Origin of the sequence: Actinophytocola xanthii, assembly GCF_001921205.1 — a bacterium.
Taxonomy (GTDB): Bacteria; Actinomycetota; Actinomycetes; order Mycobacteriales; family Pseudonocardiaceae; genus Actinophytocola; species Actinophytocola xanthii.
Genome location: NZ_MSIE01000068.1, coordinates 1 through 56511, shown reverse-complemented (window position 1 = coordinate 56511; position 56511 = coordinate 1). Strand labels below are relative to the sequence as shown.

Here is a 56511-nt window from a genome sequence, read left to right as displayed (position 1 = left end):
CGCCAGCGGTTCACCAGCCACTACCGGGTGGACTCCACCGGTCGGCTCACGCTCGCCGACGGCCCGGACGGGCAGTGGAGCACGCCGCCGGCGTTCCCGCTGGGCTCGGCCGGACTGACCGGAACCGCCGACGACTGGCTGGCGTTCGGGCGGATGCTGCTAGCCGGGGGCGAGACCGCCGACGGCCGCCGGCTGCTCTCGCCCGAGGCGGTGCGGCTGATCACCAGCGACCACACCACCCCCGCCCGGCGCGAGCTCGGCGAGCTGTTCCTCGAGGGCCAGGGCTGGGGGATGGGTGGCTCGGTCGACATCGTGCGCACCGAGCCCTGGCACGTGCCGGGACGGTACGGCTGGGTCGGCGGGACCGGTACCGCCGCGCACATCGTTCCCGCGACCGGCACCGTCGCGATCCTGTTCACCCAGGTGGGGTTGGACGGACCCACGACCCCGGAGTGGATGCGCGACGTCTGGTGTTCCGCCTCCCCGGGGTTTGTCCCGGTTGGTCGCCTTGCGCGGTGAGCGTTCGGCTCGGGGCACGTACCTGTCCACGCCCAGGGCGGCTCAGCCGGGGCGCCGACCGCTCACCCGGGGGCCGGGCGCGAGATAGGGTCGGCCGGGTGGTGAGCGAAGTCGACCTGGTCCTCGCCGACGGGCGGACCCTGCACGCCTACGACACCGGCCCGCCGGGGGAGGCCGACGCGCTCGTGGTCTTCTGGCACCACGGCACGCCCAACATCGGTACGCCGCCGGAGCCCCTCTTCGCCGACGCGGCCCGGCTCGGCATCCGCTGGCTGTCCCTCGACCGTCCCGGCTACGGCGGCTCCACTCCCCGACCGGGGCGGACGATGGCGTCGGTGGCGGCCGACGTCAGCGCCGTCGCCGACGCCCTGGGTGTCGACAGGTTCGCTGTCATGGGTCATTCCAGTGGTGGTCCGCACGCCCTGGCCTGCGCGGCGCTGCTGCCCGAGCGGGTGGTCGCCGCGGTCGCCGTGGCCGGGCTGGCCCCCTACGCCGCCGAGGGGTTGGACTGGTTCGCCGGCATGGCCGCGGGCGGCGAGGCCTCGCTGCGTGCCGCGGCGGCGGGACGGGCGGCCAAGGAGGAGTACGAGACGGGGGCGGAGTTCGACCCGGAGTCGTTCACCGCCGCCGACTACAGCGCCCTCGCCGGGCCCTGGGCCTGGTTCGACGAGGTCGTCGGCCCGGCCGTGGCGGCGGGCGGCGCCGGGGCGGTCGACGACGACCTGGCCAACGTCGGGCCGTGGGGGTTCGACGCCGCCCGGCTCACCCCGCCGGTCCTGCTGCTGCACGGTGAGCGGGACCGCATGGTGCCGGCCTCGCACAGCCGCTGGCTGGCGCGGCGGTGCTCCACGGCGCGACTGCGGCTGTACCGCGACGACGGGCACATCTCGGTGCTCGACCACGCTCCGGCCGCACTCGACTGGCTCCGGGAGACCGTCGGTCATACCGGGGTCTGACCGGCCGCGGGCGGATGTGCCGGCCGCGGCGGCCGGGCAGGCTCAGGCGCCATGACCACCTCACGCCGCTGTTTCCTCACCGGGACGGCCGCCGCCGGCCTGCTCCTCGCCGCGCCGGCGGTGGCCTCGGCGTCCGCCGCGGCCACGTTCACGCTCCCCGCGCCCTCCGGTCCCTACCCGGTCGGGGTGCGTCGCCGACACCTCGTCGACCACGGGCGTCCCGACCCCTGGCATCCGGCGGCCGACCGCGAGCTGATGATCAGCATCTGGTACCCGGCGCACCGCTCGGCTCGCCCCCGCGCGCCGTACCTGGACCCGCTGGTGGCCGAGAAGTACACATCGGACGGTGTGTTCGGACTGCCGGCCAACGAGATCCGCTGGGCGGCTCCGACCGTGACCGCGCGGCGGGGTGCGCCGCCGCTCGGCGTTCACCCCCTGGTCGTGTACCGCCGGGCGCCGGCAACAGCCGCGCGCTGGGCACGGCCCTGGTGGAGGACCTCGCGAGCCACGGCTACGCGGTCGTCACCATCGACCACACCTACGAGACGCCCGTCGAGTTCCCCGGCGGCCGGCTCGTCGAGGCGGGGATCCCGAGCGATCCACCCGACCTCGAGGCGGCGAAGCGCCTGTTCATGGACACCCGGGAGGCGGACGTCCACTTCGTCCTGGACCGGCTGCGGGACGAGCCCGTGGACCTCGGCCGGATCGGGGTGTTCGGCCACTCGGCGGGCGGGGTGATCGCGACCCGCGTCATGCGTGCCGACAGCCGGGTGCGCGCCGGCGCGAACCTGGACGGCTTCTTCGAGTTCGGCCAGAATTATCCCGAACGGGGGGTGGACCGGCCGTTCCTGCTGATGGGTGCCGCGTCCCATCCCCAGCAGCCGCCGCTGTTCGGCGCGGTGCGCACCCACCGCAGCGATCCGGGCTGGGCGGCGTTCTGGAACGCGTCCACCGGGTGGCACCTCGACCTCGCCGTGCCCAGAGGCCGCCACTACACCTTCACCGACGTGCAGTGGTTCCTTCCCCAGCTGGGCTACGACCAGACCGGCCTGCTCGGCGCGGTGGGGCGGGACGTGGTGCACGCCCAGCGGCAGGTGCTCCGGTTCCTCTTCGACACGCACCTGAAAGGACGGTCACGCCCGGTGCCGACCCACCCGGAGGTGGAACGCGTCGACTGACGCCGACCGGTCCGTTACGGACTCGACGCGCGGTCCTCGCGGCCGTCGCCGGTCGTGCCGGTGCCGAGGGCCGCGCGCTGCTCGGGGGTCAGGTCGGCCAACTGCTGGCGCAACCCGGCCAGCTCGGCGCGCAGTTCGGCCACGGCGGCGACCGTGCGGGCCTCGGCGGTCTCCTCGGCGCCGGACAGGGTGCGCACGAACCACGAGGCGACCAACCCCGTGACGACGCCGAGCAGGGCGATGCCGCCGATCATGAGCGTGGCCGCGACCAGCCTGCCCTCGGACGTGACCGGGTACCGGTCGCCGTAGCCCACGGTGGTGATCGTGGTCAGGGTCCACCAGAGGGCGTTGGGGAAGTCGGTGATCGTGGCGTCGGGGGCGTACCGCTCGGCGTCGAGCACGGCGAGCGAGGCGCTGAGTCCCAACAGGAGGGTCGCCCCGCTCGCGTAGAGCGCCACCCGCTGCCGCAGGCTGTGGATCAGCAGGCGGTTGAGCAGCGTGACCGCCGCCACCATCCGCAGGACACGCAGCTGCCGCAGCATCGGCAACACCACGATCGCGAGGTCGAACGGGTGGCCCAGGACGAACGCGAGCTTGCGCCTGGCCAGCGTGAACCGGGTGACGTAGTCGACGGCGAACAGCGACCACGTCACCCAGATCACGGCCTCCAGCGCGGCCCTGGTGCCCTCGGACGCGCTGACGTAGAGCACCTGCACCGCGTAGCAGGCCAGGAACAGCCCGGCCAGGGCGGTCAGCGGCCAGTCCGTCCGCCGCCGCCACGCGGCGAGCCTCGGCTCCTCCTCCGCTCCCGTCCCGGGCCGGGGCGGCGTCTCGCTCGACATGCCCCATTGTTAACCGAGGCGGGCTCAGGAGCTGGCGAGCCCCACCTTCAGCGCCCGGGCGATCTCGACCGCACGTCGGGTCTGGAAGGAGACCGCGTCCAGCTCGAGCTGGCCCGGCGGGACCTGGCCGTTGTTGGAGGTGTGGCTGGCGCCGTAGGGGTTGCCGGCCTGGAACTGGATGGGGTCGGCGTAGCCGGGCGGGACGATGACGCAGCCCCAGTGGTAGAAGGTGTTGTTCAGGGCGGTGATCGTGGTCTCCTGCCCCCCGTGCGCGGTGGCGGCGGAGGTGAACGCGGTGGCGGCCTTGTTCACCAGCTTGCCGGCGCCCCAGAGCGGTCCGGTGGTGTCGACGAACTGCTTGAGCTGGGCGGCCGGCATGCCGTAGCGGGTCGGCGCGCCCAGGATCAGCAGGTCGGCCCAGTCGAGGTCGTCCAGCGTGGCCTCGGGGACGTCCTGGGTCTGCCGGGCGTGGGTGGCCCACCCCTCGTTGCTGGCGATCGCCTCCTCGGGGGCCAGCTCCCGCACCTTGCGCAGGCGGACCTCCGATCCGGCGTGCTCGGCCGCCTTCTCCGCGGCCTGGGCCATCGCGTACACGCTCCCGGTCGCCGAGTAGTAGATGATCGAGGTCTTCAGGTCCGACACTGGGTCCCCTCCTCCTTCGGTTGAACAGTCAACTTCCGGTCGGTAATACCCCCGTGGCGCCTCGCCAACCCCCGGTCACCCCATCGGGCGGCCACGCGCGGCCGGGCGGGGCTAGGGCGCGTCCGCGCAGTCCCGGTCGATGGGCTTCGTGATCCAGGTCGTCGCTGGCAAGGCGGAGGGCGGGCCTCGTACCGGGTTGTACTCGGTCTGTCCGACAACGCGGCCAGCGGCGAGCTGGGCGCGAAGACCGCGATCGAGGGCTGTGCGGACGTGCCCTAATCCCCACGGCCGGGTCGGGCATGTAGGAGGCGTGGACACGGCGACCGAGGACACACCAGCCCGCATCGAGCCCGGTGCTGAGTTCGACGCGTTGTTCGACTCGAGCTTCGAGACGATGAAGCGCCTGGCGTACCTGCTCGGCGCGGACGATCCGGAGAACATCGCGCAGGAGTCGTTCGTGCGGCTGCACGAACGCTGGGACACCCTGGCGGCGCCCGACCGGGCGGCGGGCTACCTGCGCCGCACCGTGGTCAACCTGTCCCGGACCCGGTTGCGTCACCTGCGGGTGGTCCGGCGGGTGCCCGAGGCGCGCCCGATCCACGAGGTGTCGGCCGAGGAGGCGGTGCTGGCCGGCGACGACCACCCGCGCCTGCGCGCGGTCCTGGCCGCGCTGCCCAGGCGGCAGCGGCAGGTGATCGTCCTGCGCTACTGGCTCGACCTCGACCAGAACGCCATCGCCGAGACCCTCGGCATCGCGGTCGGCACCGTCAAGGCCACCACCAGCCACGCCCTGGCCAACCTGCGCCGCGCGTGGCCCGAACGGGGAGAACGCTGATGCCCGAGCTCGAGGACCGGCTGCGTGCCGCGCTGACCACGATGGCCGAGGACGTGCCGGAGAGCCGTGACCCGCGGGGCGACCTGGACCGGCGGCTCGCGGCGAGCCGCCGGTCACGTCACCGGCTGCCCACCCTGGCCGCCGCCGCGGCGGCGACCGTCGCCCTCGCCGGCGTCGTCGCGCCGGTCGCCCTCGACCGCGGTGACCCGGTCCGCGCCGGCCAGGCGCCGTCGACCTCGACCGAGTCCCGCGAAGACTGGCGCGCGGAGTGGCCGGGCTTCGCCACCCCCCCGCTGCCCCTTCCGCTGGGCCGGGAGCCCGAGTCCGGGCTGCGGCTGGGCCTGGCGTACCTGGAGAACGCCGAGGTCGGCTGGCTGCTGTACGAGCTCGGCGAGCCGGGGCCGCACCCGCCGCAGTGGCGGGAGCCGATGGCCGGCCTCGACCTGGAGCGGGCGGTCCTCGCCCCCCGCTCGCCCCTGGAGATGGCCACGCAACTGGAGGCACCACCCGACCTGCTGGCCGAGCTCGAGGGCCTGGTCGTCGTCTTCGCCCGCGACGACGTCGCCTCGATGACCGCCCGGCGGGGCGCCGGCACCCCGGCCAGAATCCCGAGCATGCTCGACGGCCTTTCCGGCAAGCACTTCCTGTTCGACCTGGACGGGCCGGTCGACGGGGCCGTCTTCACCGCCCACGACGCGCGGGGCGACGTCCTCGCGACCGTGACCGGTTGACCGCCGCGGCGTGGGAAGCGCCGCTACCGGGTCGACCCGGGCTGACCGGCCGCTCCGGGGCTGTCGACGCCGGTCATCTCGAAGGCCATCAGGGTGGCGGCGATCCGCGTGGTGCCCGGGGTGCGCGGCGGGTGGGCGAGCTCGTGCAGCTCGGCCATGAGGACGCGCAGCCGGGCCCGGTACTCGGCCCACGCCTCGGGGGAGACCCACAGCTCGGCGTCGGTGACGACCGAGGCCGAGTCGGGCGCCCGCTCGGTGAGCCGCTGGCGGAGGTTGCTCACGATCGCCTCGGTGAGCAGCGGGGAGGCGTCACGGCGGTCGGACAGCGGGCTGCCCTTGACCGTCCGGTACAGGCGCTCGCGGCCGCCGCGCTTGGGGCGCACCTCGGCGAGCTCCGCGAGGCCCGCCCGCTCGAGCGTACGCAGGTGCTGGCTGGCCAGGCCGTGGGAGATCCCCAGCTCGGTGGCGAGCGCTGCGGCGCTCAGCGGCCCGCTCCACATGAGCGAGAGCATGCGCAGGCGCGTGGGGTGCCCGAGGGCACGCAGGACGGGGTCGACCACGACCTCAGTATGCCTACCCCCTAGCAATCGCTAGGGTGTCGCTGTGGACTTCCGTCGGCTCTGGTTAGCGGACGCGGCCGCCCAGCTCGGCATGCGGATGACCTTCCTCGCCGCGCCGCTGCTCGCGGTGCTGTACCTGGAGGCGTCCACGTTCGAGGTGGCGCTGGTGCGCACCTGCGAGACGCTCGGCATGCTGCTGTTCGGCCTGTTCGCCGGGGCGTGGGTGGACCGGGTGCGGTGCCGGCCGGTGCTGCTGGGCACCAGCCTCGGGCGCGCGGCGCTGATGCTGTGGGTGCCGGCGGCCGCGCTGCTCGGGGTGCTCGCGCTCTGGCAACTGTACCTGGTTCTGTTCCTCGTCGGGGTGCTGACCGTGTTCTTCGACGTCGCGCACCAGACGTACCTGCCGCGCCTGTTGCCGCCCGAGGAGCTGGTGTCGGCCAATGCCAGGCTCTCGGCCAACGCCTCGGTCGCCGCGCTGGCGGGAGCCGCCGGCGGCGGGTACCTGGTCCAGCTGCTGACCGCGCCGTTCGTGTTCGTGGTCGACGCGGTGTCGATGGTGTGGTCGGCGCTGTGGATCCGCGCCATCCGGCACCGAGAGCGGCGCGTGCCCCGCTCGCCCGACCGCCACCTCGGGCGCGAGATCGTCGCCGGCCTGCGGTTCGTGTTCGGCCACCCGCTGCTCCGCCCGATCGCGTTGAGCACGGCGACGACCGTCCTCGGCCAGTCCGCGGGGATGGCGGTGAGCGCGGTGTTCCTGGTCCGGGACATCGGGCTCACCGCCGGCGTGATCGGCCTGCTGGGCACCGTCGGCCTGCTGGGCGCCCTGGCCGCCTCCGCGGTGGCCGGCCGGCTGGTGGCGCGGCTGGGGCAGGCCAGGGCGTTGGTGGGCGGCACGCTGCTGCTCGGTCCGGCACTGCTGGCGCAGGCGTTCACCACGCCCGGCTGGGGGCTCGTCTGGTGGAGCGCGAGCGCGCTCGCGGCGAGCTTCTGCATCATCCTCACCGCCGTGGTGCAGGCGACCATCCGGCAGACGGTCTGCCCGCCGGAGCTGCTCGGCCGGGTCAGCGCGACCATGGAGCTGATGGCGTGGGGCGTGATGCCGGTGGGCAGCCTGCTCGGCGGCGCGTTCGGTGCCTGGGCCGGTACCCGGGAGGCCCTACTGGTCAGCGGGGCGCTGGCCTGCCTCGCCGGGGGATGGCTGCTGGTCTCGCCGCTGCGCGGGATGCGCGAGGTGGCCGGCGCCGCGGGTTCCCCCGCGGAAAAAACGTCCTGAACGTGTCGATCCCCGGCGTTCCTCGTTCGACCAGGGGGTGAGAGGGTCCGGAAGAGGGACCCGGGCGGACAGGGAGACACCGACGATGAAGTACATGCTGATCATGCGCGCCGACGACGAGGCCTACGCGTCGATGGGAGATGCCGACTTCACCGAGATGCTCGAGACCATGGGCAGGTTCAACGATCAGATGATCCGGGCCGGCGTGCTGCTGGCCGCGGAGGGCCTCGAGGACCCCGCCGAGAGCGTGGTCGTGGACTACTCCTCCGACCCGCCGGTGGTGACCGACGGCCCCTACGGGGAGACCAAGGAGCTGTTCGGCGGCTTCTACATCCTCAACGTGAGCTCGAAGGAGGAGGCCGTGGAGTGGGCCAAGCGGTCGCCGATGACCGGTCGCGGCTTCAAGACCGAGATCCGCCGGGTCACCACCATCGACGAGTTCCCGCAGGACAACGAGTGGATCCGCCGGGAGCGCGCCTGGCGCGAGGCCACCGGCCAGCTCTGAGCGGGGTGGGCGGAGATGAGCGACCCGACCGGCCGTGAGGCCGTCGCCGCGGTCTGGCGGATCGAGTCGGCGCGCATCGTCGGCGCGCTGGCCCGGTACACCGGCGACTTCGCCCTGGCCGAGGACCTCGCCCAGGAGGCACTGGCCGAGGCGCTGGTGAGCTGGCCCCGGGACGGCGCGCCCCGCAACCCCGCGGGGTGGCTGCTCACCGTCGGCCGGCGGCGGGCCGTCGACGCCTTCCGCCGGCGTTCCGCGCTGGACGAGCGGTACGCCGCCCTCGCCCGTGACCTGGGCGAGGGCGGAGCGTCCGACGGCGGGGAGGTGTTGTGGGACCCCGACCAGCTCGACGACGACGTCCTGGCGCTGATGTTCATCTCCTGCCACCCGGTGCTCTCGCGGGAGGCGGGGGTCGCGCTCACCCTGCGCGTCGTCGGCGGTCTGACCAGCGACGAGATCGCCAGGGCGTTCCTGGTCCCGACGGCCACCGTGCAGGCCAGGATCACCCGGGCCAAGAAGACCCTGGCCGCGGCCCGGGTGCCGTTCGTGGTGCCCTCGGCGCGGGAGCGGACCGAGCGCCTGGGCACGGTGCTCAGCGTGCTCTACCTGATCTTCACCGCGGGTGCCTCGGCGAGCAGCGGCGAGGACCTGATCCGGTTCGACCTCGCCGGCGAGGCACGGCGCCTCGCCCGGGTGCTGGCCCGGCTGGTGCCCCAGGAGCCCGAGGTGCACGGCCTGCTGGCGCTGCTCGAGCTGACCGCCGCGCGTTTCCCCGCCCGGACCGGGCCCGGCGGGGAGCCGGTGCTGCTCGAACAGCAGGACCGCCGCCGCTGGGACCGGTCGGCGATCCGGCGGGGACGAGCCGCGCTGGCCCGGGTCGAACAGGCCGGCCGGGGCCTCGGGGCCTACGGCCTGCAGGCGGCGATCGCGGAGTGCCACGCGACCGCCGACTCGGTCGAGACGACCAACTGGGATCGCATCGTGCTCCTCTACGAGGCGCTGGGCCGGCTCGCGCCCTCACCGGTCGTGGACCTGAACCGGGCGGTGGCGGTGTCGATGGCCCAGGGCCCGGCCGCGGCCCTGCCGATCGTGGACGACCTGGTCGCCGCCGGAACGCTGTCGGCCTCGCACCTGCTGCCGACTGTGCGCGGCGAGCTGCTCGTCCGGCTGGGACGGGGCGAGGAGGCGCGGACCGAGCTGGAGCGCGCGGTGCGGCTGTGCGCCAACGCCAGGGAGCGGTCCGTCCTGGAAGGCAAGCTCGCCGACCTGGACCGCTAGACCACCTGGTGCGCCGCCGGCGGCGTCAGTGCATGGCGATGTCCACCCGGTGCACGCCGCTCAGCGCGGCGGGCACGGCGTGGTCGGGGCGCGCCACGTCGTCGAGTGCGAAGGACCGGACGCGGGTGCCGGAGCCGGTGACCGTGACCTCCAGGGTGAGGTTCCGGTAGGCGAGACCGGACAGCCGCAGCCGGGAGAAGCCGGCCGGCACCACGGGCCGGAAGCGGAGCTCGTCGCCGTCGGGTGCCAGGCCGAGGAGTCCGTAGTGGACCATCGCGAGATATCCCGCGGCACTCCACAGCTGACGGGCCGAGCCGTCCGGCGCTCCGCTGTCCGGGCGGTAGAACTCGTGGTAGGTCGGGGCGCGGCCGGCGAGAGCGGCGAGGGCGGCCAGCTCCGCGGCGAACACCTCGACCGCGCCGCGGGTCGCGGCCGCCCAGCCCCAATACCCCTGGACGAACGGCCACACGGTCGCGTTGTGGTAGTAGTACTCGTCCCGGACCAGCCACGGCTTCCACAGCGGGTACGGCGGCCAGAGGCAGGGCAGGCCGTGCCGGGTCGGGACCACGGTCCGGAGGATCGCGGCCGCCTGGTCGTCGTCGGCCACGCCCCACAGCACGGCCAGCGCGTTGCCCAGGCCCTCCCAGCGGTCGCTCGTCCGGCCGTCGGCGTCCTCGTAGTACGCGTAGTGGCCCCGGTCCGGCTGCCACAGCCGCTCGTTGATCGCCTGCCGGAGCCTCGCGGCCGCCGCCTCGAACGGCTCCGGGTCCTCCCCGAGCAACGCGGCCGCTCGCGCGGCCAGGACGTAGCCGCGGTGGTGGAGAACGTTGGTGCTCAACGCTTTCGTGGCGCCGACGGCCCGGCCGCGGAAGGCGAAGCGCGGCGGGTAGCCGCTGTTGGACTCCATGAAGCTCGCGCAGCCGCGGAACAACCCGCCGTCGGTGACCTCCCGCTCGGCCCGGGCCAGGCTCGCCCTGGTCACCCCGTGGCTCCAGCGCAGGAAGTCCAGGTCGCCGGTGGCCTGGTAGCAGGCCCAGGCGCCCACGGCACCGACGACGGAGTCGGTGAGGCGGGGCCAGCCGCCGAAGTGCGCGGCCCGGTCCTGCGGCCACGCCGCGCCCGAGCCGGCCACGCCGCGCAGGGTGGCGGTGGAGACCGTCGGATGGGTCAGCGCGGTGGCCAGGTCGATGGCGAACGAGGCGTCCCGGACCCAGACCGTCGGCCAGGACTCCCCGGCGACGAACACGCCGCCGGAGACGCTGTCCGCCACGTCCCGCACGGCCTTCGCGTAGGCCGCGTCGTGGGCGGGGTGACCGGAGTCGAAGCTGGGTGGCGCCACCGCGCCCACGCTACCGCCGGCCTCACCGGCACTCGGGCAACCGGTCCAGGATGTCCACGATCTCCCGGAACTGCTCGCTGGTCGCGGCGTGCGGCGCGGCCACCGTGTGCACGTCGAAGCGGTTGCGCGGGGTCAGCCGGTCGGCCTCGGCGATCATCCTGTCCTGCAGGGCGAGTGGGATCATGCGGTCGGCGGTGTGCCGGATGAAGGTCCGCGGGATGCGTCCCCAGGTGTCCGCCCGCACCCGCGAGTCCTCCCGGCCGACGGTGAGCGACTCGTCGGGCTGGAGGTGGGCGAGCAGCGCGTAGAACTCGCTGTCCGGGGCGCCGGCCATCAGCGCCTCCTTCAGTCGGGCGAGCGCGTCCTGGTCGCCGGTGCGGTAGTTGGCCCGCACCGCGCCGACGACCGCCGGGTCGGCGACCACCAGCGAGGCGAGGCTGCCGGCCAGCGTCGAGGACCCCTCCGGCGTGGACAGGTAGTCCTCCGGGCAGGGCAGGTCGACGCAGCAGAACGCGGTGTCGTAGACGACGCGGTCGACCAGGTGCGGCACCGCGTTGCCGACCCGGTTGAGCGTGGCGCCGCCCATGCTGCCGCCGTAGAGGACGACCGGGCCGAACGGGGCCACCGCGCGGACCACCTCGACGGCCGCCGCCTCGTAGGCGTCCAGCCCCACGCCCGCCATCGGCGAGGGGCGGGTCGCCAGCGAGGTCGGGTCCTGCGGGCACTGGTAGTCGTGGGCGAACTGCGCGTCGGCGACGCCGTGCCCGGGCAGGTTCACCCCCACCGTGCGGTGCCCGCGCAGGGACAGCGCGTCGATGCCGCCGGGGGTGCCGCTCGCGCCGGTGACGACGACGAACGTCGTCGTGCCGCGCCGGGGATGCCGCTGCGCCGCGGCCGGGCCGCCCGCGGTGGTGGTGAACCCGGCGGCCGCGATCCCGACGGCGGCGGCGTGCAGGGCGTTCGCCTGGAATGCCTCGTGTCTCCCATGTCCCCAGTGGACCGCGCCGCCGTGCCCCGGCGGGAGCGGCGAACGTGGACACCTGGACCCACGAAAGTTGCCGACCGCGCGGTGGCGGAGGCCGGCGGCAATACGGTGTCGGGGTGAGCAGCCGGCAGACCTCCGACCGGGCCGCCCGCTGGCCGCCGTGGCGGGACGCGCGCTGGCTCGTCCTCGCGGTCGTGCTCTTCGGCGCGATCGACCTGCTCGTCTACGGGCTGGGCCCGCCCACGACCGGCTGGGCCGGCCCGCACGCGGCGCTGCTGCTCCAGCTGTCGGTGGACCTCTCGCTGCTGCTGCTCACCCGCTTCCCGCTGCGGGTCGCCTCGTGGGCGGTCACCGTCGCGGTGCTCATGCTCCTCTCCGAGCAGCTCGCGCCCGGCCTGCTCACCCCCGTGGCGCCCGCGGCGCACGTCGCGTTGCCGTTCGCCACGCCGGCGATCGTCACCAACCTGGTCCCGCTGCGGCGCCGGCGGGTGGTGTTCACCCTCGTCGGTCTGCTCGCCGTGCTGGGCACCCGGTTCTGGGACCCCAGCTGGGAGATCACGCCGCTGGGGGTGGTCAACACGGTGCTCCCGGCGCTCGCCGTGCTGTACCTGCGGGCCAGGAAGGAGCTGGTGGACTCCCTGCGCGAGCGCGCCGAGCGGGCCGAGCGCGAGCAGCTGCTGCTCGCCGAGCAGGCCAGGGCGCAGGAGCGGCGCCGGCTCGCCGAGGAGATGCACGACGTGGTGACCCACCGCCTGAGCCTGATGGTGCTGCACGCCGGGGCGCTGCGCACGAGCTCGGGTGACCCGGCGGTGCGGTCGGCCGCCGAGGAGATCCGGCAGGCCGGTACGCAGGCACTGGACGAGCTCCGGGACCTGGTCGGGGTGCTCAGGGACGCCGGGGAGGCCACCGCGGCGCGGCCGGCCGAGCCGACCGTCCCGGACCCGCGGGCGCTGGTCCACGAGGCCCGCGCCGTCGGCGAGGACGTCGAGTACGAAGTGGACGGTGAGCCGGAACGGGCCACGCCGACCGTCCGCAGGACCGTGTACCGGATCGTGCAGGAGTCGCTCACGAACGCGCGCAAGCACGCCCCCGGCGCCCCGGTGACCGTCGAGCTGACCTACCGCACTGACGGCGTCCACGTGGACGTGACCAACGGGGCGGGCCGTCGCCGGGCCGACGGCGCCCTGGCCGGCAGCGGGTCGGGGGTCGGCCTGCTCGGACTCGGGCAGCGGGTCGAGCTGGTCGGCGGCACGCTGAGGGCCGGTCCGCTGCCCGAGGGCGGCTACCGGGTCGCTGCGATACTGCCGGCCTACGTGCCGACGCGGGGAGAGCCGAGATGATCCGGGTCGTCGTGGTCGACGACGAGCCGATGGTGTGCGCCCACCTGCGGGTGATCCTCGACGCCGCCGGCGACATCGCGGTGGTCGCCGCCGCTCACGACGGCGCCGAGGGGGTGGAGGCGGTCGTCCGGCACCGTCCCGACCTGGTGCTGATGGACCTGCGGATGCCCGGCGTCGACGGCCTGACCGCGATCGAACGCATCGCGACGCTGCCCGCGCCGCCGCCGGTCGTCGCGCTCACCACCTTCGACGCCGACAGCTACGTGCTGCGCGCACTGCGCTCCGGCGCCGCCGGCTTCCTGCTGAAGACGACACCTCCGGAGGACCTGGCCGAGCTGGTGCGGGTCGCCGCGGCCGGACACACCGTGCTGTCCCCCGCCGCGACCGCCCGACTGGTCACCGCCTCGACCGACGGCCGGCGACGCGGCGAGGACGCTCGGGCCCGGCTGCGCGAGCTGACCGACCGCGAGCTGGAGGTGATGTCCTGCCTCGGCCGCGGCCTGTCCAATGCGGAGATAGCCACCGAGCTGTGCCTCTCCGAGGCGACGGTGAAGAGTTATGTCTCGCGGATGCTGGTCAAGGTGGGCTGTCGCAACAGGACCCAGGCGGGCCTGCTCGCCCACGAGGCAGGCCTGGTGGGCTAGGGCGCGTTTGGTGGATCTTGGTCGATGCGGTTCGTGATCCGGATGGTTCCTGGCAAGGCGGAGCGTCGGCCTCGTACAGGGTTGTACTCGGGCGATGCGACAACGCCGCCAGGGGCCATCCGGGCGCGGACCGCGCGGCCGGAGATCCACCAGACGTGCCCTAGGGCGCAACCGTTCCTCCGCGCCAAACCCGCAACCACCAGATCTACGACCATCCATTACAACTCACCTAGTACTGCAACGGCACTCAGGTGAGTGGGTAGCCGCGTCCTTTGTAGTGGCTGAGTCGGGCTTGGTGTTGTCGGCGGCGTCGCCAGGTCGACCAGGCCCAGACGTGTTCGGCGGTGTCGGCGATCCGTAGGACGAGCTTGGTCAACAGGCGGCGGATCTCCGGTAGCGTGAAAGCGATCATGTCTGGCTTGCTCGCGCTGGTTCCCCTTTTGTGGCAAGGGAGCGGGACACGGCCAGCCAGGCGTGGCCGAGCATCGCGAGGGTGATGTGGGGGTACTGTCCCGCCACCGGCCGCGTTGGCCGCGGTGACCAGTGCCGACTCGTTGCAGGCGACCGCTGCCTGCGCGGTCAGGGGCAGTAGTAGGGCGGTACCGGCGGCGAGAACGGTGCCCGCGGCAAGGGTGAGAATTGTGCGATTGTGTCGCATGAGGACTATCCTGGAACTTGGACCGATGGTGGAGGAGCAAGAAGCTCGAACGTCCCGCAGGAGCGGCCACCGGCGGTCAATAACTAACCAGCCTGAACGCTACACCACTTGGTTCGAAATAGCGAACTGATCTTTGATCTCGCGATGGTAGCACAAATCGCGTTCGGCGGGATGGACTTCCACCCGCATCTGGGGTTGTCCTTCATGTCGACAAATTCGCAACAGAGTCCAGTTCTCGTCATATTTGACGACTGTCGCCTCGGGCTTCGCGTTGGTCCCCGTGCGTCCATCTGGGGGACCACGGTATGAGTTGTGTCGATGACGGAGTAGATTGCATTTGTTACCCCGGACCTCGGTGACGTGGCACCTCCGCGACAGAGGCGAAATCAGATCACGAGCTGAGGTCCTTTTCATTCGATTAATCGTAGTCACTCTCGCTGGCGCACCGTCAGCCGAGCCAATCCGACTGTGTTCCAGGAAATGAAGACATGAGAATTCGACAGAACCACCTCCTCCGTCGGGGGATCAGCGGCACGCTGGCAGCGGTCCTCGTGGTCCCGGTCTTATGGGCAGTTGCCCCGTTGACCGCGCACGCCGCGGTCCTCTGTGTCGTGAGCGCCGGTGTGACCCAGACCGGTACGACCGTAGTCGGAAGTCCCGGCAACGACACGATCGACTGTGGCGGCACGGACCCCGGCAAGACGATCACCGGCAACGGCGGAAACGACACGATCACCGGCTCGGCCTTCAACGACACCATCGACGGCGGTGACGGCAACGACACGATCACCGGTGGCACCGGCGCCGACTCCCTGACCGGTGGTCTGGGCGCCGACACGATCTCCGGCAGCGCCGGTAACGACGTCCTCATCGGCTCGTCCAACGACGGCGCCCAGGACAGCCTCGACGGTGGCGACGGCATCGACACCTGTCAGGGCCCGGCGCCGGACCCCGACATCCACGCCAGCTGCGAGAACACGAGCACCCCGCCGGGAACGGGTCCGGGCTCGGGTCTGGGAAACGCGACCGCGCTGTGCACCGCGACCGGCGGTGTGCTGTCCCTGACCGTGAACCCGGTGGGATACATCTGCGTGTTCAACCCACTCCGCCCCGCTGACCGCCGCGTCGCGGAAGCCCGCCGCATCTGCACCGGGTCCGGCGGAACGTTCGTGAGTCTGCTGCTCCCGGTGAGCTACGCCTGCCTCCTCCCGAACGCCCGCTCCGCCAGTTGATCTGGTTTTCTCGCCCTTGATGAGCAGGGTGAGGAGAACGGCCGCGCCCCGGTGGAGCGCGGCCGTCCGGCGTTCGACGGCGGCTGGCAATTCCTACCGAAATCAGGATGCGGTCACGTCCCGATGTCCGGCGAGGACCATCAGCCGGGCCTCGTCGGCCAGCGATTTTTTCGACGCATCCCCGAAATGCCCCGGGCCTCGACTTCCACAGGAGGTGGCGGCGCATTGCCGTCGTCTGGCTCGGTGCTGCGGTCGGGAGGGCTGGCGTCGGCCGGTGTTGTCCGTGTGTGTGGTGGATGTTCGCGGTTGACCAATCCGATCCGTTGTCGGTGGCGAACTACCGGTATCAGACACAGGCGATCGGAAGGCGCTTCATGATGAAGTCGCGTAATGTTCTGTTGGCGATCCCGGTGGCAGGGCTGGCGTTGCTGTTCGGACCTGTCGCTCACGCCCAGCAGGAAGCGGTCCAGATCCAGTTGCTGGATCTCAACGGTACCGGGGCCACTGGTACCGCGATCCTGACTCCGGCCGCCGGTGGTGCGCTCACGGTGTCGATCGAAGCGAGCGGGATGACTCCCAACGCGCCGCATGCTCAGCACATTCACGGGTCGGCGTCGGGCCATGACTTCATGTGCCCGACCAAGTCCGCCGACACCGACGGTGACGGGTTCGTCAACACCGAGGAGGGTCTGCCCGCCTACGGCGACATCTTCGTCTCGCTGACCACCCAGGGCGACACGACCAAGACCAGCGGGTTGGCAGTGGACCGCATGCCCACCGCCAACGCCGAAGGCGTGCTGAACTACGAGCGCACCATCGAGGCGAGCGCGTTGCCCGCGGGCACCATCGAGCACCTCAAGGATCTGCACGTCGTGCAGCACGGCATCGACGTCAACGACAACGGGGCCTACGACATGGAGGCCCTCGGCGAGTCGACCTTCGCCAAGTCGTTGGGGGTCGACGGTATCCCGGAGGAGGCCACGAACCCGGCCACCTGCGGCATGGTCTCCGGCGCGGCTCCAGGCTCGGTGCCGGCCGGCGGTGTCGAAACCGGGTCCGGCCCGACCTCGGGCGTCGGCACGCAGACACTGCTGTTGTCCGGCGGGCTCGTGCTGTTCGGCGCGGCCGGGACCGTGCTGGTGCGCCGACGCACCCGCCGGCAGTAGCCGAGAGACCCCGTCATGACCGTGAAGGTCCACGCTGACCGTCGCCGCCGCGTCCGTAGGGGCGTGGCGGCGGCCGTCAGTCTCGCTGCGACCGGTGTCGTCCTGCTCGTACTCGGCCTGTTGACCCGCCCATCCGCACCGCCGACACCGCCGGCACCGTCCCGGCACGTGGCCGCGCCACCCATGTCGACCACCTCGCCGCAGGAACAGCCCTCGCCCAGCACACCCCGGGCCCTGACCACGGGGCCGCTGATGGACTCGGCCACGCCGGTCGAGATCACCATTCCCGCCATGGACGTTTCCTCCCCGCTGGTCGATCTGGGTCTGCAGAACGACGGCGCGATGGAAGTTCCCCTCAACGGTCAGAACGCCGGCTGGTACACCGGCGCACCAACACCCGGCGCGCTCGGGCCGGCGATCATCGCCGGCCACGTCGACTGGGACGGCCAACCCGGCGTGTTCTACCGGCTCGACACCCTGCGACCGGGCGACCAGATCCAGGTCCGCCGCACCGACGACAGCACCGCCACCTTCGCCGTCACCTCGGTCCAGCAATACCCGAAGAACGCCTTCCCCACCAACAAGGTCTACGGGGCCATCGACCACGCGGGACTACGCCTCATCACCTGCGGCGGCGAATTCGACAGCTCACACAGCAGCTACCGCGACAACATCGTCGCTTACGCCAAACTCGTCAACCCCCGCCCCTGACCGACCGCACCACAGTGACGACACCAGCCGCGCCGCTACAGCCCACCCCGCCGCGGCTGGTATCGCGCCCGGGTGCCCCACACCAGCCAGGGACGACCAGTCGGGAGCGCGTCCGTGACCTCGCGTGACGAAGTGGAAGAGCCCGCGGCCTGCCGACGCGTCGGCAGGCCGCCGGTACGGCTTGAGCAGTGCGAGATACTCGTCGTAGAACGGTCGAACATGCGGCTGCTGACATCGTCGAACAGCACGCGCATCTCCTCGCCTGCTGGCCGCGGCGCGGAAACCGCAGGTCCCGCCGCCTGGCGCGTTCCCACTGCTCCTTGCCGTGACCGAGGCCGGGGTCCTCCTCGACGAAGCCGTGCTTGGCCAGCTCGCGCAGGTGGTAGCTGGTGGCGCCCGTGTTCACGCCCAGCTCGGCGGCCAACGTGGTGGCCGACGCTGGCCCGCGGCGCACCGTGAGATGCGCCGGCGCATCGGATGCGCGAAACGCCTTGAGCACGTCCGGGTCGACGATCTCCTCGGGAGGGGGTGGCTCGGTCACGATCATGGTCACCGCGAGGAGGCAGACCTGACCTCCGCGACCCCATGACGAGGACGGCAGTCGTGTCGAGCGCAGCACAACGCGCCGGAGGCGGTCGAGGCGGCAACCCGCCGGCGCCGGCTCCACGGTGCCCCTCGCCCAGCTCACCGGGAGCGGCCTGCGCCGACGGTCGCGGCTGGCGGGCCACGACATACCGGCGTTTCGTCGCCGCCTGCTTTGTGGGGAGATCGCGCCGTGCCTCTTTCCTCATTTCCCCTCGAGTTCGTCGAGAGCAACGAGTGCGGCGTCGGGGGTTGGGGCGGCGTGGAGATGGTCTCAACGGTCAGACGCGTTGCCCGCTCATCCGACTCTTCGGGGTATTTTCGTGGTGCCGCCACAACTCCAGGTTCCTCGGCGTTCGATGCCTCCAGCAACCGGGGCGCGACGGGGTGTCGCTGGTAGTGGTCTATACAGTGAAGTTGTTCTGGTACTGGGGGTGGACGTGGATCTCAAGGCGCTACGGGCCGCAGTGGTTTCGGCACGGGAACAAGCGGCCGGAGATGAGAGCCGGTTACCTGACTTGGGATGGGCGATCTACGCCTACTGCTTCGAGCTGCGGAATCATCAGGATCCGGTGACGTCCGCCTACCTGGAAATCCTCGAGGAGGGGATCGGCGTGCTGCGGCGGTTGCAGCGACGCGACCAGAGTTTCATCGGGGCTCTCGGACTGATGCTGGGCTGGCAAGGCTACGCACTGCACCAACTCGGCCGGGCTGAGCAGTCCCGGGAGAGCCTGGTCGAAGGGACGGCGTTGTTGCGACAGGGCGCACGTCAACGCGTCGGTACCCAGCAATATGAACTGTACGAGACCCAACTGGCACTGGCGCTGGGTTTGTCGGCGTACGCGCTCAGCGCGGCAGGTGAGCACCAGGCAGCCCTCAGCTCCGCCCGAGAGGCGCTCGGGATCTGGCGCACCCGCGCCGCCGAGCAGCCCGGCCAGCACGATCGCACCGTGGTTCAAGCACTGGACACCGTCTGTTACCTGTTGTCGCTTCGGCGACAGTTCGAGGACGCGTGGGGACCAGCCGAGGAAGCCGTCGCCATCGCACGCAGGATCTACACCGCTGAGCCGAGCGGAGACAACGCGCGGTTGTTGGCCAACGCGTTGGACAGGCTGACGGAGTTGCTCGCGAACAGCAGTCGGTGGTCGGAAGCCCTTCCCCTGCTGGAAGAGTCGATCAGTCTCTACCGGGTGGCCGGCCGACGAGGGACGTTCAAGTACTCCCTCACCCACGCGACGGCGCTGAACAACGCGGCCAAGGCCTACCTCCAGCTCGGCCAACGTGCCCAAGCGGTGTCGCGGGTGCAATCGGCCGCGGTGAGGTGCGCTCTGTGCGCGCGTCGAACCGCTGATGTGGCGACCTTGCAGACAGTTGCACAAGACATCATCAACGTGCTCGGCGAGGTGGGGTTGGACAATATGGCTCGGACGCTCGCGAAGGGCGTGAACCGCCGCCTCTCGGGAAAGGCGTCGGCGTTGTCCAAGCTGTTCGGACCGTTCCGGTCCGGCTGACGTCGTCTCATGGCCCGTAGTGGACGAACGGCGCCCACAACGCCGGGTCGCGAGGGAACCGTGCCCGGAGCCGGACCGTCACATCGTGCAGTGCCACCGCGGCGCCGTCGGCTGTTGGCGCGTCCCCGAGACTCCGGTAGAACCGGCGGGCGGCCATCGCGGCCACTCCGTCGTTGACCGGCCACAGCGTCGCCACCACGTGCCGGTACCCGGCGAGCCGGAACGCGGAGGCCAGGTGCATTGCCTGATCGGCTTGGAAGAGACTGCTCTGCCCGGTCGAGCACGCCGACAGGTATGCCAGTTCCCCGTCCCGGACGCCGGCGCGGCCGATCTCCGGGACGCGGAGCACCCTGTCGTGCAGGTACAGCCCACTCGCGGACGCTCGTAAGGGGTGGCTCGTCGCGTGGCAGCCGAAGTGCGCCCACCCCGCGTTCGGCAGCGCGGCGAGAACAGCGTCGGCGGTGGCTTCGGCGTCGAGCAGCATGGTCGTGTCCGGGGACCGCTTACGCAGGTGGTCGGCTTCGCGAGCGGTGGCGGGCAGATCCGGCATCCCGGCGGTGTGCTGGACCGCGACAGCAAGCCGTGTTCGTGCGCCCGGTTGTTTTCGCGTGCGTACGAGCGCGTCGATGGTCGGCGTGTAGGAGCTGACCACCCGGTCCAACGCGCAGGGCCCGTCCGAGATCCCGGCCGCGTGTAGAGGCAGGAGTCCGAGCGATCCTGTGGCCACCCACCAGATCCTGGGCAGAGCCGAGGTGGGGCCTGCTGTGGTGGCACCGATGGCGTCGAGCACCGGCCCGGCGACGTTGTCCCACAACCAGGCGAGCATCTCGTCGTCCGCGCCGCGTGCCACTGCCACTTGGGCCTGGCGACCCGGCTGGTCGGACAGCATCTCGATGCCGGCCAGCACGTTCGCTCTGTCGCGCACGGCCGTCAACGTCAGATCGGGCAGCGGGACGTGTACGGCATCATCGTCGCGGAGCACCACAGCGCCGCCGCCGATCCTTCCTGCCGTGACCAGCACGATCGCACCGTCGGTGATGACACGGCGAAGCCGTGTGGGTGTGGGCCGGCGGAGGAACTCCGCCCAGCCGGGCAGCTCCCGGATGCGGTTGAGCAGCGCGCTCCAGTCATCGGTGACCCGCTGCGGTGAGATGCGGCTACCGGGCGCTGCGGCGAGGTCGTGCAACCGGCCGTCGAGCCGGGCGCGGGCGGTGCTCTCTGTTGCCAGTCGTCGAAATTCACCAGCGAGATCCGGGGCGACGGATTCGAGTTCGTCGAGCTCGGTGCCGGTGTCGAGGCTGTGAGAGAGCACCGTGCCGCGACCTGTTTCGGCGAGTTCGACGGCGCCTTCGATGTCGCCGATGGCCAGGTGCACCGCGGTCGCGTCACTGACGAGATCGCCGGCGGAGGAGAGCTGGTGTTCCTGGTCGGTCCAGCTGAGGCCGAGTGGCGCGCATTCCGGGAGGAGTTCGACCGCTCGGCGCAAGGCTGCGGCGGCCTCGGGCAGCAATCCCGCTTGCAGGGCCAACTGCCCGATGTTGGACTGCGTCGCGGCGAGTAGCGCGGGGTCGTAGGCCGGTGCTCTTTCGACCATGAGGAGAAGGCGCCTGACGGCGTCCGCCTTGCGACTGGTGTCGATCCCGGGTGCTTGGTAGGCGACGGCGAGATTCCGAAGCCTTCCCAGGAGTTGCGCGGGGTGTGTCGCCGCCACGACCTCCTCGATGAGTTGGACGGCCCGGTCGAGATCGCTGGGATCCCTGTCGGCCTCGTTCCGGCTGACCAGCGCGCCTGCCAACACATCAGCAGCGTGGGTCCATCGCGGATGTGGCCGCGTCAGCCCCGCCACAGCGAACTCACCGTGCTCGATGGCGCCCTGCAGCGCGCCGGCCTCACCCGTCACCTGGTACCGGGTCAGGTGGTGGACCGCGAGCTCCGCGTGCAGCGGGGGCCGCTCGCCGGGAGGCGCGACTGCCAGCGCACGCGTCGTCAGAGAGGTCGCGGTGTCCATGTCCTCCGGGTCGCGGCTACGCTCGAACTGGGACACATAGGTGCCCGCGAGCGCGGTGAACACCTTCGGAGCCTGCGGATCGCCTTCCCGCAGAACACGCATGGCACGGTGACCGAGCTGGATCGCCTGATCCAGGTCGGCGGCCGCGCCGAAGCGCTCGAATCGCTTCCTGTACGCCACGCCGAGGCCCGCCAGGCACGTCACCCGGGCCTCCGGCCCCAGGCCGGGGTGGGCCAGGGCCTCCTCGGCGAGGTCGATCCCGGCGTCGAGGTCGCGATAGTCCCCACCGTGGTCGAACCGCCTGGTCAGAGTCACGACCAGGTTGAAGAGGGCGACGCCTGCGTAGTCGGGGGTCGTTGTTCGACGTGCCTCCCGTGCCAGTTCGAGTTCGCGGTCCAACTCTGCGTCGTCGCCGGTCAGCGCGAACCGGGCGTTGTGCACCATGGCGAGTTTGGACAGCAGTTCAGCGTGGTGGGGATGGTCCTCACCGGTCGCCGCAGCCGCTCGCTGGGCATGTGCGAGCGCGTCCTCGAGGTCTTGGGCCGATCCAGTGACGCGATATCGGCTCAGCAGGTTGAAGGAGAGGTCGGACTCGAACGTGACGGCGTCGTCGCCCTCGAGAACGCCGTCGTTCACGGCGTCGACTCGCGCGGCAATCGACGCATCGAGATCGCGAAGGTCACCCTCGCGTTCGTACCGGTCATCGTACCCGGTCGCGAGGAGGGAGAGCAGTATCCGCCGATAGGGATCGTTCACGCCGGTGACGGTGAGGCCTTGTTCGGCGCAGCGGATCTGTTCACCGGATTCGCCGGCTTGCTGATAAATGTGAGCGAGCCGGGTGAGCAGGACCGGAGACTGTCCGGTCAGGTCCAGTGCCGTCTCACACGCCGAGGCAGCGAGTTCGAGGTCGGAGTGCGCTCGACCCGCTTCGTGGAAGTGGATGACGTGGAGCAATGCCAGTTCGGCCAGCGCGGGACCGCGCTCGGGAGCATCGGGTGGCAGCAGCGTCAAGCCTCGCTGGAACGAATCGAGCGCTGCCTCCAAGTCACTGAGCGCCTCCTGCCGGTGGAACCGGGAACGGAGAGCATCACCCAGGACGAGGTGAAGCCGCCCGAGCCCAGGGTGGTCCGGTGACAACCGCGGCAGCTTGTCGCGGAGGACCTCGATGGCGGTGTCTCGATCCGGCCAGCTCGTCGCCGGATCGAGGACCGAGTCCACGGCACCGGCGACCAACTCGCTGACGCGTCGTCTGTTCCACCCCCAGCCCATGGGATCAATCCTGCCCTAAAGTGGATCGTGTGACGAACGGGCATTCGCAGTCGGCATGGCGCACTGAACTCCTGTCGGCTCTCGACCAACTCAGCTCGCTGCGCGACGACCTGCGGTCAAGCGAGTCACCGATCGAGCCCGACCTACTGATGGAAACCGTGGAGCTGGTGGCCAAGGCAGAGCGGGCCGTATTCGAACTCACCCGAACCAATCCAGGGGTTGACGTCGATGCGGTGCGCGATCTGGGTAACCGAGGTATCGACTTCCTGACAATCGCGTCGACGGTGGGAATCACCACCGTCCTCCTGCCTTTCTTGCAATCCCTGGTACAGAACGCGGGCAACGATGTCTACAAGGCATTGACCAAGCTGGTTCGGTCGAAGACCCGACACAGCGATCAGCGCGACGATCCGGAGCGGATCGTGCTGGACGACAAGCAGTCAGAGGTACGCGTCATCATCGATTCCTCGGTGGATCGCGCCGCCGTCGACTCCCTGCGCGAGATCGACCTGACCGATCCGGCAATGCGCCACACGGTCCTCCGGTGGAACGCGGACAAGGGTCAGTGGTTGCCCGACTCCACGACCCAACCCGTGAGCTTCTGGTTGCCGGGGGATCCACTCGACGTCCGAGACGGGGCACCCTGAGAAAGACTCCCGATCCGGGACGAGGCAAGGACGTACACCATGGCGGGGTGCGTTGAACCCCTGGTTCCGCCCGCCGCAACTCGGGGTTCTCACGTTCCTGAGATGCATGGCGAGGAACCTCAGCCATGCCTCGGCCTGCTGAGCCCGCCACGGGCCCACGGTCGCTGTCAGGCTGGCGGGGCTGGGATAACGAGCGGGGATGAAACCGTCGAGCAGGTGCTCCTCGATCTGTGCCCGCGTCTTGAGAGGTCGGTCCAGCAGTACGGCGGGGTCGGCGGCCGTTTCCGCGTACGCGGCCCGGGCCAGTGCTGTGGTCGGCGGTCTGGACAGCGCCTGCGCGAGCGGCCCGGTCGGGTCCTCGCGTAGCCGCATGAGAACAGGCGTCCATTTCTCCCGATCGTGCTCGGGAGTTGCGTCCCGCAGGTACTTCTCGACGACCTCTTGCTCCAGCGGAGCGAGGTGGATGACCGTGGCCTCGGCGAGCGTCTCGATGTCGTGCGCCGAAGAGGCCATGCGAATGTGTGTGTACTCGGTCGGTCGACTGGTCAGCGCGAGGGGTACCCGCCCGCCCGGCTCGCGCTGTCTCAACAACTGCTGGATCAGCCGCACTGCCAGCACGGTTTTCCCCGCTCCTGGTGGGCCGAGTATCACGAGACGTCGGACGGGTGGTTGCTCAAACACCGCCTTCAGCGAGGAATCCGCCGAGTGCGGCCTACCGGCCGTGCGCCAGGACACCTGCAACTGCGACGGGTAGTTGAGCCCATTATCCCGCGTCGGCGTTCCCCTGGCCTGTTGTCCGCGGTTGTCCAGCAGCGTTGCTGGACAACCCACTTTGCTGTTAGGAACCAGGGTGGCTGGTTACGGCAAAGAGAAGTCCACCGTACGAGAACCGAGCCAGATTTCGCGACAGGGAGACAGAGAATGAATTTCGCCCAAATCCTGAGACGGGTGGCTGTAGTGGTTGCGATGCTAACCGTCCCGATCGCCGTGCCCGCCCCCGCGGCGAGTGCGGACACCGCCGAAGCGCTCGGTCGATGCCGGAACGACCAGTGGTTCGAGAACAGCATGAGCTTCGAGTTGCAGGGAACGAACCCCAACTGGTTCCCTGCGGAAATCAGCACGATGAGACCAGGGAATGTCGTACGCATCGTAGCCACCGGCAGCGTCCACTACGGCGGCTTCCTCGGCTCGGCAGGGGAATGGGGCCCTGACGGCAACGGACACCTCGTCGACCCAGGCGACACGGCGTGGAACTACCCCGGAGCGTCCCAATACTCCGTCGCCGCTTGGTGGAACCCGACTGCCACCCTGGTGCGGCACAACACCTGCTTCGTCATCCCCAACGGCGGCGCCGGCCCGCGGATGTTCCTGGTCGGCATCAACGACATCTGGGATGCCTTCGGCGACAACCGCGGCGCCTACCGGGTCGGCGTTCGAGTCTACTGTGCCAACACGGGCTGCGCCTGACCTCAACTGCTGCTCAGGTGATCGCGAACCAGACCGGATACGCCAGAATTCGGACAGGGGAGCACGGTGTCGGGGCCCCGGCGGCTACGCAGGGGCCTTGCGCTGGCCACGGCTCGCGAGGCAGGAGATCAGTCACTTCACTCGTCATGATCCACTACGCGCCTCAGGCAAGTGCCGTCGCAGTACCAGGCCAGACCACCTCGTCGAGGAAGTCCTCGACCGCCGTCGCCACCCGGCCGAGCACCGCGGCGGAGGCGGCGAGCCGGCCGGGGACGTACATGCCGTGGTCGGCCCCGTCGACCTCCAGCACGTGCGGGGACAGCTCCCGGGCGAGCCGTCCGTCCCAGAACCGGTCCGCGGTCCCGCCGACCAGCAGCACCGGTGCGCTCGCGCGGCGCAGGCCCTCGAGGACCGGGTCGACGGTCAGCAGCGGGGTCAGCCACACCGCCGGCAGGCTCCGGTCGGCGGCGAGGCCGGCGGCGTGGGTGCCGAGCGACTTGCCGACCAGCAGCGGCCGCCCGGGCACCGCGGGAACCTGGTTCACCACCCAGGACTCGGTCGACTCCGGCGGTACGCGCTCCGGGTCGTAGGGCGGATCCCAGTGCACGTACCGGATGCGCGCCCCGCGTGCCTCGGCGGCATCGGCGGCGTAGCTGAGCAGCGGTGCGTGGGCTCCGTAGCGCCCACCCGGCAGCACGATCGCGTCGCGGTCCACGGCGACAACCTACGGCAGCCGTTCCGGAACCGGGCTTGACGCAACCGGGCGGTTGCCATAGTGTCGCAATCGTTGAGTTGCTACTTACTGGAGGTTCTCATGGCGTTCCCCGATCGCATCGAGCGCGTCGTCGAGCTCGCGCACCCGCCGGCGGCGGTGTGGGCGGCGCTCACCACGGCCGAAGGGCTCGGCGGCTGGTTCGGCAACGAGGCGACGATCGACCTGCGCCCGGGCGGGTCCGCGCGGATGACGTGGACGGACGGGGCGAGTGCGAGCATGCGGGTCGAGCGGGTGGAGGAGCCGCGGATCTTCGGCTTCACCTGGCACATCTACGGCCTGCCCGAGGAGGACCCGCGGCGCACCTACGTCGAGTTCACGCTCGAGCCGGACGTCGGGGGCACCCGGCTGACCGTGGTCGAGAGCGGCTTCGCCCAGCTGCCCGACGACGCCCACGACAAGGCGTTCGGCGGCAACACACAGGGATGGGCGAGCGAGCTGGGCGAGCTGGTCGCCTACCTCGATGCGGCCTGACGTCGAGGCGGTCGCCGAGCAGGTCTTCGTCGCGCTGGCCGACCCGACCCGGCGGTCGATCCTCGCGGCGTTGGCCTCCGGTGGCCCCGCGACGGCCACCGACCTGGCCGGCCGGCTGCCGATCACCCGTCAGGCGATCGCCAAGCACTTGGCCCTGCTCGCCGAGGCGGGCCTGGTCAGGGCCGAGCCGGGGGAGCGGCGCCGGGTGCGGTACCGGCTGCGCTCCGCCCCGATGCGGGTGGCCCAGCAGTTTCTGGCCGCCCTGGCCCGTGACTGGGACGGCCCGCTCGACGCGTTGCGCGACCACCTCGACCGCGCGGTAACCCACTTCCCGGAGGAGAACCAGGATGGATGAGCAAGCTCCGATGAGGACACCCCCGATCGTCTCGCGGCAGGAGTGGACGGCCGCACACCAGCGTCTCCTGGTTCGGGAGAAGGAGCTGACCCGCGCCCGCGACGCCCTGGCCGCGGAGCGCCGCAGGATGCCCTGGCTCGCGGTGGAGAAGGAGTACGCGTTCGACGGTCCTAACGGGAGAGTCGGCCTGCTCGACCTGTTCGAGAACCGCCGGCAGCTGATCGTCTACCGCGCCTTCCTGGAGCCCGGGGTGTCGGGCTGGCCGGACCACGCCTGCAAGGGCTGCTCGATGGTCGCCGACCAGGTCGCCCACCTCGCCCACCTCAACGCCCGGGACACCACCCTCGTCTTCGTCTCGCGCGCCCCGCAGGCCGACATCAGGCGGGTCGCGACGCGGATGGGCTGGTCGATGCCCTGGTACACGCTGACCGACCGGTTCGACGCCGACTTCGACGTGGACGAGTGGCACGGTACGAACGCGTTCATCCAGCACGAGGGCCGGGTGTTCCGCACCTACTTCGTCAACAACCGGGGTGACGAGGCGCTGGGCACCACCTGGAGCTACCTGGATCTGACCGCTCTCGGGCGACAGGAGGAGTGGGAGGACTCGCCTCCGGGCTACCCCCAGACGCCGCCCTACGTCTGGTGGAGATGGCACGACCAACCGGACGCCTCGCCCGGCTGAGCCAGCAGGGAGTCAGTCGCCGCCGGCGGGGATGGCCGGCAGCGTCGCCGAGATCGCCGTGCCGGCGCCCGGCTCCGACTCGATCTCCAACCGCCCGGCCAGGCGCTGCACGCGCTGCCGCATGCCGGCGAGCCCGAACCCCCCGGTCCCGGATCCGTTGACCCGCTTGGCGTTCGGGTCGAAGCCCGTCCCGTCGTCCCGGACGTCGAGGGTGACCAGGTCCTCCATGTAGGACAGGGTCAGGCCGACCCGGCTGGCCCGCGCGTGCTTGGCCACGTTGGCGAGTGCCTCCTGCGCGGTCCGCAGCAACGCCACCTCGACCTCGGCGTGCATGGGTCGCGCGTCGCCGGTCGTGGTCAGGGCCGCGGGGATGTCGTTCACCTCCGCCCAGCGCCTGGCCACGTCCGCGATGGCGTCGGGGAGCCGGGCCTCGGCGAGCACCGCCGGCTCCACCGCGTGGACCGTCCGCCGTGCCTCGGTGAGGCTCTCCCGGGCTAGGCCCATCGCGTTGCCCAGGTGTCGCCGCAGGGCCGGCCGCTCGTCGAGGACCCGCTCGGCGGCCTGGAGCTGGGTGAGGATTCCGGCCAGGCCCTGGGCGAGGGTGTCGTGGATCTCGCGGGCCATCCGCTGCCGCTCGTCCACCACCCCCGCCTCACGGGCCTGGACCAGCAGCTGGGCGTGCAGGCCGGCGTTCTCCTCCAGTGCCGCCTCCAGCTTGAGGTTGGCCTCGTGCAGCTGGGCGAGCGCCTGCTTCTGCCTGGCGTTGCGGTGGTCGGCCAACTCGGTGAAGTAGAAGAGCACCACGGCCAACAGCGTGGAGACCAGGCCGACGGCGACCCAGGCCCCCCACAGGCGGTTCTCGTGGATGTTGGCCGCCCCGCCGAGGAACGCCATCGCCGAGATCATCGCCGTGCCGGCGGCGCCGGCGTAGCTCCAGCGGCCCTTCAGATACTGGATCGCCTGCGGGTAGCCGATCCAGGCGAAGAAGCCGTACCAGGGCGCTATCGCCACCAACCCCGCGGTCAGCGCGAGCAGCACGACGTAGTACACCACCAGCAGCGCGCGGTTCCTGTTCCGTCCCCAGCGGAGGGTGTGGAACCAGAGCATCCAGAGCGCCGCCGCGGCACTCAGCCCGAGCACCGCCGTGAGCTGCACCGGTGCGTCCCAGAGCGGCTGCAGCAGCGTGATGGTGAGGCTGACCGCCAGCAGGACGTAGGGCACGACCTTGAACGCCGTGTCCTCCTTGCGCTCCCAGCGGTCGAACTCGGCCCGCAGCTCGGCCTCGATGCTCACGTGTCCGCCTCCGGAAGGTGCCTCACGCTCTACTCCCAGCGGAAGTAGCGGGCCGCCAGCCCGCCGGCGGCGACCGTCCACCCCAGCATGACGGCGACGTGCAGCAGCTGTGGCCAGTGACCGGCCGTGGCGTCCTGCAGTGACTGCACGCCGGCGCCGAGCGGGGTGAAGTCGCTGATCGTCCGCAGGACGTCGTTCATCGCGTCGCGCGGCACCCAGAGCCCGGCGAAGAACATGACCGGGAAGAACAGCAGCATCCCGATCCCGCCGGCGGCCCTGCCGTTGGGGGCGACCGAGGCGACGAGCAGCCCGAGCGCGAACATCGCCAGCGCCGCCAGCACGTAGCCCACCAGGTAGGCCGGCAGCTGCCGGGGCAGGCCCACGTCGAACGCCAACCAGCCGATGAGCAGCACGGCCAGCATCGTCGCGATCGACAGGATCGTGGACATCAGCAGCTGGGCACCGAGCATGGCCTGGGGCTTGACCGGGGTGGTCCGCATGCGCCGCAGGACGCCCTTCTCCCGGTAGGTCGCGAACATCTGGGACAGGACGTTGAGGGCGAACAGGGCGAGCCCCATCACGATGATGATCGGCACGTACAGGGTGATCGGCCGCGTCCCGCCGAGGTCCGTGTCGGGTTCGCGCATCGCGGGGATCGCGCCGAGGATGACGAGCAGGAGCGGGGGGAACGCGAGCACGAAGAACACGCCAACCGGCTCGCGGAAGAACAGTCTGGTCTCGGTGGCGGTGAGCCGGGACAGGGCGGACATGGTGGTCTCCTCAGGAGTCGATGGAACGGCCGGTGAGCGCGACGAACGCGTCGTCGAGCGAGGTCTGGTCCACGCGCAGGTCGGCCGCGATGACCTGGTTGCGGGCGAGCACGGTGGTCACGGCGTGCAGCAGGTTGCCGGTGCCGGTCACGACGAGCTGGCTGCCGGCCCGTTCCACCGAGGTGACCTCGGGCAGCGCGGTCAGCAGGGCGTGGTCCAGCGGCGCGGAGGGCCGGAAGCGGAGCCGCTGCCGGTCGTCGACCTTCGCGACCAGCCCGGCCGGGGAGTCGAGCGCGACGAGCCGGCCGGAGTCGATCACGGCGATCCGGTCGCAGAGCCGTTCCGCCTCCTCCATGAAGTGCGTGACCAGCAGGATCGTGACGCCGCGGTCGCGGATCGTCTCGATGAGGCTCCACGTGTCGCGGCGGGCCTGCGGGTCCAGCCCGGTGGTGAGCTCGTCGAGCACGGCCACCCGGGGGTTCCCGACCAACGCGAGCGCGATCGAGAGGCGTTGCTTCTGCCCGCCGGAAAGCCGCCGGAACTGCGCGCCGATCTTGTCGGTGAGGTTCAGGGTGGCGAGCAGCTCCCGCCAGTCCGCCGGTTCCCGGTAGAAGGAGCTGTAGAGCTCCATCGCCTCGCCGACCTTGAGCTTCTCGGGCAGCTCGCTCTCCTGGAGCTGTGCGCCGAGCAGCTCGCGCAGCTCAGCACTGTCCTCCCGCGGGTCGATCCCACAGACCCGGATCGCACCGCCGTCCCGCGTGCGCAACCCCTCCACGCACTCGACCGTCGTCGTCTTGCCGGCCCCGTTGGGGCCCAGGATGCCGAAGATCTCGCCCTGCTCGACGGCGAAGCTGACACCGTCCACAGCGGTGTGGTCGCCGTAGCGCTTGACGAGGCCGTCCACCTCGATGATTGCCATACGAGAAGCCTGCCGCGCGAGGCCCCTCACCCGGATCGACTGCGCGGCCAGCGCTTGCGCCGACCGCGGGGGACCCGTCCATCAACCGATCGGTTGATGAGCGGATCGCTCGGGTCAGCGGCAGGCCCGCGGGCCGGCCGTGGGCAGGGTGACGGTGACCGTGGTGCCGGCGTGGGGACGGGAGTCGATGTCGATGCGGCCGTCGTGGTTCTCCACGATGGCCTTCGAGATCGCCAGGCCGAGCCCGGTGCCGCCGATCGCCTGCTCCTCGGCGTTGGACGAGCGGAAGAACCGGGTGAAGATGTGCTTCACCTCGTCGGCCGGGATGCCGATCCCGGTGTCGCGCACGGCGATGGAGACGGCGCCGCCGTCCTCCAGCACGTCGGCGGTGATCGTGGTGGTGCCGCCGCCGGGGGAGAACTTGACGGCGTTGCCGAGCAGGTTCAGCAGGACACGTTCCAGCTGCTGGCGGTCGGCGCGAAGCGGGGGCAGGCGCTCGGGCAGGTGTTCGGCCAGCGTGACGTCGGCGGCGGAGGCGGCGGGCTCGATCGCCGCGCGGCAGGTGCGGACCAGCTCGGCGGGGTCGACCTCGGTGAGGTTGAGCCTGATCGCGTCGCCCTCGATCTTCGCGAACGCCAGCAGCGTCTCGATCAGGTCGAGCAGACGCTGCCCGTTGCGCTCGATGGTCGCCACGATCTCCCGGCCACCGGGAACGAGGTCGTCGTCGCCGAGGACCTGGGTGAGGCTGAGGATGCTGGTCAGCGGGGTGCGCAGCTCGTGGGACACGGTGGCGATGAACCGGTTCCGCATCGCGTCGAGCTTCTGCAGCTCGGCGTTGGCCTCGGCTAGGGCGTCGGCCTGTGCGCGCAGGTCCGCCTTGGCCGCCCGGAGCTCGGTCTCGGTCTCCTTCTGGCGGCTGATGTCGGTGTAGACCGCCGCGACGGCCGGGCTGCCGCCCTGGATCGACATCGGGTACCTGATCGAGACGTAGGTCCGCGGACCCGCCGTGCCCGGCAGGACCTCCTCGGCCTCCTGGACGGTCCGGTCGGTGAGGCAGCGCCGGTCCCGTCCGGCGATGCCGCGCGCTGTCTCGACCTCGATCGTGTCGAGCGCGGTACGGCCGACGAGGTGGTCACGGCTGCTGCCGAACGCCGTCTCGAAGGCGCGGTTCACCAGGACGAACCGGCCCAGGTCGTCGGCGAGGTAGATCGGTGTGGGCGCGCCGTCGACGAGGGACTGCAGGATCGTGCCGGCGTCGCGGGCGTCCTGCTCGGCCCGGAGGCGGGCGGCTTCCCGCTCCTTGGTCTCCAGGGCGTGGCGCACGGCCGGGCCGAGCCGGGTCAACCGGTCCTTCAACAGGTAGTCGACCGCTCCGTGGCGCAGGGACCGGACACAGGTCTCCTCGTCCATGACCCCGCTGACCACGATGACCGGGACATCGGGCGCGACCTCGACAGCGACCTTGAGCGCGGTGAGCGCGTCGAACTGCGGCAGGTGGTAGTCGGCGATCAGCACGTCCGGTGCCTGCCGCAGCGCCGCCCGGAAGGCGGCCTCGTCCTCGACCCGGGTGCACTCCGGGGCGAACCCTGCCGCGGTCAGCTCGATCGCCAGCAACTCGGCGTCGTCGGGGTTGTCCTCCAGGATGAGGACCGTGAGCGGATGCCCCATCGCGCTCACAGGGACTCTGGTTGGTTCAGGACCAGCCAATAGTGTCCGATGTGCCGCATCGTGTCGAAGAAGGTGTCCATGTCCACCGGTTTGACGATGTAGCTGTTGACGCCGAGCCGGTAGCACCTGGCCAGGTCGCTCCGCTGGGCCGAGGACGTCAGCATGATCACCGGCAGGTGTCGCGTCCGGTCGTCGGTCTTCAGCCGTTGCAGCACGTCGATGCCGTTGAGCAGCGGGAGCTTGATGTCGAGGAGAACGGCGCGGGGCTCGTGTCCCGCCGGGCGGTCGGCGTAGGTCCCCTGGCGGAAGAGGTAGTCCAGCGCCTCCACGCCGTCGCGCACGACGTCGACGTGGCTGACACCTCCGCCGTCGCGCAGGGCGAGCAGGGCCAGCTCCATGTCGTTGGGGTTGTCCTCCACCAGGAGAACCGTCGGCGCGCCCTCCGCCATGCGTGGTCCCTTCCTCCCTCGTACGGCCGCCGGGGCGCGCACCACTTCCAGGATCGGCAGCGCCGGCGCGCCGGGTGAGGGGTGGTGCGTTCTCGTTCGGGTGATTTCGCCTCAGCGGCACGCTGGTGCTGCCGATTGGGATCGACATGTCGGACAACGACCTGCTGGACATCCTGCACGACGCGGTACTCAAGCGTGACGCCGACGGCCGGCTCACCTACGTCAACCAGGGCGCGGTGGAGCTGTACCGACGGAGACCCGAGGAGCTGCTCGGACAGGTCGTCCACGACGTGCTCGGGACGACGTTCCCGGTGTCCCGCGAGGAGGTCCAGCGCCAGCTCGAGACCACCGGGCAGTGGTGCGGCGAGCTCGTCCACCACCGTCCGGACGGCACCCCGATCGTGGTCAGCAGCCGGCAGGTCGCGCGCCGGGAGGGCGGGCGGGTCGTCTCCGTGGTGGAGATCAACGACGACATCACCGAGCGCAGGATCGCGGAGAACGACCTCCGCGTGGCCGAGAAGCAGCTGTGGCTGATCCTCAACGGCACCGAGGACTACGCCATCAACATCCTCGCCCCCGACGGCCGGGTCATGAACTGGTCGGCCAGCGCCGAACGGCTCACCGGCTACAGCGAGGCGGAGGCGATCGGCCGTCCCTACGCGAGCCTGTTCGCGCCGGTCGCCGCCGAGGACGGTGGGTTCGACGAGGTGCTGGCGGCTGCCTGGTGCGGCCCGATGCAGCTCGCCGGGGAGGTGCGGCGCAAGGACGGCGGGTGCTTCTCGGCGCTCGGCACCGTCACGCCCGTGCACGACGCCGACGGCGGGGTGAGCAACTTCGTCACGATCATCCACGACGAGAGCGAGCGCGAGAACGCGGAGGCGAAGTTCCGCGGGCTGCTGGACAGCGCGCCCGACGCCATGATCGGGGTCGACCCGGACGGCAGGATGGTGTTCGCGAACCTCCAGGCGGAGGCCCTGTTCGGGTACTCCCGGGCCGAGCTGATCGGCCAGCGGATGGAGATGCTGCTGCCCCTGCACATCCGGAAGCGCCACGCCCACCACCGGGAGAGCTTCGCCGCTCACCCGCGCACCAGGCCGATGGGTGCCGGCCTCGAGCTGAGTGCCCGGCACCGGGAGGGGACCGAGTTCCCGGTGGAGGTCAGCCTGAGCACGCTGGTGACGAAGGAGGGCCGGATCGTGTCGGCCGCGATCCGGGACATCACCGGCCGCCGCCGTGCCCACCGCGAGATCGAGGCGCTCAACACCGACCTGCGCGAGGCCAACAACGAGCTGGAGTCGCGCGTGGACGAGCGCACCGCGGCCCTGACCGCGCAGGCGGCGGTGCTGAAGGCGACCAACGACGAGCTCGAGACGTTCTCCTACAGCGTCTCCCACGACCTGCGCGCCCCGCTGCGCGCGATCGACGGTTTCGCGAAGGTCCTGGAGCGCACTGCGGTCGACGCGCTCGACGAGGAGGGCCGGCGCTACCTGGGCAAGATCCGCGCCGGTGCCAAGCAGATGGGGCAGCTGATCGACGGCCTGCTCGCGTTCTCCAACCTCCAGCGCCAGGCACTCGTGCGGACCTCGGTCGACCTCGCCGCGCTCGCCAGGACCATCTGGGAGGAGCTCGCGCCGGAACGGGACGGCCGGGAGGTCGACCTCACCGTGGCCGACCTGCCGCTCGCCGAGGCGGATCCCCGACTGCTGCGGCATGTCTTCGGCAACCTGCTCGGCAACGCGATCAAGTACTCCCGCATGCGGTCCCCGGCCCGGGTCGAGGTCGGAGCCACCCGCGAGCATGGCGTCCCGGTCTACTTCGTCCGCGACAACGGGGTCGGCTTCGACATGCGCTACGCGGACAAGCTGTTCCAGGTGTTCCAGCGCATGCACCGCGCCGAGGACTTCGAGGGAACCGGGATCGGCCTGGCGCTCGTCGCCCGCATCGTGCACCGCCACGGCGGCAAGATCTGGGCCGACGCGGAACCAGGGCGGGGAGCGACGTTCTTCTTCACCCTGGGGCCCGACGTACCAGGCTGACCGCGGGAGCCGCGACATCCGCAGGGGTACGGTCCGGCCGGACCGGTTCGCGTCGCGGCCGGGACGACGTGCCGGAGATCGGCGCGCGTCTGTGCGGCGCTCCGTGTTCGAGCGGCGGTGATCAGCACCTTAAGCTGTCCGCGTGAGCGACGTGGAGGCCGAGGGCAAGCGGGTCAGCTGGGCGGAGCTGTTCTTCGACCTGGTGTTCGTGTTCGCCATCACCCAGCTCACGGCGGTGCTGCACGAGGACCACTCCTGGTCCGGTGTCGGTGCCACCGTAGTGTTGTTCCTGCCGCTCTACTGGGTCTGGGTGGGGACGACCATGCAGGCCAACCAGCGCGACCTGGAGCGCCCGGCGGAGCGGATCGCGATCTTCTTCGTGGCGATGTGCGGCCTGGTGATGGCGTTCGCCGTGCCGTACGCCTACGACGACCGCGGTCTGCTGTTCGCCGGCGCCTACTGGGCGGCGCGCCTGGTCTACGGCGTGTTCGCGTTCCGCGGGGAGCTGTTGAGGCTCCAGCCGTTCACGGTCAGCATCGTGCTCACCGGGCCGCTGCTGGTGCTGGGTGCGTTGCTGGACGGGCCGGCCAGGGAGATCCTCTGGCTGGCCGGCGCGCTGCTCGACCTGGCGGTGCCGTCGCTGCTGCGGCGCAGGCTCGCCGCGATGCACTTCGACGCCCGCCACCTGACCGAACGGTTCGGCCTGTTCGTCCTGATCGCGCTGGGCGAGTCGGTCGTCGCGGTCGGCGCTCCGGTGGCCAACTCCGGGGAGCCGGTCGGGGTGGCGACGCTGTCCTCGGCGATCGCCGCGTTCCTGCTGTCCTGCGCGCTGTGGTGGGTCTACTTCCACTTCGCCAACGACGCCATGAGGCACGCGCTGAGCACGGCCGCGGTGCAGCTGACCATCACCCGGCACGTCCTGTCCTACGGCCATGTGGTGTTCATCGGGGCGATCGTGGCCATCGCGGTCGGCATGGAGGAGGCGGTCGCCGAGCCCACCCACCACCTCGACTGGGCCTACCTGGGCCTGCTCTACGGCGGTGCGGCACTGTTCCTGGCGACGTTCGGCTACACCCGCTGGATGATGTTCCGTCTCGTGTCGACCACCAGGCTCGTGGCCGCGGCCGTCGTGCTGGCCCTGCTCTCGGTCGCCTGGGTGCTGCCCGCGCTGGGCGCGGTCCTGCTGCTCGCGGCCGCCGTCGTCGGCCTCAACGTGGTCGAGCTGCTCCGGGTACGCCGCCGGCCGGCCCGCGCCTGAGGACCAGACCGCTGACGTCGCACCGGGGTGTGGGCTACGGTGTGGGCGTGACGGACTTCAAGCTGCCCCTCTACGGGGCGGACACCGAACGCGGCGACCTCGCTCCCTGACCCGCCGGTTCGTCCTCGTCCCGTCACGTCCACGCGAACCCCTCAGGGAGCACACCCATGTCCGGCGACAGCCTGCGTTCGTTCGTCCATGCCCTGCCCAAGGTCGAGCTGCACGTCCACCTGGTCGGCTCGGCGAGCGTCGACACGGTCCTCGCTCTGGCGCGGCGCCATCCGGCGGCCGGCGTGCCCACCGACCGGGCGGAGCTCGAGCGCTTCTACGCGTTCCGGGACTTCGACCACTTCCTCCGGGTCTACTGGGCCGTCCAGTCGATGCTCACCGACCGGCACGACATCCGGCTGCTCGTCACCGGGCTCGCCGCCGAGCTGGCGCGGCAGAACGTCCGGTACGCCGAGGTGACCGTCACCCCGTACAACCACCTCCTGGACGGCATGGCGGGCGAGGAGCTGCTCTCCGGGCTGACCGAGGGGCGTGCGCTCGCCGCGGTCGAGCACGGGGTGGACCTGGCCTGGTGCTTCGACATCCCCGGCGAGAAAGGGGTCCGCGCCGGCCGGGAGACGCTGCTGTTCGCACTGCGGGAACGGCCGGAGGGCCTGGTCGCCTTCGGCCTCGGCGGTCCGGAGGTGGGCGTCGGCCGGGCGATGTTCGAGCCGTTCTTCACCGCGGCCCGCGAGGCCGGCCTGCACAGCGTCCCGCACGCCGGGGAGACCACCGGCCCGGCGACCGTCTGGGCCGCGCTGCACGACCTGGGTGCGGAGCGGATCGGTCACGGCACCAGCGCCACCGCGGACCCGGCGCTGTTGGCCTACCTCGCCGAGCACCGCATCCCGCTGGAGGTCTGCCCGACCTCCAACGTCGCCACCCGCCAGGTGCCCTCGATCGCGGCGCACCCGGTGCGCCGCATGCTCGACCACGGCGTCGTCGTCACGCTCAACACCGACGACCCGCCGATGTTCGGCGCGACGCTGGAGGGGGAGTACCTCGCGGTGGCCACCGAGCTCGGCCTGGGACGGGCCGAGCTCGCCGGGCTGGCGGCGAACGCCGTGCGCGCCTCGTTCCTCGGCGAGGAGCGGAAAACCGCTCTGCTGCGCGAGATCGAGGCGGTCGCCGCGGCGCGGTGACCTGCTCGTGTGGTGTTCTTCCTTGCCACGTCGTAAAAAGGAGGGATGAGGTACTGGGTGCGTGTCGTAGTCGCCGCGCTCACGGCGGTCGTCCTGGCCGGTTGTGAGGGCGTGGCTCCCACCGAAACCACCACCAGCCCACCGGACCCGGAGGCAGCGCCGTGGACGATGCCGGACGTCGTCGGCTCGACCCTGCAGGAGGCGCAGGACGAGATCCAGCGCCTCACCGGGGGACAGCTCCTCGTCACCGACTCCCACGACGCGACGGGCCAGGACCGAGCCCAGGTCCTGGACGGCGACTGGATCGTCTGCACGCAGAACGTCGCCCCCGGCACGCGCATCACCACCGACACCCGGATCGACTTCGGTGCGGTGAAGGCCGAGGAGACATGCCCGTAGCGCGCCGGGGGTGACGGGGCCCGACGCGCTACGGCTCACCGGTGTCGCGCTCCTGGCGGAGGAGGCGTCACCAGTTGCACCCGTGGTCGGCGACCTGGGCGGCCACCCGCCACCACGAGATGTTGGGGCGCTCGGCCTCGATGTCCCAGGTCGGGCCGCCGAGCTGAGGGAGCCGGCCGTACGCGGCATGGCACCAGAGCTGCTTGTAGAGCGACTCCCGCCGCTCCTCGCTCAGCGACGAGGGCAGGGGGGTGCGCTCCTGGAGGTCGCGCCACATCGCGGGCGTGGCACCGGCGCCGATCACGCGGGCGAGCGCGGTCGGCCACATGCTGGCCGTGAACGTGTGGCCCTCGCCCAGGACGTCGTTGTACACGCTGGTCCTGGTGAACAGGTCGGTGTCGCCCTCGGTCGAGTCCGAGCCCATCCAGTCGGTGGACCAGCTTCCGTACTCGGTCTCGTGCAGTCCGTCCACGGCCCACATGTAGGGCCGCCAGTTGAAGTCGACCACGATGTTGATCGCCTGCCCCGTCTCGTAGGTGAGTTCCACCGGCTCGCAGTCGCCGGCGCTCTGGTGGGTGAACACGCCGTCGCTGAGCCGCCACTCGACGCCGATCCCCCAGCCGTCGCCGCAGAACAGGTCCTTGATCGTGAAGGAGTTGAACCCGTGCTCGGGGTGACCGGCGTGCGCGGCGTGGTTGCCCGAGTTGAACCACACCTCGCCCGCGGGCGCGCCGTCGGCGTGGGTGACCGTCCCGTGACTGGTCGCCGCGGCGGCGGCGACCACGGAGCCGAGTAACAGCCCGAGCGTCGTCACCGCGACCAGCGCGGAACGAATGATCGTTTTTTTCGTGCGCATAAATCCCCCTGGATATTCCGCGAAAACCGGGAACCGCGTCGCCGGCCCGCCGTCGCGCCGATCCGCGGGAAATCGGTCCGTACGGCCTTCGCCGGTGTGCGGACCGGGCTGTTCTCCCAGCGAGCCGGCGGCGCTCCCCCTTGGTGCGCACCCAGTCGACCAGTTCCCGCGACGCCCTGAAAGGCCGATTGACAGGTCCGCACAAGTCCGTACAGTGAGCGCGGTCCACGCGAACTAGGGGATTGGTCTTGCCCGCAGAAGTCGCGAACCACGAGCAGCCGGAAGGGCGGACGGGCGGCGGTCCGGAAATTCCCAGCCCCGCCGCCGTTCACACCAAGCGCGACTTCGGTCGCGCGCTCACGGCGACCCGGGAGGCGGCCGGCCTCACCGTGCGGGACCTCGCGCGGCGGGTCGGGGTTCCCCTGGGCACCGTCAGCGGGTGGTGCACCGGCCGCCACCTCCCCACGCTCTCGCAGCGGGACCTGTTCCTGCGGCTGCTCGCCAGCTGCGGCGTCGGCGACGACGACCAGGTCGAGGAGTGGCTGGCCTGCTGGCTGCGGTTGCGGCGGCCGTTGGGGCACCAGCGCAGCGACGCGCCCACGCCGTACCGGGGCCTCGAACCGTTCCAGGCCGAGCACGCGGACTGGTTCTTCGGCCGCTCCCGGCTGACCGAGACGCTGGTACTGCGGGTCACCTCCGGGTCGCCGGGGATGGTCGTCGCCGTCGGCTCGTCCGGGTCGGGGAAGTCGTCGCTGTTGCGCGCCGGTCTGGTCCCGGCGCTGTGCGGGAACGGCCACCGGGCGCCCGGCCGGTGGCAGGGGCTGCTGCTGACCCCCGGGCGACGGCCGACCTCCGCGCTGTCCGCCCAGCTCGCGCTGGTGGCCGACGCGGCGCCGGACACCCTCGAGGCCGAGCTCCGCGACGACCCCGCACTGGTCGCGCGCCGGCTGCGGCGGTCGGTTCCCGGGCAGCTGCTCCTGGTCGTCGACCAGTTCGAGGAGGTCTTCACGAGCACCGGGGCCGACCTCGCCGAGCAGGAGGCGTTCCTCCGCGCACTCGCCGAGCTGTCCGAGCCGCACGACGACGCGCTGCGCGTGGTCGCCGGCATGCGGGCCGACTTCTACCCCGACGCGCTGCACTGGCCGGTGCTGGCGGCGGCGCTGCAGGACAACCAGGTCACGGTCGGCCCGATGACCGAGGAGGAGCTGTGCCAGGCGATCGTCGAGCCGGCTCGCCGAGCGGGCATGGACATCGAGAGCGGCCTGATCGACGTCCTGCTGCGTGACCTCGCCCCGGCCGGCGCGCTCGGCGGGCGGCGGGACACCGGCGCGTTGCCGCTGCTGTCCCACGCGCTGCTGGCCACCTGGGAGCAGGGCCGGCGCAGCCGTATGTCCCTTGAGGACTACCGGGCGACCGGCGGGATCGACGGCGCGATCGCCAAGACGGCCGAGGACGTCTTCACCGGGCTCAGCGAACAGGAGCGGACCCTGGTGCGGCAGCTGTTCCTGCGGCTGGTGCACGTCGGCGACAACACCCCCGACACCAGGCGACGGGTCGCCCTCGAGGAGCTCGCCGGGGGCCTCGACGACGACCGCGACGTCAGGATCAGGGAGCTGTTGGGCCGCTACGTCGACCGCCGGTTGATCAGCGCCGACGTCGACGGCGTCGAGATCAGCCACGAGGCGCTGCTGGAGTCCTGGCCTCGGCTGCGGGAGTGGATCGACACCGACCGGACCGGCCACCGCCTGCACCGGCGGCTGACCGAGGCCGCGCGCGGCTGGCAGGAGGCAGAGCGCGACCCGGACGCCCTGTACCGGGGCGTGCGGCTGGACGCCACGACTGACTGGGTCGGCAGACAGGACCACCGCGACGAGCTCAACCAGCTGGAACAGGAGTTCATCGACGCCAGCGTGACGGCGGACCGGGCGGAGCGCCTGCGTGAGCGCCGCCGGACCAGGCGCCTGCGCTGGCTCGCCGCGGCGCTCGCCGCACTGCTCCTGGTGTCCGGCGCGGCGACGCTCTACTCGGTCGAGCAGCGTGCCGCCGCCGACCGGGAACGGAACCTGGCGGTCTCCCGGCAGGTCGCCGGCACCGCCACCCGCCTCGCCGACAGCGACCCGGCGCTCGCCGCGCAGCTGGCGGTGGCGGCGTACCGGATCGCGCCGACCGTCGAGGCCACCTCGGCCCTGCTCGCCGCGGCCGGCCGCCCGGCGGTCAGCCGCATGGTCCGCCCGGGCGGGGCGCGGCAGGCGGTCGCGGTCAACCCGGCCGGAACGATGCTGGCCGCGGCCGGTGCGAGCGACTCCGACACCGCCGTACTGCTGTGGGACCTCGCCGACCCGGCGCGGCCGCGGATGCTGGACGCCAGGCTCACCGGGCACACCGACTCGGTCTACGCCGTCGCGTTCTCGGCCGATGGCGCCACCCTCGCCACCGGCTCGGCCGACGGCACCGTGCGCCTCTGGGACGTCGCCGACCCGGCGCGCGCCCGGCCGATCGGCCGGCCGCTCACCGGCCCGGGAGACCGGGTGCTCGCCGTCGAGTTCACCTCCGACGGGACCACGTTGGCCGTGGGCAGCCGCGACACGACGCTCCGCCTGTGGGACGTCCGCGACCGCGAGAACCCGGTTCCCCGGGGGCAGCCGCTCACCGGAGCGACCGGCGCCGTGCAGTCGATCGCGTTCACCCCGGGCGGCGACCTCATGGCGCTCGCCGACGCCGGGGGAGCGGTCCGCCTCTGGGACCTGCGCGACCGGCCGCGCTTCCTCGGCTCACCGCTGACGGTGTCCAGCCGGGTCAACACCGTCGCGTTCAGCCCCGACGGCGCCACGCTGGCCGCTGGGAGCAACGACTCCGCGATCCGCCTGTTCTCCATGGCCGACCCGGCTCGTCCCGTGCCGATCGGCACGCTGACCGACGCCACCGGCTGGGTCAACGCGATCACCTTCAGCGCCGACGGGAAGCTCCTGGCCGCGGCCAACGCCTCAGCCCGGGTCCAGCTCTGGGACCTGACCACCCAGCGGCTGCGCCTGGACCTTCCGCACGCCGCGCCGACGACCGCAGTCGCGTTCCGCGACGAGGACCGGGTGCTCTACACCAACGGCGCCGACGGCGTCGCCCGCCGCTGGCTGGTGCCCGGCCCGGTCCTGCCCACCGAAGGCCGGGAGATCACCGGCCTGGCCTTCCACCCGGACCGCCCACTGCTGATCGACGCCGGCGTCGACCTGCGGCTCTGGGACGTGACCGAGCGGGACCGCCCGGTGCCGCTCGGCCCGGTGGTGAGCGGGGCGCCCGAGTACGACCGGATGACCGGCGCCGTCGCGCTCCACCCCGACGGCGACGTCCTCGCCGCCGCGACCCGCTCGGGCAACGCGATCCTGCTCTGGGACATCGGCCGCCCCGACCGTCCGCGGCGGCTCCCGGCACGGCTGACCGGTCAGACCGGCCTGATCGAGCACCTCGGCTTCAGCCACGGCGGCGACCTGTTGGCCAGCTCCGGCGACGACGGCAGGGTGCGCCTGTGGGACATCAGTGACCTCGCCCGGCCCAAGCCCCTGGCCGCACTCGACCCGGGCGTCGGCTTCGTCTACGCCTCGGCGTTCACCTCCGACGACAGGACGCTCATCGCCGTGGCCCAGGGCGGTTTCGCCGCGCTGTGGGACGTGCGCGACCCCCGGCGCCCACAACCGCTCGGCACCGTCCAGGTGGCCCCCGACGACGCGCGTTCGCTGTCGATCAGCCCCGACGACACCACGCTCGCCGTCGGCGTGGCCAACAGCACCGTGGAAATGTGGGACATCACGAACCCGCGCCGCCCCAGCCGAGCCGCGCCCCCCGTCGCCGGCCCCGACGGCATCGTGCACGCCCTGGCGTTCAGCCCCGACGGTTCGGTGCTCGCCGGCGGCGCGGGAGCGGGCCAGACCTGGCTCTGGCGCCTGACCGACCGACACCGCCTCGACCGCGTGGCGATCCTGAGCGCGTCGACGACATCCACCTGGGCCCTCAGGTTCGCCCCCGGCGGCCACCTGCTCGCCTCCGCCAGCGGCGACGTCCACCTGTGGGACACCGACCCGGCCCGGGCGATCCGCCGCGTCTGCGCGAACACCGGCGACCCGATCACCGGCAGCGAATGGGCCGAGCACATCCCGGACGCGCCATACCGGCGAATCTGTCCGTAACGCCGAGAAGACCTCCGGGGTAGGGAGACAAAATCCCGGAGGCCCACTCGTATTCAGTTGTCGGAATTCGCGCGTAAACCACATCTTCCCGAATTGCCCACGCGTTTCTGCTTGGGGCATGACGACGCTGTTCAGGCGACGGGGCAACCGGGAGTTTCGACCATCGGGTTGTCCTTTCTCCTCCAGTGTCCCTTTCGACAATCACACGCTACGCTCCCATTCGACCGAAGGAGACCGCCTTTCGCTTGGTGATCGGAGAGGGATACATGAAAGACGAGCCGCGCGCTCGGGACCGCCTTATCGGAGCACGCATCCGGGCGATACGGAAGGAGTACACCACCCTCAGCCTCGAAGCGGCGTCGACGATGGCGCAGTGGGCGCCCGCGAAACTCAGCCGCACCGAGCGAGGGCTGCGTCGCATCACCGACCAGGAGGTGGCCACGCTCATCACGTCGTGGCAACTGCCGGCGAAAGAACGCGACCGGCTTCTCGAGGAGCTACAGATCGGAGCGTCCTCGGGGTGGTGGGACCGGCCCATTCCGGGCGTGCCCCACGAAGTCGGCGCCCTGGCGTCGTACGAGGCCGACGCCAACGAGCTGGTCTCCGTCGCGATCACGCTTGTTCCTGGTCTGTTGCAGACGTACAAGACCGCCGTGGCCGCCCTCACCGCCGACGGCGTGCAGGCACAGGACATGGAGACGAACTGGATGGCTCGGCTCCACCGTCAGCAGATCCTGACGCGAGTCGACTACACAGCCTTTATCTCGGAGACGGCCCTTCGAACACCGTACGGGGGCCCCGATGCCCTCCGCGAGCAGCTGGAACACCTCCTGGCAGCCCAGGACAGGGGCGTCGAGGTGCGCATCATCCCCGCCCACCAGACACGGGTCACAACCCTGCACCCGTTCCACCTCATGCGCTTCGCCAACACCGCGCCAGTCGTACATGTCGAGATGGCTGCGGGCGGGTTCTACATCCACGACAAGGAGGTGCGTCCGTACGAGGTCGTCCTTCAGCGCCTCGACCAGGTAGCTTTTTCACAGAGCGATACGCGAACGCTCCTTCAGCGACAGGTGAAGGGATTCGATCATGTGGCGCAAATCGAGCAAGTCTGCGGACGCCAGCCAGTGCGTGGAGGTTCGGCATGACCTCGCGGCTGTTCGGGACAGCAAGAACCCAGAGGTTGTCGTGTCCCTGGAACGTCGGGCACTGGCCCAGTTGACGGCGTTCGCGCGAGGCAGGCGGTAGGCACGACGCCACGAGTCGCGAACAGTCGGTCGGGGCCTTCACCCCGTACTGGTGATCGCGTCCTCGAGGATGTCCATGCCCTCGGTCAGCAGGTCGTGCGGGATCACCAGCGGCGGCAGGAAGCGCAGCACGTTGCCGAAGGTCCCGGCGGTCAGGACGACGAGCCCCGCCCGGTGCGCGGCCGCCGCGATCGCGGCGGTGCGCGCCGGGTCGGGTGCCTTGTCGGCGCCGACGAGCTCGATCGCCAGCATCGCGCCCCGCCCACGCACGTCGCCGATGAAGGGGAACTTCTCGGCCAGGGCGTCCAGGCGCGGGCGCATCACCGACTCGATGGCCCTGGCCGCGCCGGCGTGGTCGTCGGTGCGCATGGTCTCGATCGTGGCGAGCGCCGCCGCGCACGCGATCGGGTTGCCGCCGAAGGTTCCGCCCAGCCCGCCGGTGTGGACGGCGTCCATCAGCTCGGCGCGACCGGTCACCGCGGCCAGCGGCAGGCCGCCGGCGATGCCCTTCGCGGTGGTGACCAGGTCGGGCTCGATGCCCTCGTGCTCGCTGGCGAACCAGTCGCCGGTCCGGCAGAACCCCGTCTGCACCTCGTCTGCCACCAGCAGGATGTCGTGCTCGCGGCACCACCGCGCCACGGAGGCGAGGAACCCGGGCGCCGGCACGACGAAGCCGCCCTCGCCCTGGATCGGCTCGACGACGACCGCGGCCACGTTCGCCTCCCCCACCTGCGTGTGCACCAGCGTCGTGAACTGCTCGAACGCCTCGGCGGCACAGTTCTCCTGGCCCGTGGGCCAGCGGAACGGGTAGGCCATCGGCACCCGGTAGACCTCACCGGCGAAGGGGCCGAACCGGTGCTTGTAGGGCATGGACTTCGCGGTCAGGGCCATCGTCAGGTTGGTGCGCCCGTGGTAGGCGTGCTCGAACACGACCACCGCCGGCCGCCCGGTCGCGTGCCGGGCGACCTTCACCGCGTTCTCCACCGCCTCGGCACCCGAGTTGAACAGGGCCGAGCGCTTCTCGAACCCACCGGGGGTGAAGCCGTTCAGCTGCTCACAGACGGCCACGTACCCCTCGTAGGGCGTGATCATGAAGCAGGTGTGGGTGAACGCGCCGACCTGCTCCCGGACCGCGTCCACCACCCGCGGCGCCGCGTTGCCCACCGAGGTGACCGCGATCCCCGACCCGAAGTCGATCAGCTGGTTCCCGTCGACGTCCCGCACGATCCCGCCGCCGGCCCGCTCCACGTAGACCGGCAGCGTCGTCCCCACCCCCGACGACACCGCCGCGGCCCTGCGTGCGTGCAACTCCCGCGACCGGGGCCCGGGAACCTCCGTGACCAGGACCCGACGCTGCTCCACCGTCGCCACCTCCCGAGAGAACGATCCCGGTCATCGTAGGTCGAGATCCGCCCGTCATGCCGTGCCCGCGGGGTTGTCGATCACGTACCGCCACCGGCCGTCCGCGCCTCGCCGGGCCACGTCCGCGGCCGTGCCGGTCAGCTCGACCTGGCTTCCATCAGGTGCGCGGCCGTCCACCGACCAGTCGACGACGAGCAACGCGAGATCGCCCGCGCGGTACAGGTGCCGCAGCGTCGCGCTGAACCCGTCGAAGGACATCAGGTGCGCGTTGGCCTCCGCCCGTTCCGTTCCGGTCACCGGAAAACCGGGACGGGGCACCAGCACCGCGGCCGGCTCGTAGGCCTGCTCCACGACGTCGAGATCACGCGCGGCGAACCCGGACAGGAACGTCGAGAACGGAAGTGTGGGGTCGTCATGAGAACTCGTCATGACCCCGACAGCATACCGCGCGGCGGTGTCCGGGACGGCTCCGGGAGGGGGCCGGCCCGAGAACGCCAGGCGGCCACGAGGACGAACGTGACGCTGACGAGCATCGCCCAGGCACCGAACTTCGCCGGGTCGACCAGGCGCCAGGTCTCGAGCTGGTGGGGGTAGTGCCAGGCGCCGAAGAACGTCGCGATGTTCTCGGCGAGCCACAGGAAGAAGCCGATGAGCGCGAACGAGAGCGCGAGCGGCATCCGGTAGCGCCGGTCGCCCACGGTGAAGTGGACGTTCGCGCCCCAGGTCACGGCGATCAGCAGGCCGGCGAGCGGCCACCGCAGGTCCGGGAGCCAGTGGTGGGTGATGAGGTTGGCGTAGATCGCGGCCGCCACGGCCGCGGTCGGCACCGCCCGGTAGCCGGAGACCCGCAGGTCGAACAGCCGCCAGGCCGCCACCACGTAGCTCCCGACGGCCGCGTAGAGGAAACCGCTGTAGAGCGGGACGCCGAGCACCTTGGTCACCGCCGGCTCCGGGTAGGACCACGACCCGAGTGGCACCTTGACCAGCTCGAACGCCAGGCCCACGGCGTGGAAGCCGGCGATGACCGCGACCTCCCTCGTCGTCTCCCACCCGACCGCCCGGAACACGGCGGTGACCAGCACGCAGTAGGCCAGCAGCGCGTCGTAGCGGGCGATCGGCAGCGGCACGACCGTCGACAGCGCCAGCCCGGCGAACACGGCCACCGCGAACGCACAGCACCGCGCCTCGACCCAGGCGAAGCGCAACAACTGGGTGGCCGCGAACGCGAGGCGTGCCATGTACCGAGGACGCGCCCGCCCGCATTCGGTTGGCCGGCAAGGACATGATCCACTGAGCACCATGGACATCGACACCTTCCGCATCGGCGGTGAGCACCCCGTCCGCCGCCTCGGGTTCGGCGCCATGCACCTCGAGACCGACCCCGCCCCGGCGCGCGAAGCCTCCATCGCCGTGGCCCGCCGCGCGGTCGAGCTGGGCGTCACGCTCATCGACACCGCGCACCTCTACGGCTGGGGCGCCAACGAGGAGCTCCTGGCCGAGGCACTCCACCCCTACCCGGACGACCTGCTGATCGCGACCAAGGTCGGCGTCGCACCGCCGGCCCCGCCGCTCGAGGCCAGGGTCGACGGCCGGCCGGAGCTGTTGCGCGACCAGGTGGAGCAGGGCCTGCGCCGGCTCCGCGTCGACCGGCTCGACCTGCTCCAGCTGCACCGGGTGGACCCGGACGTACCGCTGGCCGACCAGCTCGGGGCGCTGCGCGAGCTCCAGGTCCAGGGCAAGATCGGCCACATCGGACTGTCCGAGGTCACCGCCGCCGAGCTCGAACAGGCACGGCGGATCGTCGACGTCGCGAGCGTGCAGAACCGCTACAACATCCTCGACCGCGAGCACGAGCCCGTGCTCGAGGCCTGCTCGGCGGCCGGCATCGCGTTCCTGCCCTGGCGGCCGGTGCACCCGGCGGTGGCGGACCCGCGGGGCGAGATCGCCGCGGTCGCGACCGAGCTGGGCGCCACCGCCGCGCAGGTCTCGCTGGCCTGGCTGCTGCACCGGGCACCGGTCGTGCTGCCGATCCCCGGCACCAACAGCCTGGCGCACCTGGCCGAGAACGTCGCCGCGGCCTCGGTCCGGCTCGACGAGGACCAGCTGCGGCGCCTCGACGAGGTCGCGCCACCCCTGTCCTGATAGGAACGGTCCTGTTACGGTTCCGGGGACGGGCGCCGTCCTGCGCCCAACCCCCGGTCCCGGTGCCCACGCCATCGGCCGTGCGGGGGCAAAGGGGGCCACTGCCCTCGGGATGCCGGTCGAGCACTGCCCTTTCCGGCGGGGATGCGCGAGCGTGGGTCGCGGGTCGCCGCCGCGGAAAGGACATGCGAATGACCGTGCACCGTTCCTTCAAGAAGCTCGTCCGGGCCCGCATGGCGAAGACCGGGGAGAGCTACACGGCGGCCAGGGCCAACCTCCTCGCCGCCGCGCCGAGCGCGGGGCCGGGCGACGCGCCCGTGCTCGTCACCTCCGACGCCGCCATCCGCGACCGGACCGGCCGCGGCTGGGAGGAGTGGTTCGACCTGCTCGACGCCGAGGGCATGACCACCCGCCCCCATCGGGAGATCGCCCGGCACGTCGCCGCCCTGCTCGACGTCGCCCCGCTGGCCTGGTCGGCCCAGGCCGTCACCAAGAGCTACGAACGGGCCCGCGGCGGCCGCGCGGTCGGCGAGAAGGACGACGGCACGTTCACCGTGAGCGTCTCCAGGACCGTCGGGGTCTCCGCGGACGACCTCCACGCCACGATCACCGAGGACCCGGCCCGCTGGTTCGGCGAGGGCCTGCGTCCCCGCCCCACGACCGCGGCGCGCACGGCACGCTACGACTACGGCGAGAGCCGGGTCGCCCTGTTCGTCGGGGCCAGGGACGCCACCAGGTCGACCGTGACCGTCGAGCACTCGCGGATCACCGACGCCGGGGAGGCCGAACGACTGCGCGCGTTCTGGCGGGAACGGCTGGCCGAGCTGAGGGCTGCCGTCGAGACCCGGCAGGAGCGGGCCGATGCCTGAGCTTCCCTGGCTCGCGGTGCTCGTCGGCACCGCCGCGGCGTTCGTGATCGGCGGCGGCTACTACGCGGTACTCGCCACCGCCCGGACCGAGGACGCCGACCTCGGCACGTCCTCTCCGCTGATCCTGCTCGTCGAGCTCCTGCGGTGCCTGCTGCTGGCCTCGGCGGTGACCGGGCTGGTCGCGGCCACCGACACCGCCACCTGGTGGGGCGGGCTGCTCCTGGGCCTCGCCCTGTGGGTCGGCTTCCCGCTGGTCCTCCTGCTCGGCGCGGTCGTGCACGAACGCACCCCGGTCCGTCTCGCGGCACTGCACGGCGGGGACTGGCTGCTGAAGCTGCTCGTCCTCGGCGCGATGGGCGGCGCCCTCACCGGCTGAAGCCGGCTACCCGGTCAGCGCCGCCGCGAGTGCGGCCGGGACGCCGGCCAGGGTGGGACTGTGCACGGCCTCGACCCGGTGCACCAGTCGGGGTTCGGTCACGGGCACGGCGGTGACGCCGGAGAGCGCGGCGCCGGTCGGGTCGGGCAGGACCGCCAGGCCGTGACCAGCGCCGACGAGGGCGACCAGACCGCCCACGTCGGTTCCCTCGTACCGGACCGATGCGCGGTAGCCCTCGGCCCCAGCGGCCGTGCGCAGCCTGCCCAGCGGCACCGCCGTGTCCGGGGCGTCGATCCACCCGGCGGCGGCGAGGTCGGCCAGCCGCAGGCCCGCCCGCCCGGCCAGCGGGTGCCGCGGCGGGAGCAGCACCGCGAGCGGTCGCTCGAGGACACCGACCGCCCTGAGCGGACCGGCGTCGGGGAGGGGGAGCGAGTCGCTGGGCGCGACCGCGCCGTCGGCCAGTCCGACGTCGACCGCCGCCGTCGCGACCTCCCGGATGAGGGCCGAGCGCCCGAGCACCCGGACCGTGACCACGAGGTCCGGGTGCTCGCGGCGCACGTCGGCGAGAGCCGGTCCCAGCGCGGTCACGGCCAGCGGCGACGCCCCGACCACAACCCGGGCCGACGGCGGCGCGGCGAGCCGGGCGACGTCCGCCCGGGCGGCGTCCAGGCGCAGCAGCAGCGGGACGGCGTGGTCGAGCAGCCGCGCCCCGGCTCGGGTCGGGGTCACCGGCCTGCGGTTCAGCAGGACGGCACCCAGGTCGGCCTCCAGCGCCGCGACCTGCTGGGACACCGCCGACTGGGTGAAGCCGAGTTCCCGGGCCGCCGCGGAGAACGACCGCCGGCGGGCCACGGCGACGAAGCTCCGGAGGAGGTGCGGGTCCACTCCATCAGTATCGCTTATGGCACCCAGCCCGATCATCGTTGGAACTGTTCGACGACGAGGCCCAGGATGAGCCCATGACCTACGCACCCGCCCGCCTCGCCCTCGTCGGTGACCGCTCGCCCGCCGTCCGCGCGCACACCCGCATCCCGGGACTCCTCGACGCCCTGGCCCGGCGGGAGCGGCTGGTCCTCGACGCCTACTGGGTCCCGACCGAGGACGCCGAGCAACCCGGCGCGCTGGACGGGTTCGACGCGATCTGGCTGGTCCCCGGCAGCCCTTACCGCAGCGAGGCCGGGGCGCTCACCGCCGTCCGCACCGCCCGTGAGCGGGGCGTCCCCTTCCTCGGCACCTGCGGCGGCTTCCAGTACGCGATGGTCGAGTACGCCCGCCACGTGTGCGGCCTCGGCGGCGTCGAGCACGCCGAGGTCCACCCGGACGCCGCCGACCCGCTGATCGTCCCGCTGTCCTGCTCGCTCGTCGGTCACGAGACCGTGGTGACGGCGGTGCCCGGCACGCTCGCCGAGCGCGTGCTGGGCACCGACCGGACCGTGGTCCGCTACCACTGCGCCTACGGGCTCGGCACCGCCCACCTCGAGGTGCTCGCGGCGCACGGGCTTCGGTTCAGCGGGCACGACGAGTCGGGGGAGGTGCGGATGGCCGAGCTGCCCGACCACCCGTTCTTCCTCGCCACGCTGTTCCAGCCCGAGCTGGCCGGGGACGGGACCGAGCCCCATCCCGTGGTCCGCGCCCTGGCCGCGGCGGCGGCGCTCCCCGTGGGGTGAGCGCGCTCAGCTTCCGGCGAGTCGCGCCGGGTCCTCGGCGACGACGGTGTTGGTCAGCGACCCGAGGCCGTCGATCTCCACCGTGATCGTGTTGCCCGGCTCGACCGGCCGGACGCCTTCCGGGGTCCCGGACAGGATGACGTCGCCGGGCTCGAGCGTGGTGAAGCGGGTGATGTACTCGATCAGGTACGGGATCGGGAAGATCAGGTCCTTGGTCCGGCCGTCCTGGCGGCGTTCGCCGTCGACCGTGCAGGACACGGCGACGTCGGTCGGGTCGTAGTCGGTCTCCACCCAGGGGCCGATCGGGCAGAAGGTGTCGAAGCCCTTGCCGCGCGTCCACTGGCCGTCGGACTTCTGGATGTCCCGAGCGGTGATGTCGTTGCCGCAGGTGTAGCCGCCGATCACGGCCCAGGCGTCGGCGGCGGCGACGTGCCGCGCGGTCCGGCCGATCACCAGCACGAGCTCGGCCTCGGGGTCGAGCCGGCGGGACAGGGCCGGGTAGACGACCTCGGCGTCGGGGCCGACGACCGCCGCCGGCGGCTTGAGGAACAGCAGAGGTTCCTCGGGGACCTTGTTGCCGAACTCCTCGGCGTGGGACCGGTAGTTGCGCCCCACGCACAGCACCGTTCGCGGGGTGACCGGGGCGAGCAGTCGGACCTTGCCCGCCGGCTCCGCGGTGGGCTCCAGGTCGAGGAACGGGGTGCCCCGGGCGGCCAGCACGACGCCGTCGTCGAGGACTCCCCAGGCGGGGGCGCCGCCTGCGGTCTCGTAGCGAACGATCTTCACGGGAGTCCCCTTCTCAGCAGTCGTTGTACTCGTTCGTCCACAATGCACTCTCGGCCGGATCGCCCGCCGCCGGGGTGATGCCGATGTCGTGCATCGTGGTGAGCGTGGTCCGCACCGCCTCGGCCTCGAAGCAGCCGTCCGTGGACAGCGCGGGCATCAGGGCCTCGAGGGTGCGCCGGAGGATCCCCACGTCGTCCTCCGACATCCGGTCGGCGATCTGTTCGGCGGTCGCGGCGGCGTCCGCGCGGACCGTCTCCATGGCGGTGTCGAGCGCCCGGGTGAAGGCGCGGACCGCGTCCGGGTTACCCCGCGCCCACTCGCGGTTGGCGGCGAAGCCGGTGTAGGCGAAGTCCGCCAGCGCCGGCACGTCGCCGGCCGCACCGTCGATGAGGATGGTGCCGAAGCCCTCCGCCTCGGCCACGTAGGGCGTCGGCGGCGAGAGCTGGTAGGCGTCGATCTGGTCGGTCTCCAGCGCGGCCAGCAGCGACGAGCCGTCGCCGATGGCGATGATCTCCGCGTCCCGCTCCGGGTCGAGCCCGGCCTCCCGCAGGTAGTAGCGCAGGTACCGGTCCGACGCGGCGCCCGGCGAGGTGACGCCGAGTCGCAGCCCGCGCAGCGCCGCGTACCGCTCCGGCAGCGGGGAGGACCTGCTCACCCCGCGTTCGCGCGCCACCTCCTGGTCCATCACGAGCGCGAGCGTCACCCGCCGCACCAGGTTGTGCACCATCACGAGGCCTTCCTCGCCCTCCTCGGCGAGCGTCACGAGGTCGTCGAACCCGATGTCGGCGATCTGCGCGCTGCCCGACACGGCGGCCGCGACCCCGTCCGCCCCGCTCTGCAGCTCGACGATGGTGACCTCCAGGCCCTCCCGCTCGAACGTCCCGTCCCGCTCCGCCACGTACATCGGGGCGGGGAACGCACTGGGCAGGGAGGCCACGGTGATCTGGGTGCGGGCCGAGCCGGTGCAGCCGGCGAGCGGCAGCACCAGCCCGACGACGCTCGCGAGAGCCAGGTACCGCGCGAGCACTCTCATGCTGTCTCCTTCGCGTCGATCTCGTGCTGCCAGCGCAGCGCGTGCCGCAGCGGGCGGAGCAGGACGTTCATCAGCAGGACGATCGCGCTCAGCGAGAGCACCCCGGCGAGCACGCCGGCGGTGGAGAAGCCGGCGGCGCCGCGCGGGTGAGGTAGCCGAGGCCGCGGTTGGCCGAGATGAACTCCCCGGTGACGGCGCCGATCATGGCCGCGGGCAGCGTCACGCGCAGCGCCGCCAGGATGAACGGCATGGCGCTCGGGATCATGACCGTTCGCAGCTGGGCGCGCCGGGACGCGCCCATCACCCGGGTCGCGTCGAGCAGGCCGCGGGGCACCTGGTGGAAGCCGGCGACCGTGTTGACGAACACGATGAAGAACACGAAGTACGCCGCGATGAGGATCTTCGGGGTCAGCCCGAGACCGAACCACAGGATGAACACCGGGCCCATGGCGACGGCCGGCACCGAGTAGGCGACCAGGAAGTAGGGCTCCACGATCCGGTGGGCCAGGCGCAGCACGCCCAGCGGCCAGGCGACGAGCACGCCCGACACCGCGCCGAGCAGGTAGCCGAGGAGGGCGGCGGCCACCGTGAACTGACCGTGGTACCAGAGCTGGCCGGAGACGGCCCATTCGACCAGGTCCGGGTGATCTCGGTGGGGGATCTGAGGAAGAACGGCCGCACCAGCGTGCCGGAGGCGAGCTCCCAGGCGAGGAGCACGGCCACGACGACGGCGAGCCGGGTCAGGAGCAGGAACCGGCGGTGCGTGCGGCGGGCGGCGAGGTGGTCGCGCGCGGTGGTGTCGAGCACGGCCACGCCCCGAGGGCTGAGCCGGCTGCCGGTCGTCGTGCTCATCCGTGCACCCGCCCGCCGTGCCAGGGCAGGAGCCGGGACTCCAGCGCCCGCAACAGTCCGTTCGCGACCATCACGACCGCGGCGATGACCACGATCCCGGCGAAGACCGTGGCGATGTCGAACGCCCGGGACGCCCGGGCGACCAGGTAGCCGAGCCCCTGGGTCGAGGCGACGAACTCGGACAGCACCGCACCCTCGATCGCCCGGGTGAAGGTGATCCGGATGCTGGCCACGACCGCCGGAACCGCCGCCGGCAGGGTGACCTTGACCAACAGGTCCCGCCGGCTCGCCCCGAACACCCGGCACACCCGAAACAGTCCCGGTTGGACACCGCGCAGACCGGTCGCGGTGTTGACGAGGACGATGAAGTAGACGAGCAGTGCGGCCATGACGATCTTCGGGGTGGTGCCAAGGCCGAACCAGAGGATGAACAGCGGCGCGAGGGCGATCTTGGGGATCGAGTAGAAGGCGACCAGGAACGGCTCGAACACCTCGTACCCGCGTCGGCTGCTGGTCAGCGCGACCGCGCTGACCAGACCTGCGACGACGCCGATGAGGAAGCCCGCACCCGCCTCGCCGAGGGTGACCGACAGGTGGGCGAGCAGCTCACCGCCCGCGAGCAACTCGCCGATCCGGGCGAGGACGGTGGCCGGGTCGCTGACATAGCGCGGGTTCACCAGCAGTCCCAGCCCGAACTGCCAGAACAGCAGGAGGGCGATGCCCAGGACGGCGGTGCCGAGCCAGACGAGGGCTCGCTGCCGCTGCCGGTGGCGGCGCTCGTCGGTGGCCACGCGGTGCAGGACCGCCCGTGCCCGGTCGGTGTGCCGCACCGCGGGCTCGGTGAGCGTCATCTCGCCGCCTGCCCGATCTCGGCCCGGATGTCGTCCCACAGCGCGTCGTACAGCTCCGCGAAGCCTGGCGCGTCGTGGATGTGGAAAGGGTCCCGGGGTCGTGGGATGTCTACTGTGTACTCTCGTTTGACGCGGCCGGGATTGGCGGTGAACACGAGGATCCGGTCGGACAGCGCGATGGCCTCGACGAGGTCGTGGGTCACGAACAGGACGGTCGGGCGTGCGCGGTGCCAGAGCTTGAGCAGCTCGGCCTGCAGGATCACCCGCGTCTGCGCGTCCAGGGGGCCGAACGGCTCGTCCATCAGCACGACGTCGCTGTCGTAGACCAGCGTGCGGATGATGCCCCCGCGTTTGCGCATCCCGCCGGAGAGCTCGTGCGGGTAGTGCTCCTCGAAACCGCCGAGCCCGACGAGGTCGATGAGCTCCTGGGCGCGTTCCCGCCGCTCGCGGCGCGGAACGCCCCGGAACTCGAGGCTGAGCTCCACGTTGCCTCGTAGGGAACGCCAGGGCAGCAGGTTGTCGTCCTGGGTGATGTAGCCGACCGCGGTGTTGACCCCACGTACGGGGCTGCCGCGGTGGGAGACGGTGCCGTCGGAGGGGGTGTCGAGCCCGGCGAGCAGGTTGAGGCAGGTGGACTTGCCGCATCCGGAGGGTCCGACCAGGCTGACGAACTCGCCGGCCCGCGCCTCGAACGCGACGTCCTGCAGTGCCAGTACCGGCTCACCGCGCCGTCCCTGGGAGACGAATGCCTTGAAGACGTGGTCGAACCCGACGGCGCTGGTCGTGGCATCGGTGGTCTGGTGCATCGATGGCTCTCCCTTCGGCCGGCTCCGGTGGCGGCGCTGGGCGGGTCAACGCGTCATGCGGTCGCTCCGGTGTCCTTTTCGGACTTCTCGTCGAGGAGGGTGCTCACGGTGCTGCCCACCGAGAGCTTGTGCCAGAGGGCGAGCTTCGCGGCTCGCTCGGAGTCCCGGGCGCGCAGGGCGGTCATGATCCCCTCGTGCTCGGCCTGGGAGGCCGCGAGCCGGCCCGGGACCATGCGGAACACGCGTTGGAAACCGGAGTGGCGCTGCCAGATGTCCATTGTCAGGTCCCGCAGCATCCCGTTGCCGCAGGCGGCGATGATCGTGCGGTGGAACTCCTGGTTCAGCTCGGAGAACCCCGGTCCGTCCAGCGTCGTGACCGCGGCGCGCATGCGCGCCATGAGATCGTCGAGCACGGCCAGCTCGTCGTCGGTGATCCGCTCGGCGGCGACTGCTCGGCCAAGGCCCGCCGCTCACCTGGCGGCAGCGGCGACCATCGCGTACAGCAGCGAGTCCCGCCGAACCCCGCGGACGAGCATGTGCCCGCGCAACCTGCCCTCGAGCTCCATCCCGACCTTCTCCAGGACGCGGGCGGAGGCCCGGTTGTCCGGGTGGCAGGTCGCGCTGATCCGGTGCAGCCCCAACTGCTCGAAGCCGAAGCGCAGCAGCGCGGTGGTCGCCTCGGTGGCGTAGCCCCGGGACCAGACGTCGCGGTGGAAGACGAAGCCGAGCTCGCCCCGCTGGTGATCGGTGCTGGTGACGCCGATCTCGACGCTGCCGACGAGCCGTCCGGAGCCGGTCTCGATCGCGGCGAGGTTGAAGCCGCGCCGCCACGGGTCGTTGGCGTGGGCGAGGGCGTAGGCCAGAAACTGGCGGGTGTCCGCCGGGCTGTTCGGCCCCCAGTCGGTGAACCGCGTAACCACCGGGTCCGAGGTGAAGGAGTGCACCGCGTCCTCGTCGTCGAGGGCGAACTCGCGGAGCACCAGTCGCTCGGTGACCAGCCGGACGTCGCTCAGCTCTCGCCGTGGTTCCATGTGTCCCAGCATCCCCGACCACCGAACAACCGCGATGACCGGTGTCGGCGGAGAGGGAGGACAGCAAGCCCTCTGGTAGGGCTCTACAGGAAGAACCGAGTCGTGGCCTCTTCCTGACGGGTTATCGTCCAAGCTCCTTGAGCACTACTCGTGACGGGGAATCCCGCCTCGTGAAAGTATGTTTAGAACTTTTCGAGGGGTCAGACTGCCCGAAGACCTAGGGTGCTTCGACGAAGATCGGTCATCCGACCTTGCGCCACTGGCCACAGCCCTCGTTGTGGAAGGAGTAGTCGCTGGCGGAGATCGTGGCCTCGACCCGTGACGCGCCTTCCACGAAGTTGTTGTCGATGGTCTCACCCGTTTCGTCGAGCCGTGCCCAGTAGCATCCCGCCGACGCCTGCTCGACGGCATAGGTCCCCGGCTGCACGTCCACTCCGACGCGGAATGTGCCCTCGTAGAACAGTTCGCCGGCGGCCTCGAGACGAGCGCTCTCGGTGGCCTCGGTCATCGCTTCACGTAGTGCCGTTGCCTGCGGATGCTTGGGGCACAGGGCGAGCATGCCGTTGACCGCGGCCGACCACTCGGGTGTTACGTCACCTGTCGGGTCGAGATAGGGGTTGGCGGGATCGACCGCGGCGCACAGGCCGTACAAGGTCGTGATCGAAGTCTCGTCCGGGTACTTGGACGCGGCGAGCGCTCGGTTCTCCAGTGGGGTCAGCGCCGCACCGTTGCGGTTCGCTTCGCACGAGGTTGGCTTTGCCGCCCATGCCGGGGAAAAGTTGGCCCGCTCTTCGACCATGAACTGCATCGACGTCGTGGAGTGGGCTTCGTGGCAGTCCAGGGTGACGAGAAGCGGAACCGATGTCGGTGCGGGGGTAGTCGTGGAGGTGCTCCTGGTAGACGTGGTCGTCTCCGCGAGAGCTGGACTGGCGGACACGTCGTCGTCGCGCTCCAGCACCAGGATCATGACCACCGCCAGGACGAGCCCGACCGCAGCGCCCACGGCCAACACCTTGATCCGGTTCGAGTCCATGGTCACTACGTCGGCGCGCAAGGGTCGACTGTGTCACCAGTCGGCGCAAGGGCCGATAACGAATGAGGCGCACGCGCCGGTTGACGATGCGGCGGCCAGAGAGGAGTCCTCGCCGAGAGGGCCTGGACGGAGTCGGGGACCGGGCGAGCGCCAATCGCGTAGGAATAGTGCGCGTGTCCGAGGCAGGAGTTGCACCCTACTGACCCGATGCGTCTTCAGCCGGTGGGTGTTCATTGAGCTTCCCCCAAGATCGTGGAGGCATGGACTATGAGGATCATG

55 protein-coding genes and 1 pseudogene (1 of these 56 only partly in view) are annotated in these 56511 nt (G+C 71.4%); 30 read left to right on the top strand and 26 right to left on the bottom strand.

The features are described 5' to 3' along the window. The 3 genes from BU204_RS30570 to BU204_RS30560 form a co-directional block, all read left to right on the top strand. Positions 1–519, top strand: the 3' portion of a protein-coding gene (locus BU204_RS30570; protein ID WP_075129254.1) for a serine hydrolase domain-containing protein. The gene continues 657 nt to the left of window position 1, outside the view; only the last 519 of its 1176 coding nucleotides appear in the window; its start codon lies off the left edge, out of view; it ends in the stop codon at positions 517–519. 98 nt (positions 520–617) lie between these two features. Further along, positions 618–1475, top strand: a complete 858-nt coding sequence (locus BU204_RS30565; protein WP_075129253.1) for an alpha/beta fold hydrolase — start codon at positions 618–620, stop codon at positions 1473–1475. 488 nt (positions 1476–1963) lie between these two features. Continuing rightward, complete coding sequence (locus BU204_RS30560; RefSeq protein WP_075129252.1) at positions 1964–2653, top strand: alpha/beta fold hydrolase; 690 nt, start codon at positions 1964–1966, stop codon at positions 2651–2653. A gap of 14 nt (positions 2654–2667) precedes the next feature. On the opposite strand, the gene BU204_RS30555 is transcribed toward BU204_RS30560, so the two are convergent. Both BU204_RS30555 and wrbA read right to left on the bottom strand, forming a co-directional pair. Then, positions 2668–3495 (bottom strand): ion channel, encoded by an 828-nt coding sequence (locus BU204_RS30555; protein WP_083661778.1) that lies wholly within the window; start codon positions 3493–3495, stop codon positions 2668–2670. A 24-nt stretch (positions 3496–3519) separates the two neighbouring features. Continuing rightward, entirely contained in the window at positions 3520–4137 is a 618-nt protein-coding gene (gene wrbA / locus BU204_RS30550) for an NAD(P)H:quinone oxidoreductase (RefSeq protein WP_075129251.1), read from the bottom strand. A gap of 310 nt (positions 4138–4447) precedes the next feature. On the opposite strand from wrbA, the gene BU204_RS30545 reads away from it, so the two are divergent. Next, complete coding sequence (locus BU204_RS30545; protein WP_075129250.1) at positions 4448–4972, top strand: sigma-70 family RNA polymerase sigma factor; 525 nt, start codon at positions 4448–4450, stop codon at positions 4970–4972. Further along, complete coding sequence (locus tag BU204_RS30540; protein WP_075129249.1) at positions 4972–5703, top strand: hypothetical protein; 732 nt, start codon at positions 4972–4974, stop codon at positions 5701–5703. Before BU204_RS30545 ends, BU204_RS30540 begins: the two co-directional genes overlap by 1 nt. Before the next feature lie 23 nt (positions 5704–5726). On the opposite strand, the gene BU204_RS30535 is transcribed toward BU204_RS30540, so the two are convergent. Further along, positions 5727–6263 carry an ArsR/SmtB family transcription factor gene (locus BU204_RS30535; RefSeq protein WP_075129248.1) on the bottom strand — a complete coding sequence of 179 codons (537 nt, stop codon included), beginning with the start codon at positions 6261–6263 and terminating at the stop codon, positions 5727–5729. 43 nt (positions 6264–6306) lie between these two features. On the opposite strand from BU204_RS30535, the gene BU204_RS30530 reads away from it, so the two are divergent. The 3 genes from BU204_RS30530 to BU204_RS30520 all read left to right on the top strand — a co-directional run bounded on the left by BU204_RS30530 (position 6307) and on the right by BU204_RS30520 (position 9316). After that, positions 6307–7536, top strand: coding sequence for an MFS transporter (locus BU204_RS30530; RefSeq protein ID WP_075129247.1), 1230 nt, complete (start codon positions 6307–6309; stop codon positions 7534–7536). A gap of 85 nt (positions 7537–7621) precedes the next feature. Beyond that, positions 7622–8041, top strand: coding sequence for a YciI family protein (locus BU204_RS30525; protein WP_075129246.1), 420 nt, complete (start codon positions 7622–7624; stop codon positions 8039–8041). 15 nt (positions 8042–8056) lie between these two features. Beyond that, on the top strand, positions 8057–9316 hold the full coding sequence (locus BU204_RS30520) for an RNA polymerase sigma factor (RefSeq protein ID WP_075129245.1): 1260 nt from the start codon (positions 8057–8059) through the stop codon (positions 9314–9316). Between the two features lie 25 nt (positions 9317–9341). Here BU204_RS30520 and BU204_RS30515 read toward each other — a convergent pair whose 3' ends face one another. Both BU204_RS30515 and BU204_RS30510 read right to left on the bottom strand, forming a co-directional pair. Next, positions 9342–10655, bottom strand: a complete 1314-nt coding sequence (locus BU204_RS30515; RefSeq protein ID WP_143229870.1) for an MGH1-like glycoside hydrolase domain-containing protein — start codon at positions 10653–10655, stop codon at positions 9342–9344. A gap of 22 nt (positions 10656–10677) precedes the next feature. Beyond that, on the bottom strand, positions 10678–11463 hold the full coding sequence (locus BU204_RS30510) for an alpha/beta fold hydrolase (protein ID WP_332888599.1): 786 nt from the start codon (positions 11461–11463) through the stop codon (positions 10678–10680). A 293-nt stretch (positions 11464–11756) separates the two neighbouring features. Here BU204_RS30510 and BU204_RS30505 point away from each other — a divergent pair, with 293 nt between their 5' ends. The 5 genes from BU204_RS30505 to BU204_RS30485 all read left to right on the top strand — a co-directional run bounded on the left by BU204_RS30505 (position 11757) and on the right by BU204_RS30485 (position 17391). Continuing rightward, positions 11757–12980, top strand: coding sequence for a sensor histidine kinase (locus tag BU204_RS30505; protein ID WP_075129242.1), 1224 nt, complete (start codon positions 11757–11759; stop codon positions 12978–12980). Beyond that, the gene (locus BU204_RS30500) at positions 12977–13624 is read left to right on the top strand and encodes a response regulator (RefSeq protein ID WP_075129241.1); all 648 of its coding nucleotides are present in this window, start codon (positions 12977–12979) and stop codon (positions 13622–13624) included. Before BU204_RS30505 ends, BU204_RS30500 begins: the two co-directional genes overlap by 4 nt. 1146 nt (positions 13625–14770) lie before the next feature. After that, a complete protein-coding gene (locus tag BU204_RS30495; protein ID WP_083661775.1) occupies positions 14771–15514 on the top strand; it encodes a calcium-binding protein in 744 nt (247 codons plus the stop codon). Between the two features lie 296 nt (positions 15515–15810). Continuing rightward, positions 15811–16680, top strand: coding sequence for a hypothetical protein (locus tag BU204_RS30490; protein ID WP_143229868.1), 870 nt, complete (start codon positions 15811–15813; stop codon positions 16678–16680). A gap of 168 nt (positions 16681–16848) precedes the next feature. Beyond that, entirely contained in the window at positions 16849–17391 is a 543-nt protein-coding gene (locus BU204_RS30485) for a class F sortase (protein ID WP_233160758.1), read from the top strand. On the opposite strand, the gene BU204_RS30480 is transcribed toward BU204_RS30485, so the two are convergent. Further along, a complete protein-coding gene (locus BU204_RS30480; RefSeq protein ID WP_233160762.1) occupies positions 17375–17938 on the bottom strand; it encodes a winged helix-turn-helix domain-containing protein in 564 nt (187 codons plus the stop codon). The two genes, BU204_RS30485 and BU204_RS30480, sit on opposite strands and share 17 nt — an antisense overlap. Before the next feature lie 469 nt (positions 17939–18407). Here BU204_RS30480 and BU204_RS30475 point away from each other — a divergent pair, with 469 nt between their 5' ends. Continuing rightward, on the top strand, positions 18408–19484 hold the full coding sequence (locus tag BU204_RS30475) for a tetratricopeptide repeat protein (RefSeq protein WP_143229867.1): 1077 nt from the start codon (positions 18408–18410) through the stop codon (positions 19482–19484). A gap of 7 nt (positions 19485–19491) precedes the next feature. Here the strand turns inward: BU204_RS30475 and BU204_RS30470 are convergent, their stop codons facing one another. Continuing rightward, on the bottom strand, positions 19492–22761 hold the full coding sequence (locus BU204_RS30470) for a CHAT domain-containing protein (RefSeq protein ID WP_083661774.1): 3270 nt from the start codon (positions 22759–22761) through the stop codon (positions 19492–19494). Between the two features lie 29 nt (positions 22762–22790). On the opposite strand from BU204_RS30470, the gene BU204_RS30460 reads away from it, so the two are divergent. After that, positions 22791–23408 (top strand): hypothetical protein, encoded by a 618-nt coding sequence (locus BU204_RS30460; RefSeq protein WP_075129234.1) that lies wholly within the window; start codon positions 22791–22793, stop codon positions 23406–23408. Positions 23409–24329: 921 nt separating this feature from the next. Further along, a complete protein-coding gene (locus BU204_RS30455; RefSeq protein WP_143229866.1) occupies positions 24330–24875 on the top strand; it encodes a hypothetical protein in 546 nt (181 codons plus the stop codon). A gap of 163 nt (positions 24876–25038) precedes the next feature. Here BU204_RS30455 and BU204_RS30450 read toward each other — a convergent pair whose 3' ends face one another. Next, entirely contained in the window at positions 25039–25590 is a 552-nt protein-coding gene (locus BU204_RS30450) for an alpha/beta fold hydrolase (protein ID WP_198943045.1), read from the bottom strand. A gap of 99 nt (positions 25591–25689) precedes the next feature. Here BU204_RS30450 and BU204_RS30445 point away from each other — a divergent pair, with 99 nt between their 5' ends. Genes BU204_RS30445 through BU204_RS30435 form a run of 3 tightly spaced genes read left to right on the top strand, consistent with a single transcriptional unit; the run spans position 25690 to position 27161 of the window. Beyond that, positions 25690–26121, top strand: a complete 432-nt coding sequence (locus tag BU204_RS30445) for an SRPBCC domain-containing protein (protein ID WP_075129232.1) — start codon at positions 25690–25692, stop codon at positions 26119–26121. Beyond that, the gene (locus tag BU204_RS30440) at positions 26111–26476 is read left to right on the top strand and encodes an ArsR/SmtB family transcription factor (protein WP_075129231.1); all 366 of its coding nucleotides are present in this window, start codon (positions 26111–26113) and stop codon (positions 26474–26476) included. The genes BU204_RS30445 and BU204_RS30440 overlap by 11 nt, the downstream gene beginning before the upstream one ends. A 10-nt stretch (positions 26477–26486) precedes the next feature. After that, positions 26487–27161 carry a DUF899 domain-containing protein gene (locus tag BU204_RS30435; RefSeq protein WP_075129230.1) on the top strand — a complete coding sequence of 225 codons (675 nt, stop codon included), beginning with the start codon at positions 26487–26489 and terminating at the stop codon, positions 27159–27161. Positions 27162–27173: 12 nt separating this feature from the next. Here the strand turns inward: BU204_RS30435 and BU204_RS30430 are convergent, their stop codons facing one another. The 5 genes from BU204_RS30430 to BU204_RS30410 all read right to left on the bottom strand — a co-directional run bounded on the left by BU204_RS30430 (position 27174) and on the right by BU204_RS30410 (position 32260). Next, positions 27174–28454: a sensor histidine kinase gene (locus tag BU204_RS30430; protein ID WP_075129229.1), complete on the bottom strand. Its 1281-nt coding sequence runs from the start codon at positions 28452–28454 to the stop codon at positions 27174–27176. Positions 28455–28483: 29 nt separating this feature from the next. Continuing rightward, positions 28484–29224 (bottom strand): ABC transporter permease, encoded by a 741-nt coding sequence (locus BU204_RS30425; RefSeq protein WP_075129228.1) that lies wholly within the window; start codon positions 29222–29224, stop codon positions 28484–28486. 10 nt (positions 29225–29234) lie between these two features. Further along, positions 29235–30143 carry an ABC transporter ATP-binding protein gene (locus BU204_RS30420; protein WP_075129227.1) on the bottom strand — a complete coding sequence of 303 codons (909 nt, stop codon included), beginning with the start codon at positions 30141–30143 and terminating at the stop codon, positions 29235–29237. 114 nt (positions 30144–30257) lie between these two features. Beyond that, the gene (locus BU204_RS30415) at positions 30258–31811 is read right to left on the bottom strand and encodes a sensor histidine kinase (RefSeq protein ID WP_075129226.1); all 1554 of its coding nucleotides are present in this window, start codon (positions 31809–31811) and stop codon (positions 30258–30260) included. Between the two features lie 5 nt (positions 31812–31816). Then, positions 31817–32260 (bottom strand): response regulator, encoded by a 444-nt coding sequence (locus BU204_RS30410; RefSeq protein ID WP_075129225.1) that lies wholly within the window; start codon positions 32258–32260, stop codon positions 31817–31819. A gap of 146 nt (positions 32261–32406) precedes the next feature. On the opposite strand from BU204_RS30410, the gene BU204_RS30405 reads away from it, so the two are divergent. From BU204_RS30405 to BU204_RS30390, 4 genes are all read left to right on the top strand, one after another. Then, positions 32407–34296 carry a PAS domain S-box protein gene (locus BU204_RS30405; RefSeq protein ID WP_143229865.1) on the top strand — a complete coding sequence of 630 codons (1890 nt, stop codon included), beginning with the start codon at positions 32407–32409 and terminating at the stop codon, positions 34294–34296. Between the two features lie 142 nt (positions 34297–34438). Further along, the gene (locus BU204_RS30400) at positions 34439–35554 is read left to right on the top strand and encodes a low temperature requirement protein A (protein WP_198943044.1); all 1116 of its coding nucleotides are present in this window, start codon (positions 34439–34441) and stop codon (positions 35552–35554) included. A gap of 167 nt (positions 35555–35721) precedes the next feature. Further along, positions 35722–36744: an adenosine deaminase gene (add, locus tag BU204_RS30395; RefSeq protein WP_075129223.1), complete on the top strand. Its 1023-nt coding sequence runs from the start codon at positions 35722–35724 to the stop codon at positions 36742–36744. Between the two features lie 57 nt (positions 36745–36801). Further along, complete coding sequence (locus BU204_RS30390) at positions 36802–37143, top strand: PASTA domain-containing protein (protein WP_075129258.1); 342 nt, start codon at positions 36802–36804, stop codon at positions 37141–37143. A 67-nt stretch (positions 37144–37210) separates the two neighbouring features. Here the strand turns inward: BU204_RS30390 and BU204_RS30385 are convergent, their stop codons facing one another. Next, entirely contained in the window at positions 37211–37999 is a 789-nt protein-coding gene (locus BU204_RS30385) for a DUF2599 domain-containing protein (RefSeq protein WP_143229864.1), read from the bottom strand. A gap of 248 nt (positions 38000–38247) precedes the next feature. Between BU204_RS30385 and BU204_RS30380 the strand changes: the two genes are divergently transcribed. The 3 genes from BU204_RS30380 (at position 38248) to BU204_RS30370 (ending at position 43425) form a co-directional block, all read left to right on the top strand. Next, positions 38248–42177 (top strand): nSTAND1 domain-containing NTPase, encoded by a 3930-nt coding sequence (locus BU204_RS30380; protein ID WP_075129221.1) that lies wholly within the window; start codon positions 38248–38250, stop codon positions 42175–42177. 266 nt (positions 42178–42443) lie between these two features. Continuing rightward, positions 42444–43325 (top strand): DUF5753 domain-containing protein, encoded by an 882-nt coding sequence (locus tag BU204_RS30375; RefSeq protein WP_143229863.1) that lies wholly within the window; start codon positions 42444–42446, stop codon positions 43323–43325. Beyond that, positions 43267–43425, top strand: coding sequence for a DUF397 domain-containing protein (locus BU204_RS30370; protein ID WP_083661771.1), 159 nt, complete (start codon positions 43267–43269; stop codon positions 43423–43425). The genes BU204_RS30375 and BU204_RS30370 overlap by 59 nt, the downstream gene beginning before the upstream one ends. Positions 43426–43463: 38 nt before the next feature. On the opposite strand, the gene gabT is transcribed toward BU204_RS30370, so the two are convergent. Genes gabT through BU204_RS30355 form a run of 3 tightly spaced genes read right to left on the bottom strand, consistent with a single transcriptional unit; the run spans position 43464 to position 46024 of the window. Further along, on the bottom strand, positions 43464–44795 hold the full coding sequence (gene gabT, locus BU204_RS30365; RefSeq protein WP_075129219.1) for a 4-aminobutyrate--2-oxoglutarate transaminase: 1332 nt from the start codon (positions 44793–44795) through the stop codon (positions 43464–43466). A gap of 45 nt (positions 44796–44840) precedes the next feature. Beyond that, the gene (locus BU204_RS30360) at positions 44841–45215 is read right to left on the bottom strand and encodes a YybH family protein (protein WP_075129218.1); all 375 of its coding nucleotides are present in this window, start codon (positions 45213–45215) and stop codon (positions 44841–44843) included. Continuing rightward, positions 45212–46024: a DUF817 domain-containing protein gene (locus BU204_RS30355; RefSeq protein WP_075129217.1), complete on the bottom strand. Its 813-nt coding sequence runs from the start codon at positions 46022–46024 to the stop codon at positions 45212–45214. Before BU204_RS30355 ends, BU204_RS30360 begins: the two co-directional genes overlap by 4 nt. A 61-nt stretch (positions 46025–46085) precedes the next feature. Between BU204_RS30355 and BU204_RS30350 the strand changes: the two genes are divergently transcribed. The 3 genes from BU204_RS30350 (at position 46086) to BU204_RS30340 (ending at position 48173) form a co-directional block, all read left to right on the top strand. Beyond that, a complete protein-coding gene (locus BU204_RS30350) occupies positions 46086–46928 on the top strand; it encodes an aldo/keto reductase (protein ID WP_075129216.1) in 843 nt (280 codons plus the stop codon). Positions 46929–47119: 191 nt separating this feature from the next. Then, a complete protein-coding gene (locus BU204_RS30345; protein WP_083661769.1) occupies positions 47120–47797 on the top strand; it encodes a hypothetical protein in 678 nt (225 codons plus the stop codon). Then, positions 47790–48173 carry a DUF1761 domain-containing protein gene (locus BU204_RS30340; protein ID WP_075129215.1) on the top strand — a complete coding sequence of 128 codons (384 nt, stop codon included), beginning with the start codon at positions 47790–47792 and terminating at the stop codon, positions 48171–48173. Before BU204_RS30345 ends, BU204_RS30340 begins: the two co-directional genes overlap by 8 nt. Before the next feature lie 6 nt (positions 48174–48179). Here the strand turns inward: BU204_RS30340 and BU204_RS30335 are convergent, their stop codons facing one another. Continuing rightward, positions 48180–49058, bottom strand: coding sequence for a LysR family transcriptional regulator (locus BU204_RS30335; protein ID WP_233160751.1), 879 nt, complete (start codon positions 49056–49058; stop codon positions 48180–48182). 74 nt (positions 49059–49132) lie between these two features. On the opposite strand from BU204_RS30335, the gene BU204_RS30330 reads away from it, so the two are divergent. Continuing rightward, a complete protein-coding gene (locus BU204_RS30330; RefSeq protein ID WP_075129256.1) occupies positions 49133–49840 on the top strand; it encodes a CTP synthase C-terminal region-related (seleno)protein in 708 nt (235 codons plus the stop codon). A 6-nt stretch (positions 49841–49846) separates the two neighbouring features. On the opposite strand, the gene BU204_RS30325 is transcribed toward BU204_RS30330, so the two are convergent. The 8 genes and pseudogenes from BU204_RS30325 to BU204_RS38610 form a co-directional block, all read right to left on the bottom strand. Beyond that, complete coding sequence (locus BU204_RS30325; RefSeq protein WP_075129213.1) at positions 49847–50626, bottom strand: fumarylacetoacetate hydrolase family protein; 780 nt, start codon at positions 50624–50626, stop codon at positions 49847–49849. Between the two features lie 13 nt (positions 50627–50639). Beyond that, complete coding sequence (locus BU204_RS30320) at positions 50640–51659, bottom strand: ABC transporter substrate-binding protein (protein ID WP_083661768.1); 1020 nt, start codon at positions 51657–51659, stop codon at positions 50640–50642. An 88-nt stretch (positions 51660–51747) separates the two neighbouring features. Then, positions 51748–52245 (bottom strand): ABC transporter permease, encoded by a 498-nt coding sequence (locus tag BU204_RS30315; protein WP_075129211.1) that lies wholly within the window; start codon positions 52243–52245, stop codon positions 51748–51750. A 262-nt stretch (positions 52246–52507) separates the two neighbouring features. Further along, positions 52508–53362, bottom strand: coding sequence for an ABC transporter permease (locus BU204_RS30310; protein ID WP_075129210.1), 855 nt, complete (start codon positions 53360–53362; stop codon positions 52508–52510). Further along, positions 53359–54168 carry an ABC transporter ATP-binding protein gene (locus tag BU204_RS30305; protein ID WP_075129209.1) on the bottom strand — a complete coding sequence of 270 codons (810 nt, stop codon included), beginning with the start codon at positions 54166–54168 and terminating at the stop codon, positions 53359–53361. The genes BU204_RS30310 and BU204_RS30305 overlap by 4 nt, the downstream gene beginning before the upstream one ends. A gap of 53 nt (positions 54169–54221) precedes the next feature. Beyond that, positions 54222–54605 (bottom strand): annotated as a pseudogene (locus BU204_RS30300) (GntR family transcriptional regulator); the annotation flags it as partial. Positions 54606–54638: 33 nt separating this feature from the next. Continuing rightward, positions 54639–55199, bottom strand: a complete 561-nt coding sequence (locus BU204_RS30295; protein WP_075129207.1) for a GNAT family N-acetyltransferase — start codon at positions 55197–55199, stop codon at positions 54639–54641. Between the two features lie 241 nt (positions 55200–55440). Further along, positions 55441–56253, bottom strand: a complete 813-nt coding sequence (locus BU204_RS38610; RefSeq protein WP_143229862.1) for a hypothetical protein — start codon at positions 56251–56253, stop codon at positions 55441–55443. Positions 56254–56511 lie beyond the last annotated feature (258 nt).

Coding starts and splice junctions, on each gene's coding strand:
- BU204_RS30295 (WP_075129207.1), bottom strand. CDS start 55,199: ATGGAACCACGGCGAGAGCTGAGCGACGTCCGGCTGGTCACCGAGCGA.
- BU204_RS30420 (WP_075129227.1), bottom strand. CDS start 30,143: ATGGCAATCATCGAGGTGGACGGCCTCGTCAAGCGCTACGGCGACCAC.
- BU204_RS30445 (WP_075129232.1), top strand. CDS start 25,690: ATGGCGTTCCCCGATCGCATCGAGCGCGTCGTCGAGCTCGCGCACCCG.
- BU204_RS30345 (WP_083661769.1), top strand. CDS start 47,120: ATGACCGTGCACCGTTCCTTCAAGAAGCTCGTCCGGGCCCGCATGGCG.
- BU204_RS30480 (WP_233160762.1), bottom strand. CDS start 17,938: ATGATCGTGACCGAGCCACCCCCTCCCGAGGAGATCGTCGACCCGGAC.
- BU204_RS30425 (WP_075129228.1), bottom strand. CDS start 29,224: ATGTCCGCCCTGTCCCGGCTCACCGCCACCGAGACCAGACTGTTCTTC.
- BU204_RS30405 (WP_143229865.1), top strand. CDS start 32,407: ATGTCGGACAACGACCTGCTGGACATCCTGCACGACGCGGTACTCAAG.
- BU204_RS30415 (WP_075129226.1), bottom strand. CDS start 31,811: ATGGGGCATCCGCTCACGGTCCTCATCCTGGAGGACAACCCCGACGAC.
- BU204_RS30340 (WP_075129215.1), top strand. CDS start 47,790: ATGCCTGAGCTTCCCTGGCTCGCGGTGCTCGTCGGCACCGCCGCGGCG.
- BU204_RS30355 (WP_075129217.1), bottom strand. CDS start 46,024: ATGGCACGCCTCGCGTTCGCGGCCACCCAGTTGTTGCGCTTCGCCTGG.
- BU204_RS30455 (WP_143229866.1), top strand. CDS start 24,330: ATGAATTTCGCCCAAATCCTGAGACGGGTGGCTGTAGTGGTTGCGATG.
- BU204_RS30330 (WP_075129256.1), top strand. CDS start 49,133: ATGACCTACGCACCCGCCCGCCTCGCCCTCGTCGGTGACCGCTCGCCC.
- BU204_RS30555 (WP_083661778.1), bottom strand. CDS start 3,495: ATGTCGAGCGAGACGCCGCCCCGGCCCGGGACGGGAGCGGAGGAGGAG.
- BU204_RS30410 (WP_075129225.1), bottom strand. CDS start 32,260: ATGGCGGAGGGCGCGCCGACGGTTCTCCTGGTGGAGGACAACCCCAAC.
- BU204_RS30375 (WP_143229863.1), top strand. CDS start 42,444: ATGAAAGACGAGCCGCGCGCTCGGGACCGCCTTATCGGAGCACGCATC.
- BU204_RS30305 (WP_075129209.1), bottom strand. CDS start 54,168: ATGCACCAGACCACCGATGCCACGACCAGCGCCGTCGGGTTCGACCAC.
- BU204_RS30490 (WP_143229868.1), top strand. CDS start 15,811: ATGTTCGCGGTTGACCAATCCGATCCGTTGTCGGTGGCGAACTACCGG.
- BU204_RS30360 (WP_075129218.1), bottom strand. CDS start 45,215: ATGACGAGTTCTCATGACGACCCCACACTTCCGTTCTCGACGTTCCTG.
- BU204_RS30440 (WP_075129231.1), top strand. CDS start 26,111: ATGCGGCCTGACGTCGAGGCGGTCGCCGAGCAGGTCTTCGTCGCGCTG.
- BU204_RS30320 (WP_083661768.1), bottom strand. CDS start 51,659: ATGAGAGTGCTCGCGCGGTACCTGGCTCTCGCGAGCGTCGTCGGGCTG.
- BU204_RS30470 (WP_083661774.1), bottom strand. CDS start 22,761: ATGGGCTGGGGGTGGAACAGACGACGCGTCAGCGAGTTGGTCGCCGGT.
- BU204_RS30520 (WP_075129245.1), top strand. CDS start 8,057: ATGAGCGACCCGACCGGCCGTGAGGCCGTCGCCGCGGTCTGGCGGATC.
- BU204_RS30385 (WP_143229864.1), bottom strand. CDS start 37,999: ATGCGCACGAAAAAAACGATCATTCGTTCCGCGCTGGTCGCGGTGACG.
- BU204_RS30500 (WP_075129241.1), top strand. CDS start 12,977: ATGATCCGGGTCGTCGTGGTCGACGACGAGCCGATGGTGTGCGCCCAC.
- BU204_RS30370 (WP_083661771.1), top strand. CDS start 43,267: ATGTGGCGCAAATCGAGCAAGTCTGCGGACGCCAGCCAGTGCGTGGAG.
- BU204_RS30310 (WP_075129210.1), bottom strand. CDS start 53,362: ATGACGCTCACCGAGCCCGCGGTGCGGCACACCGACCGGGCACGGGCG.
- BU204_RS30350 (WP_075129216.1), top strand. CDS start 46,086: ATGGACATCGACACCTTCCGCATCGGCGGTGAGCACCCCGTCCGCCGC.
- BU204_RS30495 (WP_083661775.1), top strand. CDS start 14,771: ATGAGAATTCGACAGAACCACCTCCTCCGTCGGGGGATCAGCGGCACG.
- BU204_RS30435 (WP_075129230.1), top strand. CDS start 26,487: ATGAGGACACCCCCGATCGTCTCGCGGCAGGAGTGGACGGCCGCACAC.
- BU204_RS30525 (WP_075129246.1), top strand. CDS start 7,622: ATGAAGTACATGCTGATCATGCGCGCCGACGACGAGGCCTACGCGTCG.
- add (WP_075129223.1), top strand. CDS start 35,722: ATGTCCGGCGACAGCCTGCGTTCGTTCGTCCATGCCCTGCCCAAGGTC.
- BU204_RS30540 (WP_075129249.1), top strand. CDS start 4,972: ATGCCCGAGCTCGAGGACCGGCTGCGTGCCGCGCTGACCACGATGGCC.